The 56146-nt window shown below is 74.1% G+C and carries 52 protein-coding genes and 1 riboswitch (1 of these 53 cut by a window edge); of the genes, 26 read left to right on the plus strand and 26 right to left on the minus strand.

The genetic code is table 11. The features are described 5' to 3' along the window. Positions 1–1997, minus strand: a 1997-nt coding sequence (locus BF93_RS19065; RefSeq protein WP_051486903.1) for an HNH endonuclease, incomplete at its 3' end; no start/stop codon positions are given. 416 nt (positions 1998–2413) lie between these two features. Here BF93_RS19065 and BF93_RS19070 point away from each other — a divergent pair. After that, the gene (locus BF93_RS19070; RefSeq protein ID WP_051486904.1) at positions 2414–2809 is read left to right on the plus strand and encodes a hypothetical protein; all 396 of its coding nucleotides are present in this window, start codon (positions 2414–2416) and stop codon (positions 2807–2809) included. On the opposite strand, the gene BF93_RS12190 is transcribed toward BF93_RS19070, so the two are convergent. Beyond that, positions 2742–3269 (minus strand): DUF2087 domain-containing protein, encoded by a 528-nt coding sequence (locus tag BF93_RS12190; protein WP_051486905.1) that lies wholly within the window; start codon positions 3267–3269, stop codon positions 2742–2744. The genes BF93_RS19070 and BF93_RS12190 overlap by 68 nt on opposite strands. Positions 3270–3481: 212 nt before the next feature. Here BF93_RS12190 and BF93_RS12195 point away from each other — a divergent pair, with 212 nt between their 5' ends. After that, positions 3482–4498, plus strand: a complete 1017-nt coding sequence (locus tag BF93_RS12195) for an FAD-dependent monooxygenase (RefSeq protein WP_038373012.1) — start codon at positions 3482–3484, stop codon at positions 4496–4498. 45 nt (positions 4499–4543) lie between these two features. On the opposite strand, the gene BF93_RS12200 is transcribed toward BF93_RS12195, so the two are convergent. Both BF93_RS12200 and BF93_RS12205 read right to left on the minus strand, forming a co-directional pair. Then, positions 4544–4966 (minus strand): VOC family protein, encoded by a 423-nt coding sequence (locus tag BF93_RS12200; RefSeq protein WP_038373014.1) that lies wholly within the window; start codon positions 4964–4966, stop codon positions 4544–4546. Between the two features lie 16 nt (positions 4967–4982). Then, positions 4983–5582, minus strand: coding sequence for a class I SAM-dependent methyltransferase (locus BF93_RS12205; RefSeq protein ID WP_038373015.1), 600 nt, complete (start codon positions 5580–5582; stop codon positions 4983–4985). 126 nt (positions 5583–5708) lie between these two features. Here BF93_RS12205 and BF93_RS12210 point away from each other — a divergent pair, with 126 nt between their 5' ends. Next, positions 5709–6914 carry a glycosyltransferase gene (locus BF93_RS12210; RefSeq protein WP_038373016.1) on the plus strand — a complete coding sequence of 402 codons (1206 nt, stop codon included), beginning with the start codon at positions 5709–5711 and terminating at the stop codon, positions 6912–6914. After that, positions 6911–7735: a PIG-L family deacetylase gene (locus BF93_RS12215; RefSeq protein WP_038373017.1), complete on the plus strand. Its 825-nt coding sequence runs from the start codon at positions 6911–6913 to the stop codon at positions 7733–7735. The genes BF93_RS12210 and BF93_RS12215 overlap by 4 nt, the downstream gene beginning before the upstream one ends. Here the strand turns inward: BF93_RS12215 and BF93_RS12220 are convergent. After that, on the minus strand, positions 7689–8435 hold the full coding sequence (locus BF93_RS12220; protein WP_232226383.1) for an endonuclease/exonuclease/phosphatase family protein: 747 nt from the start codon (positions 8433–8435) through the stop codon (positions 7689–7691). The two genes, BF93_RS12215 and BF93_RS12220, sit on opposite strands and share 47 nt — an antisense overlap. Next, on the minus strand, positions 8432–9493 hold the full coding sequence (locus BF93_RS12225) for an ADP-ribosylglycohydrolase family protein (protein WP_051486907.1): 1062 nt from the start codon (positions 9491–9493) through the stop codon (positions 8432–8434). The genes BF93_RS12220 and BF93_RS12225 overlap by 4 nt, the downstream gene beginning before the upstream one ends. A gap of 107 nt (positions 9494–9600) precedes the next feature. Between BF93_RS12225 and BF93_RS12230 the strand changes: the two genes are divergently transcribed. The 6 genes from BF93_RS12230 to BF93_RS12255 all read left to right on the plus strand — a co-directional run bounded on the left by BF93_RS12230 (position 9601) and on the right by BF93_RS12255 (position 16271). Next, positions 9601–10419, plus strand: coding sequence for a hypothetical protein (locus BF93_RS12230; RefSeq protein ID WP_156954142.1), 819 nt, complete (start codon positions 9601–9603; stop codon positions 10417–10419). A gap of 4 nt (positions 10420–10423) precedes the next feature. After that, positions 10424–12391: a M13 family metallopeptidase gene (locus BF93_RS12235; protein WP_038373019.1), complete on the plus strand. Its 1968-nt coding sequence runs from the start codon at positions 10424–10426 to the stop codon at positions 12389–12391. After that, positions 12388–12966: a hypothetical protein gene (locus tag BF93_RS12240; RefSeq protein WP_038373021.1), complete on the plus strand. Its 579-nt coding sequence runs from the start codon at positions 12388–12390 to the stop codon at positions 12964–12966. The genes BF93_RS12235 and BF93_RS12240 overlap by 4 nt, the downstream gene beginning before the upstream one ends. A gap of 19 nt (positions 12967–12985) precedes the next feature. Next, a riboswitch (TPP riboswitch) is annotated at positions 12986–13089 on the plus strand. A 44-nt stretch (positions 13090–13133) separates the two neighbouring features. Further along, a complete protein-coding gene (locus BF93_RS12245; RefSeq protein ID WP_038373022.1) occupies positions 13134–13739 on the plus strand; it encodes an ECF transporter S component in 606 nt (201 codons plus the stop codon). Beyond that, positions 13736–15805, plus strand: coding sequence for an ATP-binding cassette domain-containing protein (locus BF93_RS12250; protein WP_232226389.1), 2070 nt, complete (start codon positions 13736–13738; stop codon positions 15803–15805). Before BF93_RS12245 ends, BF93_RS12250 begins: the two co-directional genes overlap by 4 nt. A 25-nt stretch (positions 15806–15830) precedes the next feature. Continuing rightward, positions 15831–16271: an ankyrin repeat domain-containing protein gene (locus BF93_RS12255; protein WP_038373024.1), complete on the plus strand. Its 441-nt coding sequence runs from the start codon at positions 15831–15833 to the stop codon at positions 16269–16271. A gap of 12 nt (positions 16272–16283) precedes the next feature. Here BF93_RS12255 and BF93_RS12260 read toward each other — a convergent pair whose 3' ends face one another. Then, positions 16284–16805 carry a GNAT family N-acetyltransferase gene (locus BF93_RS12260; RefSeq protein WP_051486908.1) on the minus strand — a complete coding sequence of 174 codons (522 nt, stop codon included), beginning with the start codon at positions 16803–16805 and terminating at the stop codon, positions 16284–16286. Positions 16806–16885: 80 nt separating this feature from the next. Between BF93_RS12260 and BF93_RS12265 the strand changes: the two genes are divergently transcribed. Then, the gene (locus BF93_RS12265) at positions 16886–17371 is read left to right on the plus strand and encodes a nucleoside deaminase (protein ID WP_038373026.1); all 486 of its coding nucleotides are present in this window, start codon (positions 16886–16888) and stop codon (positions 17369–17371) included. After that, complete coding sequence (gene codB, locus BF93_RS12270; RefSeq protein ID WP_038373027.1) at positions 17368–18672, plus strand: cytosine permease; 1305 nt, start codon at positions 17368–17370, stop codon at positions 18670–18672. The genes BF93_RS12265 and codB overlap by 4 nt, the downstream gene beginning before the upstream one ends. A gap of 30 nt (positions 18673–18702) precedes the next feature. Here codB and BF93_RS12275 read toward each other — a convergent pair whose 3' ends face one another. From BF93_RS12275 to BF93_RS12290, 4 genes are read right to left on the minus strand one after another with little or no spacing between them, the layout of a single operon-like run. Then, positions 18703–19716 carry an alpha/beta fold hydrolase gene (locus BF93_RS12275; protein ID WP_038373028.1) on the minus strand — a complete coding sequence of 338 codons (1014 nt, stop codon included), beginning with the start codon at positions 19714–19716 and terminating at the stop codon, positions 18703–18705. Then, positions 19713–20756, minus strand: a complete 1044-nt coding sequence (locus BF93_RS12280; protein WP_051486909.1) for an Fpg/Nei family DNA glycosylase — start codon at positions 20754–20756, stop codon at positions 19713–19715. The genes BF93_RS12275 and BF93_RS12280 overlap by 4 nt, the downstream gene beginning before the upstream one ends. Next, entirely contained in the window at positions 20756–21229 is a 474-nt protein-coding gene (locus tag BF93_RS12285) for a ribose-5-phosphate isomerase (RefSeq protein ID WP_038373029.1), read from the minus strand. The genes BF93_RS12280 and BF93_RS12285 overlap by 1 nt, the downstream gene beginning before the upstream one ends. A 44-nt stretch (positions 21230–21273) precedes the next feature. Beyond that, complete coding sequence (locus BF93_RS12290) at positions 21274–21891, minus strand: mycothiol-dependent nitroreductase Rv2466c family protein (protein ID WP_038373030.1); 618 nt, start codon at positions 21889–21891, stop codon at positions 21274–21276. Positions 21892–22013: 122 nt separating this feature from the next. Here BF93_RS12290 and BF93_RS12295 point away from each other — a divergent pair, with 122 nt between their 5' ends. Together BF93_RS12295 and BF93_RS12300 are read left to right on the plus strand one after the other, a co-directional pair. After that, positions 22014–23810 carry an ABC transporter transmembrane domain-containing protein gene (locus BF93_RS12295; protein ID WP_232226391.1) on the plus strand — a complete coding sequence of 599 codons (1797 nt, stop codon included), beginning with the start codon at positions 22014–22016 and terminating at the stop codon, positions 23808–23810. Next, positions 23807–25660: an ABC transporter ATP-binding protein gene (locus BF93_RS12300; RefSeq protein ID WP_084148519.1), complete on the plus strand. Its 1854-nt coding sequence runs from the start codon at positions 23807–23809 to the stop codon at positions 25658–25660. The genes BF93_RS12295 and BF93_RS12300 overlap by 4 nt, the downstream gene beginning before the upstream one ends. 4 nt (positions 25661–25664) lie before the next feature. On the opposite strand, the gene BF93_RS12305 is transcribed toward BF93_RS12300, so the two are convergent. Next, positions 25665–26897, minus strand: a complete 1233-nt coding sequence (locus tag BF93_RS12305) for a hypothetical protein (protein WP_084148520.1) — start codon at positions 26895–26897, stop codon at positions 25665–25667. A gap of 25 nt (positions 26898–26922) precedes the next feature. On the opposite strand from BF93_RS12305, the gene BF93_RS12310 reads away from it, so the two are divergent. From BF93_RS12310 to BF93_RS12335, 6 genes are all read left to right on the plus strand, one after another. Continuing rightward, a complete protein-coding gene (locus BF93_RS12310; protein WP_051486910.1) occupies positions 26923–28257 on the plus strand; it encodes a serine/threonine protein kinase in 1335 nt (444 codons plus the stop codon). Positions 28258–28403: 146 nt separating this feature from the next. Further along, entirely contained in the window at positions 28404–29057 is a 654-nt protein-coding gene (locus BF93_RS12315; protein ID WP_038373033.1) for a ribonuclease FAU-1 family protein, read from the plus strand. Positions 29058–29087: 30 nt separating this feature from the next. Next, complete coding sequence (gene pepN / locus BF93_RS12320; protein WP_038373035.1) at positions 29088–31637, plus strand: aminopeptidase N; 2550 nt, start codon at positions 29088–29090, stop codon at positions 31635–31637. Positions 31638–31760: 123 nt separating this feature from the next. After that, positions 31761–32708 carry a mechanosensitive ion channel family protein gene (locus tag BF93_RS12325; RefSeq protein WP_038373036.1) on the plus strand — a complete coding sequence of 316 codons (948 nt, stop codon included), beginning with the start codon at positions 31761–31763 and terminating at the stop codon, positions 32706–32708. Next, on the plus strand, positions 32705–33169 hold the full coding sequence (locus BF93_RS12330; protein WP_051486911.1) for a globin: 465 nt from the start codon (positions 32705–32707) through the stop codon (positions 33167–33169). The genes BF93_RS12325 and BF93_RS12330 overlap by 4 nt, the downstream gene beginning before the upstream one ends. A gap of 23 nt (positions 33170–33192) precedes the next feature. Beyond that, positions 33193–34185, plus strand: coding sequence for an aldo/keto reductase (locus BF93_RS12335; protein ID WP_038373037.1), 993 nt, complete (start codon positions 33193–33195; stop codon positions 34183–34185). Positions 34186–34201: 16 nt separating this feature from the next. On the opposite strand, the gene BF93_RS12340 is transcribed toward BF93_RS12335, so the two are convergent. Further along, on the minus strand, positions 34202–34684 hold the full coding sequence (locus BF93_RS12340; protein WP_038373038.1) for an acyl-CoA thioesterase: 483 nt from the start codon (positions 34682–34684) through the stop codon (positions 34202–34204). Positions 34685–34744: 60 nt separating this feature from the next. On the opposite strand from BF93_RS12340, the gene BF93_RS12345 reads away from it, so the two are divergent. Then, positions 34745–35683 (plus strand): acyl-CoA thioesterase, encoded by a 939-nt coding sequence (locus BF93_RS12345; protein ID WP_038373039.1) that lies wholly within the window; start codon positions 34745–34747, stop codon positions 35681–35683. Between the two features lie 22 nt (positions 35684–35705). Here BF93_RS12345 and BF93_RS12350 read toward each other — a convergent pair whose 3' ends face one another. Continuing rightward, complete coding sequence (locus BF93_RS12350) at positions 35706–37013, minus strand: ABC transporter substrate-binding protein (RefSeq protein ID WP_038373040.1); 1308 nt, start codon at positions 37011–37013, stop codon at positions 35706–35708. A gap of 64 nt (positions 37014–37077) precedes the next feature. Further along, on the minus strand, positions 37078–39645 hold the full coding sequence (gene glgP, locus BF93_RS12355) for an alpha-glucan family phosphorylase (RefSeq protein ID WP_038373041.1): 2568 nt from the start codon (positions 39643–39645) through the stop codon (positions 37078–37080). 79 nt (positions 39646–39724) lie between these two features. On the opposite strand from glgP, the gene BF93_RS12360 reads away from it, so the two are divergent. Further along, a complete protein-coding gene (locus tag BF93_RS12360; protein WP_038373042.1) occupies positions 39725–41392 on the plus strand; it encodes an RNA polymerase sigma factor in 1668 nt (555 codons plus the stop codon). 75 nt (positions 41393–41467) lie between these two features. Here the strand turns inward: BF93_RS12360 and BF93_RS12365 are convergent, their stop codons facing one another. The 6 genes from BF93_RS12365 to BF93_RS12390 form a co-directional block, all read right to left on the minus strand. Continuing rightward, positions 41468–42802 (minus strand): ABC transporter substrate-binding protein, encoded by a 1335-nt coding sequence (locus BF93_RS12365; RefSeq protein WP_038373043.1) that lies wholly within the window; start codon positions 42800–42802, stop codon positions 41468–41470. A gap of 97 nt (positions 42803–42899) precedes the next feature. Further along, on the minus strand, positions 42900–43742 hold the full coding sequence (locus BF93_RS12370; protein ID WP_038373045.1) for a carbohydrate ABC transporter permease: 843 nt from the start codon (positions 43740–43742) through the stop codon (positions 42900–42902). Between the two features lie 11 nt (positions 43743–43753). Further along, positions 43754–44611 (minus strand): carbohydrate ABC transporter permease, encoded by an 858-nt coding sequence (locus tag BF93_RS12375; RefSeq protein WP_038373046.1) that lies wholly within the window; start codon positions 44609–44611, stop codon positions 43754–43756. Positions 44612–44615: 4 nt separating this feature from the next. Further along, positions 44616–46298, minus strand: a complete 1683-nt coding sequence (gene ettA, locus BF93_RS12380) for an energy-dependent translational throttle protein EttA (protein WP_038373048.1) — start codon at positions 46296–46298, stop codon at positions 44616–44618. 95 nt (positions 46299–46393) lie between these two features. Continuing rightward, the gene (locus BF93_RS12385) at positions 46394–47080 is read right to left on the minus strand and encodes an HAD family hydrolase (protein WP_038373049.1); all 687 of its coding nucleotides are present in this window, start codon (positions 47078–47080) and stop codon (positions 46394–46396) included. Continuing rightward, positions 47077–48234, minus strand: coding sequence for a YlbL family protein (locus tag BF93_RS12390; protein WP_232226392.1), 1158 nt, complete (start codon positions 48232–48234; stop codon positions 47077–47079). The genes BF93_RS12385 and BF93_RS12390 overlap by 4 nt, the downstream gene beginning before the upstream one ends. Before the next feature lie 126 nt (positions 48235–48360). Between BF93_RS12390 and BF93_RS12395 the strand changes: the two genes are divergently transcribed. Beyond that, entirely contained in the window at positions 48361–49974 is a 1614-nt protein-coding gene (locus tag BF93_RS12395) for a zinc-dependent metalloprotease (protein ID WP_038373050.1), read from the plus strand. Next, positions 49961–50548, plus strand: coding sequence for an NUDIX hydrolase (locus BF93_RS12400; protein WP_232226393.1), 588 nt, complete (start codon positions 49961–49963; stop codon positions 50546–50548). The genes BF93_RS12395 and BF93_RS12400 overlap by 14 nt, the downstream gene beginning before the upstream one ends. 12 nt (positions 50549–50560) lie before the next feature. On the opposite strand, the gene BF93_RS12405 is transcribed toward BF93_RS12400, so the two are convergent. Further along, positions 50561–51217 carry a M48 family metallopeptidase gene (locus BF93_RS12405; RefSeq protein ID WP_198025428.1) on the minus strand — a complete coding sequence of 219 codons (657 nt, stop codon included), beginning with the start codon at positions 51215–51217 and terminating at the stop codon, positions 50561–50563. A 520-nt stretch (positions 51218–51737) separates the two neighbouring features. Here BF93_RS12405 and BF93_RS19825 point away from each other — a divergent pair. Further along, positions 51738–51896: a DUF5679 domain-containing protein gene (locus BF93_RS19825; protein WP_198025429.1), complete on the plus strand. Its 159-nt coding sequence runs from the start codon at positions 51738–51740 to the stop codon at positions 51894–51896. Between the two features lie 167 nt (positions 51897–52063). Here BF93_RS19825 and BF93_RS12410 read toward each other — a convergent pair whose 3' ends face one another. From BF93_RS12410 to nudC, 4 genes are all read right to left on the minus strand, one after another. Further along, on the minus strand, positions 52064–52345 hold the full coding sequence (locus tag BF93_RS12410; protein ID WP_038373051.1) for a WhiB family transcriptional regulator: 282 nt from the start codon (positions 52343–52345) through the stop codon (positions 52064–52066). 85 nt (positions 52346–52430) lie between these two features. Then, the gene (locus tag BF93_RS19625; RefSeq protein ID WP_156954143.1) at positions 52431–52619 is read right to left on the minus strand and encodes a hypothetical protein; all 189 of its coding nucleotides are present in this window, start codon (positions 52617–52619) and stop codon (positions 52431–52433) included. Positions 52620–52655: 36 nt separating this feature from the next. Further along, positions 52656–54764, minus strand: coding sequence for an ATP-dependent DNA helicase UvrD2 (locus BF93_RS12415; protein WP_038373052.1), 2109 nt, complete (start codon positions 54762–54764; stop codon positions 52656–52658). A 142-nt stretch (positions 54765–54906) separates the two neighbouring features. Continuing rightward, entirely contained in the window at positions 54907–55833 is a 927-nt protein-coding gene (nudC, locus tag BF93_RS12420; RefSeq protein ID WP_038373053.1) for an NAD(+) diphosphatase, read from the minus strand. Between the two features lie 49 nt (positions 55834–55882). On the opposite strand from nudC, the gene BF93_RS12425 reads away from it, so the two are divergent. After that, positions 55883–56146, plus strand: the start of a protein-coding gene (locus BF93_RS12425) for a phosphotransferase (RefSeq protein WP_038373054.1). 684 nt of this gene lie beyond the right edge of the window; the window shows 264 of its 948 coding nt (coding positions 1–264); it begins with the start codon at positions 55883–55885; its stop codon lies beyond the right edge, outside the window.

Consider the following 56146-nt stretch of genomic DNA (forward strand, 5'->3'; position numbering starts at 1 on the left):
CCGCGCCCGCCGCGCCCGCCGCGCCCGCGACCGGCGGTGCCCGGCGTCGCGGCCCCGCGGCGTCGGGCGCCGTCCGCGCGGTCCTTGGCACGGGCGGCCAGGCGCTCCTCCCGGCGCACGGACCGGCGACCGGCCCGGTTCAGGTCCGGGGGCCGCTGCGAGGGCGGGGTCGGCGAGGATCCGACGACGCCGTAGGGGCTGACCCACGTCACGAGGGTCCCGCCGGGCCGGTGCGGATCCGCGACCAGGCGGACGTCCCACTGCGCGGCGTCCTTGTCGTAGTTGCTGCCCGCGCACAGGCCCTGCCCGTTGGACAGGGACGTCTTCCCGCCCTGCGCGTGGGGATGGATGTGGTCCGCGTGCCGGGAGGCGGCATTGCAGTTCGGGCTGCGGCAGATCCCATCCCGGCTCAGGACCATCCTCCGCAGGTTCACCGGGAACGCGCGCGAGACCGAATCCATCGCGACCAGCTCGCCGCTCGCGGGATGGGTGTACAGGCGCCGATAGAACATGCGGAGGCGGTGCGCCTCGGCCCGGGCGTCCTCGTCCCCGTCCGCGAGGTCCCCCAGGGGCTGCCCCATCAGCACCGGCGTGAGCGCCCGCCCAGGGACCAGCCCGTATCCGGACAGCGACGCATGCTCCGTCCCGTCGTCGAGCTGCAGGAGGGCTCGATCGGTGATGGTGATCAGCAGCTCGATCCGCGGCCCCTTCGGCGTCGCGGCCGGCCGGTCCATGCGCGGCCGCCCTGAGGACGATGCGGCCCCCAGCAGATCAGGACCTCGCGCGGATCCCACCGGGCCGGGCGGATATGCCGGACGTCCCGGTGGTCGTGCGTCGGCTTCCCCGCCGAGATCGGAGCCTCCGCCGACATCGGCTCCCCCGCCGGAATCGGCTGCCTCAGCAGGATCGGAGTCCTCGCCGGTCTCTGCCTCGCCCTCGGCCGGGGCCGGAGGGTTCTCTGCGGGGCGGATCATCTCGCCGGTCCGCAGGTCGTACATCGGCTTCAGGTCCTCCTCGAAGAGCATGGTCCTCGCCGCGTACGGGGTCGGGTCGACCTCGACCGGGGGCTCTCGGGTCAGCGCGTCGCTGTAGTAGTTGGTGGCCTCGACGAGCATGTCCGGGCGCAGGGCGCCGAGCGGCACCCGGCTGCCTGCCGCGCGCGCGGACTCGGCCGCCGCCTGGACGACCGCCTCGATCTGTGCCGCGCCGAACGCCGGCAGCATCGCGACCAGCCGCGCCATCCCGTGCCGCTGCGGCGTGATCTTCAGGTACCGCCGCTTCGCGGCCCGCACCTCGCGGTCCCGCGAACGGGCCGGGTCCGTCCGCTTCTCCACGAGGTCGGCCACGACCTCGCGGACGGCCTTCTCCCCCAGCCCGTCGAGCCGAGCCACGTTCCGGGAGATCTCCGCGTCCACCGCCTCGCAGACCTCGCGCGGTTCATCACGCAGCTCCTGCGTGATCGCGAGGACCGTCGCCTCCGGCACCCGCGCGACGGCCTTCGCGGCGCGGAGCGAGGGCATCGACCGGGCGAGCCTCCGGGCACTGGACAGCGCGGCGGAGGCGATATGGCTGCTGCACCGCCGTGCTCCCGCGATGTTCGAGGTCACGCCGTCGTCGAGCCGCCGCCCCGCCTTGCCGGCGGCGGCGTTGACCGCACGGATCCGGGCCGCCGCCTCGAGCATCCAGGAGTCCTCGACCGATCCCAGGCGCGTGCGGGCCTGCGCGAGCATGGCCACCACCGCCAGCGCCTCGTCGGGCGTCCCGGCGGGAGCCTCGATCGCTGGATGCACGGTCGAGCGGGAGACCTCGGCGGAGGCCGCCGCCGCCTCGATGATCGACACCACCGCCCCCATCGCAGGGGTGCCCTCCAGCGGCGCGAGCGCCCTGCGGACCGCGTCGAGGGCGTCCTCCAGGCCCTGCGGAGCGTCAGCCCCCGCAGGCCCGCAGGAGACGGTCAGCCCGTCCCCGTCGATGTGCCCCCGTGCACCCTGTCCCATGCCGACTATTTTACGCCTCAGCTCGACCGAGAGGAAGCCTCCAGAGCGATTCTCGAGAAATTGTGGAAAAGACTGCGATGGGGAGGAGCAGCGGTGCTCGACATGGGGATACCGGGCAGTTGTGGGCGGCGCACCTCGTCTGTCGGCCCGCTGTGATAGGCGCTGACGACCAGTTCACGCCGCCTTCCTGCCTCGCGCGCCGCGCCCGCCTTTCCCGAGGACGCGCAGGGTCGGGAAACCGGGAGATGGACTCGCAAAACGTGCCTCCACCCCCCCATTTCCTGAATTCGCAGCACGCACGGACGAAGCGGACGGATTCCCGTGTCCGGCGATCCGACGCATTCTTCCTCCCTGCCTCGCCCTCCGGCTGTCGGTCCCCCTGTCTAGCCTCCCGAGCACAGACCGAAGGAGGGCACATGCATCACCGCACGCGCAGCACTCCCGCCCGCACGACCCTGCCCGCGTCCCCGCCGATCACGTCCCGCGCCTCGAGCCCGGGCCTGCTCGAGCGCGAGGAGATCCGCCGGGCGCTCCTGCGCTCCCGCCCTGAGCTGTCCGGGCGCATCTCGACCGGACCGAGCGGCTCGCTGACGATCCCGCGCCCCGGAGGTGCCTGCGTCGAGATCGGCCGCATGCGCCGGGCCGGGCGCGTGCGCTGGGTGGTGGTCGCCTCCGACGGGGACAGGCCCAGCGTCCTCGAGGTCGAGTCCGCCGCGCATGCGGCGGGCCTCGCGATCGCCGCGCTCAGCGCTCCGCGGGAGCGCCCGGCCCCTCCGGAGAGCCGGGCGCGACCGATGCGCCGGAGGCGATGAACCGGGGCAGCCACAGGCGCTCCCACTGCGTGATCTCCTGGACCATGTTCCCCTCGCGCCGCGGGACCCGGGCCGCGACCCGGTAGGCGGCGCCGTCGGCCTCCCGCTCCAGGTATCCGAGGTCGACCAGCTCGCGCCGCAGGAAGGCCACGTCCTCATGCACGGCCTCGAGCACCTCGCCGACCTGCGTCTCGTCGTAGACCTCGCCGGGGGCGAAGCGCGCGAGGATCTCGAGCATCACGGCGGTGCGGGCACGCCGACGTGCGGGCATGCCCAGCAGGCGGCCGTCGCGCAGGAACGGTCGGATCAGTCGGGCGTGCTCAGCGCGGGCGGCCGCCTCGCGGTCCGCGGGCCGCACCGCCTGCTCGGCGAGGAGCGCGGCGCGGGCGCTGGTGTAGTTCTCGCCGGTGCGGGCCATGCGGGCGCGCACGTGCTTCTTCAGGTCGCTGTCGCGGGTCATGTCGTTCCACCTCGGGCCACGAGCATCCCCAGCATGCGACGGCGGCCCGGCGCGGTCGGATCAGGACAACCTGCGATGCCGGGACCCGAGGATCCGCTCCCCTTCGCGCGGCCGTCAGGGCTGGGGCCTGCGGTGCGCTGGGCGGTGGGTCGCCGCCAGGGGCGAGACTCCCATGGCGGACGCAGGCCGGTCAAGCTCGATACGCTCCGGCCATGCCTCTCACGATCCGTGTCCTCGGGGCGGGCGTCGCCGGCCTCGCCGCGGCGGGCCTCCTCGCCCGCGACGGGGCGCATGTCACCCTCATCGACCGGGAGCCCCGCCGGACGGCGCTGGGCACCTCGCTCGGCCTGTTCGGTCCCGCCCAGCGCGCGCTCGCGCGGCTCGGGGTGCTCGAGGAGGTGCGGGCCGCATCGGCCGCTCCGCGCGAGGGCCATCTGCGCGCTCGCGACGGGACGGTGCTGGCCCGGGTCCCGGCCGGCGGTGCGCTGCTCGTGCCGCGGACGGACCTCACCCGGATCCTGCGCGCCGCACTGCCCGGCTCGGTGCGCCAGGAGACGCGCGAGGTCCGCGATGTGCGGCCCGAGCTCGCGGCCGCGGACCTTCTGGTGGGGGCCGACGGCGTCCATTCGCTGGTGCGGCGGTCGGGCTGGCCCGGCTCTGCGGCCCGCCGGCACGGCCAGACGGTGCTGCGCGGCACCACGGATGCCCCGCCGCCGGACATCTCGGAGACCTGGGGCGGGCCGTGGCTGTTCGGGATCACCCCGCTGGCCAGCGGCGGGACGAACTGGTTCGCCTCCGTGCCGGAGCATCGGTCGGCATCGGTCGCAGAATCCCTCGACCACCTGCGCGGCGTGGTCGGCGGGGCCCATGCGGCGATCGATGCCGTGCTCGAGGCGGCCTCGCCGGAGCGCACGGTGGTGCACGGCATCCTCACCAGCCCCGTGCTGCTGCCGATCCGCGACCACTCCGTGCTGATCGGGGACGCCGGCCACGCCATGGCGCCGAACCTCGGCCACGGCGCGAACACGGCGCTGGAGGACGCCGCCGCCCTCGCCGCCGCAGTCGCGCGGGCGGGGAGCGTCCGCGGGGCCCTGCGCATCTACGCGGCACGGCGCACGGTGCCCGATGCCGCGTGGCAGCTCGGATCGACCGCGATGATGCGCCTGGCCACGCTCGAGCGGGGTGCCCGCCTGCGCGACGGCCTGCTCAGGGCGCTGGCGCCGCGCTGAGGCCGGGCCCCGCTCTGCAAGGGCCCGCTCTGCCGGGGCCCGCGCTCAGAGGTCCCGCGAGGAGAGCACGCAGAACTCGTTGCCCTCCGGGTCCCGCAGCACGGTCCAGCTGACCTCATCCTCGGCGTCGTCCTGCCCGACGTCCGCGAGGGTCGCCCCGCGCTCGAGCAGCCGCCGGATCTGCGCGTCGCGGTCGTCCTCGAGGTGCGGGGCGAGGTCGATGTGCAGGCGGTTCTTGACCTGCTTCTCCTCGCGGACGGGGACGAACACCATGCCCGGGCCGATGCGGTGCCAGGAGGCGGCGGGGATCGGCTTCCCGGTGTACTCCTCCGGCAGGTCGCGGGGGATGATCACGGCCTCGTCGGGGGTGTCGAACAGCACCTGCCAGTCCAGGACATCGGCCCACCAGCGGGCCTGGGCGGAGACGTCATGGGCGTCGACGACGACGGAGTACCAGCGCAGCCTCATGCGCCGGAGCCTACGCTCAGGCGCGCTTGCGGGCCAGGGTGGTGATCACGTGCCAGTGCTTCTTGCCGTCGAAGAACCGCCCGTCCTCGTCGCGGACCTCCCGCTCGAGGATCTGGAACCGCGAGAACATCGAGCTGATCTGGGCGGTGGAGAGCGTGGCGACATCGGGCCGCTCGGCCCAGGTGTCCTGCTCGCCGAACAGGTCCACGGCCATGATCCCGCCGGGGCGCAGCGCGTCGACCAGGCGGGGCCAGGCCCGCTCGAGGCCCTCCGGGCCCAGCATCGGCAGCGCGTCCGAGGAGTAGATGACGTCCGCCCGGGGGAAGGAGTCCTCGAGGGAGGCGTCGGCGTGGTGGAAGACGACTTCGCCGCTCATGCGGCGGTTCTCGATCAGCCGGTGGGAGAGGGTCTCGTCGATGTCGTAGGCGTGGACGGTCCAGCCGCGGCGGGCGAACTCGAGGGAGTCCGCGCCGGCGCCGGCGCCGATGTCGAGCGCGACCTTCCCCGACCCCTCGCCGCCGGCGGCGAGGATGGCACGGGTGACGATCCGGCGGGCAGGGCGACCCGCGGCGGAGGCGTTGTACGCGGCCCAGTCGATCGTCGCTAGCGAGTTCATGGTCAGAAGGCTAGTCAAGATCGTCCCATATTCAACGGTCAGGGGGTCTGCGGGGCCGGATTTTCGTCACCAGCGAACGGCAGGGTGACCAGCGCCGCATCCGCGGCGCGACCTAGGATGTCCTCCATGTCCCCGTCGCTCCGCATCGCCGTCGTGTCACTGCACACCTCCCCCCTGGAATCCCCGGGCGGCGCGGATGCGGGCGGCATGAACGTCGTCGTCCTCGAGCAGTCCCTCGCCCTGGCCCGTGCCGGGCACCAGGTGGAGATGTTCACGCGCCGGTCCGACGCCCAGGCCCCGGCGACCGTGGAGGTCGCCCCGGGGGTGCGCCTGCACCATCTGGCCGGGGGCCCGCCCGCTCCGCTGGCGAAGAGCCTCATGGAGCAGGCCATCGCGCCGTTCGCGGAGGATCTGCGCGCGCATCTGCAGGCGCTGCCGGCGGGCGACCGGCCCGACGTGATCCACTCCCACCACTGGTTCAGCGGCGTGGCCGCCCTCCCCGTGGCCCGCGACCTCGGCGTGCCGCACGTGCAGTCCTTCCACTCCGTGGCGGCCCCGCAGGAGGCGACCGGGCTCGACGCGGGCGAGCCCGCGGAGTCCTCGGGGCGGATCCCCGGGGAGCGGCAGGTCGCCCAGGAGTCCGATCTGGTGGTCGCGGTCTCCGCTGCGGAGGCCCGCACCATCGCCGAGCGCTACGGCGTCCCGCGCGAGGAGGTGCGCATCGTGCGGCCCGGGGTGGACGTCGAGCGGTTCCGTCCGGCCGATGAGCCCGCGGACCGCCTGGCGCGGCCCACGCTGCTGTTCGCGGCGCGCCTGCAGCCGCTGAAGGCGCCGGAGCTGGCCCTCGACGTGCTGGCCCGGCTGGCGCCCCAGATCGACGCCCGCCTGGTGCTGACCGGCGGCGTCTCCGAGGACTTCCAGGACTACCGGCGCGAGCTGGAGGAGCACGCCGCGCAGCTCGGCGTCGCCGACCGGGTCGAGCTGGCGGGGTCCCAGGACCGCGCCGGGCTCGCGGCGCGCATGCAGCAGGCCAGCGTGCTGCTGCTGACCAGCTGGTCGGAGACCTTCGGCCTGGTGGCCCTCGAAGCGCAGGCCAGCGGCACGCCCGTGGTGGCCTGGCGCTGCGCCGGCGGCGTCCAGGAGGCGATCGGCGCCGGCGGCCTGGTGCTGGGCAGCCGCGACCCCGACGTATGGGCCGAGGCCGTCGCCTCCCTGCTCTCGGACCCCCAGCGCTACGCCCGCGCCTGCACGCAGTCGCGGGACTTCGCCCTGGAGCGCACCTGGACCGCGAGCGCGCAGGCGCTGGCGGAGATCTACGGAGGACTGCGATGACCCCGCTCCCCCACGACGGCCGGGATCCCTGGGACCTGCTCGCGGGCGCCCGCACGGTGCTGGCCGTGCACGCGCATCCCGATGACGAGTCCCTCGCCACCGGCGCCCTGCTGGCCGAGCTCTCCGCCCGCGGCGTCCGGGTGGTGCTGGTGACCGCCACCCGCGGCGAGGAGGGCGAGATCGTCCCGGGCTCCGTGCCGGCGCACGGCTCGCGCGCCCTCGAGGAGATCCGCGCCGGGGAGATCGACGCCGCGGCCCGCACCCTCGGCGTCGCCGAGCGCCACATGCTCGGCGAGCCCCCGGCCCTCGCGCCCGATGCCGCTGCGCGCAGCTACCGCGACTCGGGCATGACCTGGGTGCGCGAGGGGCTCGCCGGCCCCTCGCCCGATGCCGGGCCGGACAGCTTCTCCCTGCGGCCGATGGACGAGGCGACGGCGGATCTCGCGGCGCTGATCGAGGCCGTCCGCCCCGAGGCGGTGATCGGCTACGACGACGCGGGCACCTACGGCCACCCGGACCATGTGCGGGCCCATCACGTGAGCGCGGCGGCGAGCGCCCGCGCCGGGGTGCCGATGCTGGAGGTCGCGAGCACGCAGGATGCCGAGGGGTTCTCCTGGCGGGAGCAGCCGGCCTCCCTCGAGGCCGTGGCCGCGGCGCTGGCGTGCTACCGCACCCAGCTGACCGTCCTCGGGACCCGGCCCGCGGTCGCCGGCGCCGCCGGGGCCGATGCGGTCCCCGCCGTGCTGGTGCGGCACGTGGGCGGGCAGGACGAGGTCATCGCGATGCGGACGGGGCTGCGGCTCTCCGGCCCGGCACGGTGACCTGGGCGAGCACCGGCAGGTGATCGGTGGCCCCGGCGAGCCGCTCGCGGCTGACCGAGGGCGTGCTCCGGACCACCCGGACGGAGGCGTGCAGCTCCTCGCTGGTGAGGACCGCGTCGATGCGGGCGCTGGGACGCCGGGCGGGGAAGGTCGGCTCGCCGGCCGCGGCCCCCGGGTCGTGCAGCACCGTGGCCAGCTCGCTCCAGGCCGCCGCCTCCGGGCGCTCGTTGAGGTCCCCGGCCACGATCACGGCGGCGCCCGAGCCGGCGATCAGGCCCATCAGGCGATGCACGTGGACGAGGCGGTGCGCCTCGTCGAGCGCGAGGTGGACATCGGCGACCACGAGGTCGCCGCCGCCGGGCACGGACAGCCGCACCGCGGCGATCCCGCGCGGGAAGACGGAGTTGGCATCGGTGATCCGCTGCGGCACGGGGACGATGCCGCGGCGCAGCAGCTGGCCGGCGGCCTCCGGCGAGGCGAGGATCGCCAGCCCGCGGGCCAGTCGCCCTCCGAGCAGCACGCGCAGGCCCATCCGCCGGGCGAGCCAGCGCAGGCGCGCCGTGGGCAGCAGCACCTGCGGGGACTCCTGCAGCAGCAGGAGGTCCGGGGCGAGGTCGCGCACCGCATCCGCCAGCGCCGCCGGGTCGTCGCGCAGCCCGCGCACGTTCCAGGTCATCACCCGCAGGTCCCAGGCGGTCACAGGAGCCTCCGCTCGAGTCCGGCCCCGCGCGGGGCGATGGCCGCCTCGGCGAGCTCCACGAGGTCGTCGACCTCGTAGACGGGCCACCCGAACAGCGCCCGGCGCCACTCCGGCGGGACGGCCCGGTGCCCCAGGGCCCCGCCGATCAGCGCCCCGGCGATGCAGGCGATGGTGTCGGTGTCGTACCCGGCGCGCACCGCCGCCTCCAGCACGGCCACCAGGTGGTCGCGCTGGGCGAAACGGCCCTCCGGGATCGGCCCGGCGTGGTGGATGGCCGACCAGGCCGCCTGGAAGGCGTGCACCACCCAGCCGTTGCGGCCGAAGACGGCGGGCTCGGCGGCCTCCGCCGCCTCGATGCGCTCCTCCCACAGGGGGGCGCGCTCCGGCGCGAGCTGGCCCAGCCCGGTGCGGACGTCGACCTCGCCCGTGAGGACGGCGCGGCGCACCGCGAATCCCCACAGCAGGCAGGCGTCCACGACGTCGGGGTGGACATGGGTGAGCAGGCACACGGCCTCGATGGCCGCCCGGACCTCGGCGTCGGAGCCGTGCAGGTGCGGCAGCACCGAGACGTGGATGCGCATCAGGGCGCCGTTGCCGGCGATCTGGGGCAGGTCCTCGTGGGCGTGCAGCGCCGCGGTGCGGAAGTCCGCGGCGGCGGGAACGGTCCGCCCCTCGGTGATCGCGATCTCGCTGGCCCGGCGGATCACGGTGGAGGTCAGCGCGCCGATGTCCGGGGTGCTCATGGACCAGGAGAACCAGCCGCGGGCCACGCGGTCCAGGGTCTCCTCGTCCAGGAAGCCGGTGCTCCCGCCCACGGCGGACAGCGCCTCGAGCAGGACGACGGCCATGGAGGTGTCGTCCGTCCACTCGCCGGGCTCCCAGCCGAGGATCCCGCCGCCGGTCATCTCCACGTCGTCGGACGCGGGGATGGGGGCCTGGAACTCGTAGGGGGCGCCCAGGGCGTCCCCGGCCGCGGCCGCGACGACGACGCCGAGCGCGCGCTCTCGCTGCTGCGCGTCGAGCGCGGGGCGTGGGGGCACCGCATCGTCCGTTCTCACGTGCCCATCGTTCCATATCCCGCCCGAAGCACTACTGGATGGTAGCCAACCTGTCGTGCAGGACACGCCCGCACGCCGGTACGCTGAAGCGACACCGAAGGAGCTCCATGTCGACCCCCATCCCCGACTCGCCCGCGCCCGCCCCCGAGACCTCGGGAGGCTGCGGCTGCGGCGACCCGCATGACCATGCCGGCCACGACCACCCGCCCACCGGGGCGGACGTGGTCCGTGCCCTGGTCCCGGCGCTCTCGATCGTCTCCCTGGCGATCCCGGCGCTGGGCGTGATCATGATCCTGTCGATCCTCGCCTACGCGCCCTCGACGCCCTGGCCGATCCTCATCGGCCTCTCGCTCGGCGCCCTGCAGCTGCTCTCCCTCGTGGCGACCAGCCTGTACGTGGCGCGCACCCGGGTGCAGCTCGCCGTGAACCCCGGCCTGCTCGCGGTGCGCAGCGTCGTGGACGAGCTGCTGCGCCTGGCGGCCGTGTGGTCCGCGACGCTGCTGTGGCCGGCCGATGTGCGCGGTCCGCTCGCGGTGTGGGTCGGCGCGGGCACCGCGCTGGTCTGGGTCGTCCTGGCGACCGCGCAGTCCCTGCGCACCCGCTCCCGGATCGCCAAGCCCTCGCAGTGGTCGACGGAGGCCGTGGCGACCCTGCTGAACGAGGGGGTCGGCGTGCGGCGCAGCATGGTGCTGCGCGTGCTCGACGTCGCCGGCACCATCACCTTCCAGCTCGGCGCCACCATCCTGGTGATGCTCTCCCCCGCCATGGTCGTGGCGACCGTGGTGCTGTCGATCGCCACCGGGCTGTCGACCCTCGTCCTCCAGCGCCGCTCGCCCTCGCAGCGGGCCCGCTCGCCCTGGGCCCTCGCCCCGGTGGGCATCGGCCTGCTCGTGCTCGTCCTCGCCGTCCTCGCCCTAGGAGCCTGACCCGATGGAATCTTCCGCACCCCTGCCCTCCGGCCTCGATCTGCGCTGGAGGGACGAGGCGATCCGCCCGCAGGACGACCTGTTCGGGCACGTCAACGGCCGCTGGCTGCGCGAGCACGTGATGCCCGCGGACCGCTCGAGCGACGGCGAGTTCCGCCGGCTGCGCGACCTCTCCGAGGAGCGCGTGCGGGAGATCGTCGAGGAGGCCCCCGCGGACAGCCGCATCGGCGCGCTCTACCGGGCGTTCATGGACGAGGACGCGATCGAGGCCAAGGGCTCCGCGCCCCTCGAGCCGCTGCTGCAGGAGATCACGGCGACCGCGGATCGGGGCGAGCTGACCGAGCTGATGGCCTCCCCCGGGTCCGGCACCTCGCTGCTGCTGGCCTACGTGTGGACCGACGACCGCGACTCCACCCGCTACCAGGTGAAGATCCACCAGGGCGGGCTGGGCCTGCCCGACGAGTCCTACTACCGCGAGGACGCCTACGCCGAGATCCGCACGGCCTACGTCGAGCATCTCTCCCGCCTCGCCGCCCTGGCCGACCTGCCCGGCCGTGCGGGCCTCGTGATCGGCGACGCGGCCGCGCAGGCGCGCGCCGTCATGGACTTCGAGACCCGCCTGGCCGGCGCGCACGTGGACGTGGTCCGGGTGCGCGACCGCGAGAAGTCGGACAACCCGATGGACGCCGCGGCCCGCGCCGAGACCGCCCCGCGGCTGGACTGGGCGGCGTTCGTGCGCGGCACGGGCGCCCCCGAGGCGGCCTTCGACGTCGTCTCCGTCGGCCAGCCCGAGTTCCTCGCCGAGGCCGATGCCGTGTTCGCCGAGACCGACCTCGCCGTCCTGCGGACCTGGCTCGCCCTGCACACCATCGCCTCCTACGCCCCCTACCTCTCCTCCGCCTTCGTCGAGGAGGACTTCGACTTCAACGGCCGGGTCCTCTCCGGGGCCGAGGAGCTGCGCGAGCGCTGGAAGCGCGGCGTGGCCCTGGTCGAGAGCATCGCCGGCTTCGACGTGGGCCGGGAGTACGTGGCCCGCCACTTCCCGCCCGCCCACAAGGAGCGGATGGACGAGCTGGTCGCCGCGCTGCTGGAGGCCTACCGCGCCTCCATCGAGCAGCTGGACTGGATGACCCCGGAGACCCGCGGCCGCGCCCTGGAGAAGCTCTCCCGCTTCACCCCGAAGGTCGGCTACCCCGAGCAGTGGCGCAGCTACGACGGCCTGGAGATCGACCCGCAGGACCTGGTCGCCTCCGTGCGGGCCAGCCGCCGCTTCGACGCGGACTACGAGTACGCCAAGGTCGGCGGGCCGATCGACGAGCACGAGTGGCACATGACCCCGCAGACGGTCAACGCCTACTACAACCCCGGCCGCAACGAGATCGTCTTCCCCGCCGCGATCCTGCAGCCGCCCTTCTTCGACGCCGAGGCGGACCCGGCCGTGAACTTCGGCGGGATCGGCGCGGTGATCGGCCACGAGATCGGGCACGGCTTCGACGACCAGGGCTCGAAGTACGACGGCGACGGCAACCTGCGCTCCTGGTGGACCGCGCAGGACCGCGCCGCCTTCGAGGAGCGCACCTCGCGGCTGATCGACCAGTTCTCGGCGCTGTCCCCCCGGGACCTCGAGGAGAGCCACCGCGTCAACGGCGCGCTGACCATCGGCGAGAACATCGGCGACCTCGGCGGCCTGTCCATCGCGGTCAAGGCGTACCTGCAGGTCGCCGGCTCCGACGCGCCGGAGATCGACGGCTTCACCGGCCTCCAGCGGGTGTTCCTGTCCTGGGCCACCGTGTGGCGCGGCAAGAACCGCGAGCAGGAGGCGATCCGTCGCCTGGCCACGGACCCGCACGCCCCCGCGGAGTTCCGCTGCAACACGGCCGCCAGCCACGTCGACGCCTTCCACGAGGCGTTCTCGGTGACCGCGGGCGACGCCCTCTACCTCGAGCCCGCGGACCGCGTGAGGATCTGGTGAGCCGGCCGGATCCGCCCTTCTACGTCGGGGCGACCCGGCCCGGGGCGGTGGGCTGGACGCGCATCGGCATGACCGCGGCGATGGCGCTGGTGCTGCTGGTGCTGGGCCTGACCGTGCGCTCCGCCGTCCCGCCGCTGCTGGTGGTGCTCCTGGCGGCCGTCGCCCTCGGCATGGCCCTGTGGTCCTGGATGCGGCTGTGGACGCGGTTCATCGTCGACGAGCACGGGGTGACCGTCTCCTACGGCGGGTTCTGGCCGCAGCGCCCCTGGGACGTCGCCGCCTTCCGCACCGTGCAGCTGCGGGAGATCCCCGGGGAGACGCTCGGCGTGAGCGTCGGCCCCCTGGGGCGGCCCCGCGGCCGCATCATGACCGGGGCCGCGCACGAGCGGCGCCCCGTCGCCGGCCGCCCCGTCCACCCGCCGGAGGCACCGCAGGAGACCTACCGCATGCAGGTCACCCGCGCCGGCACCATGGTCGAGATCATCGGCCGCGACGGCACGCACTTCCTGCTCTCCCCCACCGATCCCGAGGCCACGGCGCTCGCGGTGGACCAGGCGATCCGGGCACGGCGCTGAGACGGTAGGATCGGTCCGTCATCCACGACAGGGGAGCACCGCACGGTGCTGAGAGTGCGCACGGCGCAGACCCTCGAACCTGATCCGGCTCGCACCGGCGGAGGGAGTCGGGACTTCTCGGCGGCATCACTGCCGCATCCCCTTTCCATCTCGGGAAGGAGATCATGATGACGACCACGACGGGCACCGCCCGCACCCGCTACCGCACCATCGACCTGGTGGTGGTCGCCGGGATCGGCGCCGCCTTCGGCGTCGCGTTCCTGGGCTACGGGGCGCTGTACAGCCTCATCGGCCCTCTCACCGCCGCCTTCAAGCCCGCCGAGGGCCTGCTGGCGGGCATCTGGTTCCTGCCCGCGGTCATCGCCGGCCTCGTCGTGCGCAAGCCCGGCGCCGCGATCGGCGCGGAGCTGATCGCCGCGACGCTCGAGATGATGCTCGGCGGGCAGTGGGGCTGGGGCACGGTGGTCTCGGGGCTGCTGCAGGGCGGCGGCGTCGAGCTCGCCTTCGCCCTGACCGCCTACCGCCGCTCCACGGTGCCCGTCGCCGTGCTCGGCGGCGTGCTCGCCGCGTCCCTGGAGTGGGTGTGGGAGCGCTTCGCCTACTACCCGGAGATGAGCTGGGGCTTCGCGATCATCATGCTCGGCTTCTTCCTCGTCTCGGGGGCGCTGCTGTGCGGAGCGCTCGGCTGGGCGGCGACCCGGGCCCTCGCGGCCACGGGGGCGCTGGATCCCTTCCCGGCCGGTCGCGAGCTGGCGGGCGCCGACCGGGCGTGAGCACCGCGACCGCCGCCGCCGTGCTCGGGGTCGAGGACCTCGGCTGGCGGCCCGCCTCCCGCCGGGAGCCCACCCTCTCGGGCGTGACGCTGCACGTCCCGGCCGGACAGCGGGTGCTGCTGGCCGGGGCCAGCGGCGCCGGGAAGTCGACGCTGCTGCGGGCGCTGGCCGGGCTGCTGGATCCGGAGGCCGGAGAGATCACCGGCGCCCTGAGCACCCCCGACCGTCCCGGCGAGCGGGGCCTGCTGCTCCAGCAGAGCGTGCACGCCCTGGTCGCGGCGACGGTCGCCCGCGATGCGGCCTTCGGACCGGAGAACGCCGCGCGCTCCCGGGCGCAGATCGCCGACACCGTCCGCGGCGCCCTGTCCGCGGCGGCGGTCGACGTCGACGGGGAGGCCTCCCCCTTCGACCTCAGCGGCGGCCAGCAGCAGCGGGTCGCCCTGGCCGGCTCCCTCGCCCTCGCCCCGGACGCCCTGCTCCTGGACGAGCCCCTGAGCATGCTCGACCCGTCGGCGGCCGATGCCGTCCACGCGGCGATCCTCGAGGCCGCCGAAGGGCGCACCCTGGTGGTCGCCGACCACCGCACCGCCCGCTGGCTGCCGCACGTGGACCGGGTGATCCTGCTCGGGCCCGGCGGGAGGATCCTCGCCGACGGCCCGCCCGGCACGGTGGCGCTGCCCGCCGCCGAGCTCCCGCCGCCCCCGCGCCCCGCGCCCGGGGCGGAGGTCGCCGCCCTCGAGGCCGTCGCGATCCGCCGCCGCGGAGGCCGCGAGATCCTGCACCGCGACCTCGACCTGGCGCTGCGCGCCGGGGAGCTCGCCGCGCTCACCGGCCCGAGCGGCAGCGGGAAGACGACGCTGCTGCGGGTCCTGCTGGGGCTGGAGGCGCCCGCCGCGGGGAGGATCCGCCGGCCCGAGCGGGAGCGGACGGCCTTCGTCCCGCAGGAGCCCGAGCACTCCTTCGTCGCCCGGACGGTGCGCGAGGAGGTCACCGCCTCGCCCTGGGCGCAGGACGAGGCCGCGGCGGAGGAGCTGCTGGAGCGCGCCGGGCTCACCCACCTGGCCGCCGCGAACCCCTTCACGCTCTCGGGCGGGGAGCAGCGGCGCCTCGCGATCGTCGCCGCCCTCGCCCAGCGCCCGCGGCTGCTGGTGCTGGACGAGCCGACCGTCGGCCTCGACGACGCCCGGCTGGCCGACGTGGTCGCCCTGCTGGACCGCGCCCGCGAGGACGGCTGCGCGATCATCGCGGCGACCCACGACGAGCGCCTCGCCTCCCGCGCGGACCGCACCCTCGCGCTGCCGGCGCGCCCCGCACCGGACCGGCCCGTCTCCCGGGAGATCACCCCGGTGCCGCACCCCCGCCGCACGGCGGCGCGCGCCTGCAACCCCCTCACGCTGTGCGCCGTCGGCCTGCTCGCGGCCATCGGCTCCTTCGGCGTGTCGACATGGCAGATCGGCGTGCTGGGCCTGCTCCCCGTGCTGCTCCTGGCCCCGCTGGCCGTTCCCGGCTGGCGATCGGCGGTGCTGCGCCTGGCGCCGGTCCTGCTCTCCGCGGCGACCCTGGCATGGACCACCGCCCTGCTCTCCCCGCTCGCCCCGCTGTCCGCCTCGGCCTGGCTGCTGGGCGCGAAGGAGGCCTCCCGGATCACCCTGTTCGTCGCGCCGGGCGTGCTCGCCCTCGCCTCCGTGGACGTGACCGCCCTGGGCGATGCCCTGCGCACCCGGCTGCGCCTGCCCGGCCGGCCGCTCGCCGCCGGGGTCGCCGCCCTGGTCCGGATCGGGCACCTGCGCGGGCAGTGGGAGCGGATCCTCGCCGCGCGGACGCTGCGCGGGCTGGGCTCGGCCCGCTCGCCCCGCGTGCTGGCCTCGGCGACCCTCGCCCTGCTGGTGGACACGCTGCGCGGGGCGGAGCAGCAGGCCCTGGCCATGGACGCCCGCGGATTCGCCGAGGCGGACGCGCGCACCGTCGCGCTGCCCAGCCCGCTGGGGCGGGCCGACGTGATCGGCGCGCTGGTGGGCATCGCGCTGCTGCTGTGGCCCTGGGCGCTGCGGCTGATGATCGGCTGAGGGCCCCGGCGCCTACCCTGGTGCCATGACGCCGACGGACGAGACCCCCGCCCCCGCCCCCGCCCCCGCTGCCCCGGATGATGACGCCGCCGCGCTGGCCGCGAGCATGATGGACGCCGCCCGCCAGGGCCGCGCCGACGTCCTGCGGCCGCTGCTCGCCCAGGGAGCACCGGTCGACATGCAGGACGCCTCCGGCAGCACCATGCTCATGCTGGCCGCGTACCACGGGCACGCCGCGCTGGTCACCGTGCTGCTCGAGCACGGCGCGGATCCCGAGCTGATGAACGACCGCGGGCAGTCCCCGCTGGCGGGCGCAGCGTTCAAGGGCTACGAGGACGTCGTGCGGGCCCTGCTGGCCGGCGGCGCCGATCCCGACGCCGGCGCGCCGAGCGCCCGGGAGACGGCCGCCTACTTCCGGCGCGCAGAGATCACGGCCCTCCTCGACGGGGACGGCGACGGCGCCTGATCCGCGCCCGGCTCAGTGCCGGTACTCCATCGGCACGTGCTCGATGCCGGCCTCGAGGAACATCTCGCCGACGGTCACGTAACCCATGCCGCGGTACCAGTCCTCGAGGTAGGCCTGCGCGTCGATCCGCACCACCTGATCGGGGGCGAGCTCGCGGGTGAGGTCCAGGGCCGCGCGCATGATCCGGCCGCCGAACCCGTCCCGGCGGTTCTGCGCCCGCACCGCGAGCCGGCCGATCCGCATCGACCCGTCCGGCTCGGTGAGCACGCGGATGTGCGCGGCGGGCTCCCCCGCGAGCCCGGCGGCCTCCGCCTCCGGGCCGGGCACCTCGATCCACAGCAGCGTCGTCCCGGCCTCGAGGTCCCGGCCGTCCAGGTCGGGGTCCGTGGCCCCCTGCTCGATCGAGAACACGTCCTGGCGCAGCTTCGCCAGCAGGTAGAGGGTGCGGGGGTCCACCTCGCGCACCGGAGCGCGGTGCAGCGTCGCCCCGGAGGGGATCGGCGAGGAGGGGGTCAGCGCGGAGAGGTCGTCCATGGTCTCCACGCTACGCCGTAGTATGCCTCTGGCCTGCGCGTCCCCTGTGCGAGCCGTGCCACCACGAAGGAGCGTGAACCATGACCTGGACCCCCACCGCCGAGGAGGACCGGCACTTCCTGTCCCTCGCCATCGAGCAGGCCAGGACCAGCTGGGACGAGGGCGGGGTGCCCATCGGCGCCGTGCTCGTGCACGAGGGCGAGGTCCTCGCCGCCGGACACAACCAGCGGGTCCAGAAGAACTCGGCGATCCTCCACGGAGAGACCGACGCCATCGAGAAGGCCGGTCGGCTCCCCGCGAGCGTCTACCGTCACAGCGTGCTGTACACCACCCTCTCGCCGTGCATCATGTGCACCGGCACGGCGCTGCTGTACGAGATCCCCCGCATTGTCGTCGGCGAGAACCGCACCTTCGAGATGTCCGAGGCGCTGCTGCGCGAGCGCGGCGTCACCGTCGACGTCCTCGACGACCCGGAGTGCGTGGCCCTCATGGAGCGCATGATCGCCGAGCGGCCGGAGATCTGGAGCGAGGACATCGGCGTGGAGACCTCGGAGCTGGGCCGATGACGAGCGCCCCCTCCGAGACCGCGCCGCAGGAGTCCGTCGAGCCGGTGGACCCCGACTACCCCGTCACCCCGGTCCCCCGCTCGGCGCGCCGCAGCGCGCTGTCCATCAGCGTCGTCCTGATCGGCTTCACCGTCTTCGCGCCGACGCTCATGGCCGGCGCGAGCGTCGGCGCCGCCTTCGGCTTCTCCGAGTTCCTCGCCGTGCTCGCCGTCGGCTCTCTGGTGCTGGGCGCCTACGTCGCCGCGATCGGCTTCCTCGGCGCCCGCACCGGCCTGACCACCGTGGTCATGTCCCGGTACACCTTCGGCACGGCCGGGTCCAAGGTCGTCTCCCTGCTGCTGGGCGGGACGCAGGTGGGCTGGTACGGGGTGGCCGTCGGGTCCATCGGCCAGATGACGGCCCTCGCCTTCGGCTGGGAGGGCGGCTGGCGGCCGGCGCTGGTGATGATCGCCGTCTCCGCGCTGATGATGCTCACCGCCCTGTACGGCTATGAGGGCATGTACTGGGTCTCGCTGATCTCGACCCCGCTGATCCTGATCCTCGCCTTCTGGATCACCGGCCGCGCGCTGGTGGAGGTCGGCGGGATCGGCGGGCTGTTCTCCCTGGCCCCCACCGCCTCGATGAGCTGGGCGGTGGCCGTGACGACGGTGGTGGGCACCTTCGCCTCGGCCGGGACCCAGGCCGCCAACTGGACGCGCTTCGCACGCCGCGGCCGCGACGCCGTGCTCGCCTGCGCGATGGGCTTCGTGATCGGCAACGGCCTCATGGTGTTCTTCGGCGCGGTCGCCGCGCTCGCCTTCGGCGAGGGCGACTTCACGACCCTGCTGCTGGGCATGGGCATGATCGGCTGGGGCCTGTTCTTCCTGTTCGGCAACCTGTGGAAGTCCAATGCCGATGCCGCCTACGCCTTCGGCGTCGCCGGCGCCGAGATCGCCAGCTCCCCGCGCAAGGGACCGTTCATCATCGGCGGCGTCGCGATCGCGACGGTGCTGGCGCTGACCGGGGTGCAGGAGCACATCGTGGGCTACCTCAGCTGGATCGGGATCCTCATCCCGCCGCTGGGCGGGGTGCTGATCGGCGACTGGATCGCCCGCTGGCGCGGCGGGCAGCCACCGCTGTCCTCCCTCACCGAGACGGTGCGCTGGCAGGCGCTGGTCCCGTACCTGCTGGGCGCCGTGGCGGCCTGGGCCTCGAACGCCCTGGCCCTCGGCATCGCCCCGCTGAACGGCATCGTCATCGCGCTGGGGCTGGCCTGGCTGCTCAGCTCCCGCACCCGCGCGAAGGACGCCGCGGCGGCATAGCCCGGAGGCGGCCGCGGGCGCGGCCGGGGCTCAGCCGCGCGGATCGGGCGTGGCGGTGAGGCGATCCATCGCCTCCCGCCACGCCCGCACCATCTGCGGCCCGCCGTGGCCCTCGTCCTCGACGACGACGAGCTCGCTCGCCGGCCAGGCGCGGTGCAGCTCCCAGGCGGTGAGCACCGGCCCGGAGACGTCCCGGCGCCCGTGGATCAGCACCGCGGGGATGCGGCCGATGCGGTCCATGCCGCCCAGCAGCCCGCTGCCGGGCGCCGCGCCCCACGGCACGGCCCAGTCCCCGACGAAGCCGTCATGGGCCCAGTAGTGGGTGACCAGCCGCGCGAAGGCGCGCTGCTGGTCGGTGACCTGCTGCGGCAGCGGGGCGATCTCGAGAACGCCGCCGCCGATGCGCACGTGCTCGTCCTCCCAGGCGCACCAGTGCGCGGCCGCGGCCTCGGCCAGCTCCGCGTCCTCGGAGGCGAGCAGCCGCCGGTACGCCTCGACGATCCGCACCCGGTCCGGGCCGTGGTCGCGGCGGTCGAAGTCCCCGTGCTGCTCGGCGAAGGCCGCGAAGCGGTCCCAGGCCTCGGGGAACACCGCCCCGATCCCCTCGGTGATCCAGTCGACCTCGCGCCGCGAGGTGGCGGTGACCGCCATCAGCACGATCCCGCGCACCCGCGCGGGGTGCGCCTGGGCGTAGGCGAGGGCGAGGGTCGATCCCCAGGAGACGCCCTGCACGATCCAGGAGCCGATCCCGAGATGCTCGCGCAGCAGCTCGAGGTCGGCGACCAGCCGCGGCGTGCTCTGGGCGGAGAGATCCACGCAGCCCGCGGCGCCCGCGGAGGGCGTCGAGGCCCCCGCGCCGCGCTGGGACAGGCCCACCAGATGCGTGCGATCGGCGGGGACCTTGTCGCGGTAGCCGGGGCTCAGCCGCCCGCCGGGGCCGCCGTGGAGGTACAGCGCCGGGACGCCGTCGGCGCTGCCGCTGGTCTCCCAGAAGATCTCGTGCCCGTCGCCGACGGGCAGCATGCCGCTGCGCAGGGTGCTCATCCGTCGCTCTCCTCGGAGGTCGCTGCTGCCGGCTCCCGGTGCTCCCCGCTCTCCGCCCAGGCGGCGGCGGGATGCTCCAGCGTCCAGCGGGCGCGGCGGGAGCGGACGCTCTGGCACCGCGGGCACCAGAAGACGGTGCGCGCGGCCATGTCGCCGCTGCGGATCGCGGTGCCGCACAGCCGGCACGGCAGCGTCTGGCGGTGGTAGACGTAGAAGGACTCCTCCCGCGGGACCGCCGCGGGATCGCCGTCGCCGTTCTGGAGCGTCCCGCGGGAGCGCTCGAGGATCCGGGCCTCGAGGCGGCGGTGCTCCGGCTGGGTGGTGACGATCCGCCCGGTGCGCGCCCCGTACCGCATCAGGGGGACGAGGTCCTCCCAGATCCCCCGGACCATGCCGGCGGTGAGGTCGCGCCCGGGGACGGCGGGGTCCAGACGAGCCCGGAACAGGATCTCCGCGCGGTAGATGTTGCCCACCCCGGCGATGACGTCCTGGTTCATCAGCAGCACGCCGATCGCGGTGCGGGAGGCCCGCACGCGCTCCACGAAGCGCTCGGGGTCCGCGTCGGCGCGCAGCGGGTCCGGCCCCAGCCGGTCCAGCACGCGGCGGCGCCCGGCGCCGTCGAGGACCTCGCAGGCGGTGGGGCCGGTGAGGTCGGCCAGGCCCTGCGATCCCTGGATCCGCAGCCGGGTCGTGGGGCGCGGCACGAGCCGGCGCCAGTCGCCCTCCGGACCCTGCACCCGCGGCGCCCCGATGGCATGGGCGGGGGCGAAGCCCTCCTCCCCCGCGAAGGTCCACGAGCCGTACAGCCCCAGATGCACCCGCACGTAGCGGGTGACCGGGTCGCCGGGGGCGACGGAGGCGTCCGGGGTGAAGGCGATCAGCAGCTGCTTGCCCACGGCCTCCGCATCGGCCAGCACCCAGCCGTCCAGCTCCGCCGCGTCGGAGAAGCGGCCCTGGGGGCTGGAGGTGCGCACGGCCTGGGAACCGAAGCCGGCCCGCAGCGCCGCTGCGAGCCGGTGGACGGTATGCCCCTCGGGCATCAGTCGGCGGCAGGGGCGTCGTAGCCGCCCGTCTCCTCGTAGCGGGCCACGAGGTCGATGCGCCGCTGGTGGCGCTCCTGCCCGCTGAAGGGCTCGGCGAGGAAGATGTCGATGAGCTGCTCGAGCTCCTCCTCGGTGTGCTGGCGGGCCCCCACGGAGATGACGTTGGCGTCGTTGTGCTCGCGGGCCAGCTGGGCGGTCTCCTCGTTCCACACGAGCGCCGCACGGACGCCGCGCACCTTGTTGGCGGCGATCTGCTCGCCGTTGCCGGAGCCGCCGATCACCACGCCGAGCGATCCGGGCTGGGCGACGACGGCCTCGCCGACGTCCGTGCAGAACGGCGGGTAGTCGTCCAGGGCGTCGTAGGTGTGGGCGCCGTGGTCCATGACCTCGTGGCCCTTGGCCGTGAGGTTGGCGACGAGGCGGTTCTTGAGCTCGAATCCGGCGTGGTCGGTGCCGATGTGGACGCGCATGGATCTCTTTCTTCGGGGGACGGGAGCAGACGGGGCAGGACGGATCAGGACAGGTCGACGCCGCCGGTGCGGGAGCGCTTGACCTCGTAGAAGCCGGGGACGCTCGCGAGGGCCTGCATGCCGTCCAGCAGACGGCCGGCGTCCTCGCCGCGCGGGGCCGGGGAGATCACCGGGCCGAAGTAGGCGGTGCCCTCGCCGAAGGAGATCACGGGCGTGCCCACGTCCGTGCCGACCATGTCGACCGCGCGCTGGTGCGAGGCGCGCAGCGCCGTGTCCAGCGCGTCGCCGGGGACGTTCTCGTAGGCGTCGATGAGCTCGGCGGGCAGCTCGGCGACCTCGAGGGCGTGGACGGCCGCGGCCCGGCGGTCGTCCTTGTTCCCGCCCACGTGGTAGTGCTCGCCCCAGGCGGTGTACCAGCGGGAGAAGGCCTCCGGGCCCTGCTGCTGCGTGATCGCGATCGCCACCCGGGCGGCCCCCCAGGCCTGGTCGATCGAGGCGCGGTAGCCCGGTTCGAGCTCGCGTCCCTCGTTGAGCACTGCGAGGGACATCACGGAGAAGGTGGGGCTCACGTCGCGGACCTCGGTCGCGTGATGGAGCCACCGGCTGGTCATCCAGGCGTACGGGCAGGCGGGATCGACGAACAGTTCGACAGGTCGGGACATCGGCTCTCTCCTCGGGGGTCCGGGCAGGCGGATGCGTCCATCCTCTCACCTGCGGGCCCGCCGGGCCGAGGACGTCCCGAAAAGCGATTGCCACCGGGGGTCCGGGGCAGTTGGATGGACCGGTGCCCCTTCCTCGCAAGGCCCGAGCGGCCTCCCCCGACCCCGCGTCCCGCCGTCCCGGCGTGATGCGCTCCATCGTGCGCCAGCACCGGCGCGAGCTGCCCTGGATCATGGCCCTGTCCTTCGTGGTCGAGGCCACCGAGATGGCGGTGCCCGTCCTGGTGGGCTTCGTCATCGACGCCGGCATCGTGCAGGGGAACCTGACCCTGACCCTGGGCGGTGCGGCGGGCATCGTCGTGATGCGGCTGCTGAGCACCTGGGCCTGGATCGTCATGTTCGCGGCCGCGCAGCGGGCGCGGATGTTCGAGCGCCACCGCCTGCGCGTGGCCGTGACCGGCGCGGTGCTCGACCCGCGCTCCACCCCCGTGGACCGTCCCGCGGGCGAGGTGCTGTCCATCGCCACCTCCGACGCCGACAAGGCCTCGGACGTGATGGACATGATCCCGTGGGCCTTCCCCGCCGCGACCGTGGTGCTGGGCGCCGGGGTGTGGCTCGCGATCCTCGACCCGATGCTGGGCCTGGTCACCCTGATCGGCATCCTCGTGATGGTCGTGGTCATCCGCGTGATCAGCCCGGTGCTGTCGGCCCGGTACGACGCCCAGCAGTCCAAGGCGGCCGATGCCGCCGCGACCGCCACCGACCTCGTCCACGGCCTGCGCATCCTGCAGGGTCTGGGCGTGCAGGCCCGCGCCCGCTCCCACTACCGCCGCCGCTCCCGCATCGCGCTGGACGCGGCGCTGGTCAACGCCCGCTTCTCGGGCATCTCCGGGGGCCTGACCACCCTGGTGACCGCCGGCATGATGGCCGCCGTGGTGATCATCGCCGCGCAGCGCACCATCGCCGGGGCGCTGACGGTGGGCACGCTCATCGCCGTGGTCGGCGTGGCCCGCAACAACATGGGCATGCTGCAGGGACTGTCCGGGCTGCCGGTGTGGTGGGCTTCCATGTCCACCTCGGCGCGGCGCGTGCGGGACCTGCTGGCGGACTTCGGCCGCACGATCGACGATCCCGAGCTCTCCCTCGGCCACCTGCGCCGGGCGCGCGACGACCGCGGCGAGTCCCGCCCCGGCGAGCGCCGCCCCGGCACCGGCGGCCTGCGCCTGGCGCAGGTGCGCGCCGGCACCCTGGACGGCCTGGACCTCGAGGTCCCCGACGGCCGGGTGGTGGCCGTGGCCTGCACCGACGCGCGGGACGCCGACGCGGTGATCGCCGCGGTCTCCGGCCGCGCCGAGGCCGGCAGCGTGCAGCTGGGCGATCACGCCGTGACCGCCGAGAACCGCTTCGCGACCCGTGCCGACCTGCTGGTGGAGCCGCACGTCGTCGACCTGTTCGACGGCACCCTGCGCGAGCAGCTCGCCACCCGGGCGCCGTCCTCGGTCGCGACCGACGGTACGGACGACTCCTGGGCCGATGCGGCCCTGCACGCCGCCGGCGCGGAGGACATGCTGCGGATCCTCCCCGAGGGGTACGACACCCGCATCCTGGACCGCGGGGCGAACCTGTCCGGCGGCCAGCGCCAGCGGATCGCGCTGGCCCGCGCGGTGGCCTCCGACGCCCCCGTGCTGGTCCTGCACGACCCGACCACCGCCGTGGACGCGGTGACCGAGCAGCACATCGCCGAGGCCCTGGTGGCGGACCGCCGCCGCGAGGACCGGGCGACGCTGCTGGTGACCCGCGCCCCGGCCCTGCTGCGGGAGGCCGACGAGGTCCACCTCGTCCGTGCCGGCCGCGTGACCGCCCACGGCTCCCACACGGAGCTGATGGACCTCGAGGAGTACCGGGAGATGGTGCAGCGATGACCGCGACCACCGAGAAGCCGTCGGCGCTGAACTGGGATGCGCAGCCCGAGGAGCTGCTGGCCACCGACGCGACCGCGCGGCGCCAGCTCGACGAGCATGCCCAGATCCTGCCGATCGCGACCGTCCGCGACGCCGCCGCCCACCTCGGCGGGAGGCTGCGCCGCTTCTGGTTCTCGACGCTGCTGACCGTGCTCGTGGTCACCGGCGGCGCGGTCGCCGCGGCCTGGATGCCGCGGCTGATCGGCGACGCCGTGGACCTCGTGCAGGCCGGGGCGACCCCCGGGCAGCTGTGGCGCCAGGGCGGTCTGATCATGCTCTCCGGCGTGCTGCAGGCCGTGCTGGCGGCGCTGGGCTGGACCCTCGTCTCCAGCCTCGGCCAGCGGGTGCTGGCCGGGATGCGCGAGGACGTCATCGACCGCGCGCTGGACCTGCCGGCGCAGACCATGGAGGTCACCGGCATCGGCGACGCGCTCTCCCGCGTGGCCGACGACGTCGACGTCACCGCGCGCGCCGTGAACAACGTGGTGCCCAACCTGATCCAGGTCGGCTTCTACGTCGTGGTGACGCTGATCGGCATGGTCGCGCTGTCCCCGTGGCTGCTGATCCTCGTCGCGGTGATCCTGCCGATGTACGCCGCCGGCACCGTCTGGTACCTGCGGCGCACCGCGCCGATCTACCGCCGCGAGCGGGTGGCGATGGGCGCCCGCGCCCAGGGCCTGCTCTCGGCGATCCACGGCATCCCCACGGTGCACGCCTACGGCATCGAGCGCCGCGAGACCCGCCACGTGGCCGTGCTGTCCGAGACCGCCGCCGTGCTCGGCATGCGGGTGATGACGCTGGTGACGCGCCTGGTGAAGTACATCGTGTGGCCCGAGAGCATCGCGATCGCCCTGGTGCTGGTGCTGGGCTACGTCATGGTCCACGTCAGCGGCGCGCCGATCGGCGTGGTCACGGCCGCCGGGCTGTACGTGGTCAGCCTCATGTGGCCGATGACCAACCTCATCTTCAGCCTCGACGACGTGCAGTCCGCGGCGGCGAGCCTGACCCGGATGGTGGGGGTCATCGAGTCCTTCGACCCGGCGACCTCCCCCGGCCCCCAGCGCCCGCAGGACGCCTCGATCCGCCTCGAGGGCGTCTCCCACGCCTACGGCTCCGATGCCGACGGCGAGGAGAACATCGTCCTGCATCCGCTGGACCTGGAGATCCGACCCGGCGAGCGGATCGCGCTGGTGGGCGCCTCGGGCGCCGGCAAGTCGACCCTCGCGGCGATCATCGCCGGGACCCTGGTGCCCCGGCACGGGCGGGTGCTGCACGGCGGGGCGGACCTCGCCGCGGCGGACCTCGAGGCGATCCGGGCGCACTCCAGCATCGTCAGCCAGGACGTGCACGTCTTCCGCGGCACCGTCGCGGAGGATCTGCGGCTGGTCCGCGAGGACGCCACCGAGGAGGAGCTGCGCCGCGCCCTCGAGCTCGTCGAGGCGTGGTCCTGGGTGCAGGCGCTGCCCCGCGGCCTGGACACGGAGGTCGGCGAGAAGGGCGAGCGGCTCACGGCCGAGCAGTCCCAGCAGCTGGCCCTGGCCCGGATCGTGCTGCGGGATCCCGCCGTGCTGGTGCTGGACGAGGCCACGGCCGACGAGGGCTCCTCCGGCGCCCGGGTGCTGGAGCGGGCTGCGCTGCGGGTCGCCGAGGGGCGCACCACCGTGATCGTCGCCCACCGCCTCTCGCAGGCGCGGGCGGCGGACCGGATCCTGGTGATGGCCGACGGCCGGCCCGTCGAGCAGGGCACCCACGACGCCCTGGTCGCGGCGGGCGGCGCCTATGCGCGGCTGTGGGAGGCCTGGGCCGGCTGAGCCCTCAGCCGCGGCGGCGGGAGCGGATCGCCCCGAGGAGCAGGCCGATGCCCAGCAGGGCGGTCACGAGCGCTCCCGCCGCCGCGAGGATCCGCCCCCACGGGAGGGCGCTGATCGCCCCCGCGAGGGTGCGGTCGGCGCTCGTCCCGACGGCCTCCCCCTCGACCTCGATCGTGAGGATCACGTCCACGTCCCCGACCGGCTCGATCTGCGCGCCGGTGTCCTCGTCGACCTCGAGCGGGGCGTGCTGGGTGAGGGAGAGGACCTGACGGCCGGGCATCCAGACCCCGGCGACATCGGAGTCCTCGCTCTCGCGGTTGGCGATGCTCACAGTGCTCGCGTACCCGGCCCCGAGCACCGAGCCCGGGGAGGCGCCGGTGCGCGCGTCGGACTCCTCCGCGAGCGGCACGGGCATGCGCACCGGGTTCCACGCGAGGACCTCGAGGCTGCGGGAGGTGTCGGCGTGCTCGGCGCTGACCACCTCGGCGCGCCAGCGCAGCCGCTGGCCCTCGGCGACGTCGACGGAGACGTAGCGGGGCTCGTCGGGCGAGAGGCGCACCCGGTAGCTGCCGGGCGCCAGCGGGGTCGCCAGACCGTACGAGCTGCCGGTGCTGCTCAGCCCCTCGGCCTCGGGCGCCCCGGGCTGCGGGCCGGTGTCGGTCAGGGGGCTCGCGGCGGCCGGCGGGTGCTCCGCGCCGTCCGCGGCCGGCTCCACGGCGATCCGCACCTCGACGGGGATCGCCGTGTCGCGGTGCAGGGCCCCGCCGCGCGCGGCCTCGACGAACATCGGCCCGGCGGCGCAGCCGTCCTCCGTGCCGGTCGGCGTCGAGGAGGCGTAGGCGAGGATCGGGGTGCGGCCGGAGGACTTCTCCCCGATGCTGCCCTCGTCCTCGGCCACGCAGCTCTCGCCGTCGGCGTCGAGCAGGCGGACGTCCAGGTCCAGGTAGGCGTAGTCCTCCCCGTCGAGGTCCGGTCCGGGCGGGACGGCGGTGGCGCTCGCGTGCAGGCGCGCCCCCTCGGGCACGTCGACGCGGTAGATCCGCGCGACCTCCCCGTCGGTGCTCCCGGGCAGCGCGTCACGGATCAGCCCGGGCTCCACCACGGGCGCCTCGGCGAGGGAGGCGGCGCCGGCCACCTCCCGGCCGGTGAGGCCGTAGTCCTCGGCGAGGGCCGGCGTCGGGGCCGCCAGGGCGAGGACCAGAGCGAGCGCCGCGGTGCGCGGGTGGGCTGCTCTCATGGTGTCCTCTACGATCGTGTCCATCATGGGTGACGTCATCGCCGGTCGGTACGAGCTCCTGGACCCGATCGCGAGCGGGGCCTCGGGGTCGGTGTGGCGCGCCGTGGATCATCGTAGCGGGATGCTGTGCGCGGCCAAGGTGATGCGCCAGCGGGACTCCTCGGACATGCTGCGCTTCGTGCGGGAGAAGTCGATCCGCGTCGAGCACCGCAACCTGCTGACGCCGAACGGCTTCGGCGCGGAGGACGACCATGTCGTCATCGGCATGCCGCTGGCCAGCGGCGGGACCCTGCAGGAGATCGTCCGGGCCCACGGCGCGCTGTCGGATCCGCTGGTCGCGCTGGTCCTCGCGCAGCTGCTCGCGGGCCTGGGGCGCCTGCACCAGGAGGACTGGATCCACCGGGACGTCAAGCCCGGGAACATGCTCTTCGAACCGGTGGGGCGCGGCGTCCCGATCATGCGCCTGGCCGACTTCGGGATCGCCGTGCACGCGCGCGACGTGCGCCTGACGGCCACGGGGTTCGTCAACGGCACGCCCGGCTACGTCGCCCCGGAGATCATGTCCAGCGGGCGGATCTCCCCGCAGCAGGACCTGTGGGCGGCCGGCGTGGTGGGCCTGGTGATGCTCTCCCCCGAGACCCGCGTCGACCGTGAGGGCAGCGGCTCCGAGGCGGTGCGCGCCGTGCTCGCCACGACCGCGCCGCCGATCGCCGCGGTGATCGGCTCCCTGCTCTCCGTCGTGCCCGAGCAGCGCTGCCCCGACCTGCCGGGGGCGGTCGCGGCGCTCGAGGCCCTCGCCCGCACCGTCGCCCCGCCCTTCACGGACCGTGCGGGGGCTCCCGTCGAGTTCCCGGACCGCCTGCCGCCGCTGCCGGAGGGCTCCCCCTACCGGGGCACGGACGTGCTGCGGGCCGACACCGCCGGCCGCGGCCGGGGGACGACGCCGCTGCTGCCCGGTCCTCCGCGGCTGCGCACCGCGCCGGCCTCCCCCGCCCTGCCCGCCGCCCCGGGCCCGGCCCCGGTCCCCGGGCGCTCGGCGGACGCGGGGAGCTGGGCGAGCACCGCCCCGAGCGTCCCCGCCCCGGCGGCCCCGCCCCGCCCGCGGCGGCGTGCGCGGGTGATGGCGGGCCTGGCGGTGCTCGCCCTCGCGGGCTCCGCCGTGCTCGGCACGATCGCCGTGCGCGGCGGGATCCTGCTGCCCGACGAGCAGCAGATCGCCCAGCGGGATCCCTCGGTGCGCATCGGCGCCTCCTGCGACTGGACCGAGGCGGGCACCGAGGCCACGACCGCCGGCGGCATCGCGGCGGTCTGCGCCGAGCGCGGCCCGGACGAGCATCGCTGGGAGCGCGCAGGCCGCTGACCTCCCCGGGCGCGCCTCGCCGCGCCCGGCGGGCGACGCGGTATGGTCGGCCCATACGCCTTCCCCCTCGCGGGCGGAGCAGCGTCCGGGTCGGTGGGCCGGCCGGTCCGGGCAGCCCGTGGGGGCCGACTCGGCCAGGAACCGCCATGCCTCCCACACCACACTGGTCGCCCGGCGACCAGGTGACCTGGACCTACTACACCCATCAGCACCCCACCCGCACCGTCCGCCCCGGCACGGTCGTCCTGGACGACGATCGCGGCGTCGTCATCTGGATCGCCCCGGGGACGGAGGTGCTGCTGCCCGTGCTCGAGACCGGCGCGGCGCTGCGCCGCGCCGGCGACGAGGGGATGTTCACCCAGCCGCGCCGGCAGTCCAAGCAGCTGTGGACCGGCAACGGGATCCTCATGATCGGCCTGCCCGACACGCCGTACTCCGTGTGGCTGTTCTACAAGGACGACGGCTCGCTGGGCTGCTACTACGTCAACCTCGAGACGCCCTACGAGCGCACCGAGGAGGGCGTGCGCACCCGCGACCTGGTGCTGGACCTGGTGGTGCTGCCGCGACGCGACTGGCACTACAAGGACGAGGACGAGCTCGAGGGCGCCGAGCGCGTGGGCTACTTCAGCGCCGAGGAGGTCGCGGAGATCCGCGCCGCGGGCCGCCGTGCGGAGAAGGACATCGAGGCCTGGCGCTATCCGTTCTCGGCCGGTTTCGAGCACTTCTTCCCCGACCCCTCGTGGCCGATCCCGGCGCTGCCCTCCCATTACACCTGGGATCTGGACCTGACCAGGCGCTGATCCTGCCCGTGCAGTGGCAGGATGGGAAGCATGTCCACAGAGAACCTGACGCGCGACGAGGCCCAGGACCGGGCCTCCTTCCTCGCCACCGACACCTACGACATCCGCCTCGACCTGACCCAGGGCGAGCGGACGTTCCGCACCGAGTCCACGATCCGCTTCACCTCCACCGAGGCCCGGGCGACGTTCGTGGACCTCATCGCCCCGGCCGTCCACGAGATCGAGCTCAACGGCGTCCTGCTCGAGGACCCGGCCTCCCGCTTCGACGGCGCCCGCGTGCAGCTGCCCGAGCTGGCCGTCGGCGAGAACACCGTGCGCATCCTCGCCGACGGCGCCTACATGAACACCGGCGAGGGGCTGCACCGCTTCGTCGACCCGGTCGACGACGAGGTGTACCTGTACACCCAGTTCGAGGTCTCCGACGCCCGGCGCATGTTCGCATGCTTCGAGCAGCCGGACCTCAAGGCCGCCTTCACCCTCACCGTCACGGCGCCGGCGCACTGGCGGGTCATCTCCATCGCCCCGACCTCGGAGCCGGTCCCCGCCGGGGACGGCATCGCGACCTGGTCCTTCGAGGCGACGCCGCGGATCTCCACCTACCTCACCGCGCTCATCGCCGGGAAGTACGAGGGCACCGAGGGCACCCTGCGCTCCCGCAGCGGCCGGGAGATCCCCGCCGGCGTGTACGCCCGCGCCTCGCTGGCCGAGCACCTGGACGCCGACCACATCCTCGCCATCACCCAGCAGGGCTTCGACTTCTACGAGGAGAAGTTCGACGCGGACTTCCCCTTCCCCACCTACGACCAGATCTTCGTGCCGGAGTACAACATGGGCGCGATGGAGAACCCGGGCGCGGTGACCTTCGTGGAGTCCTACGTGTTCCGCTCCGAGGTCTCCGACGCGATCCGCGAGCGCCGCGACCTCACCATCCTCCACGAGCTCGCCCACATGTGGTTCGGGGACCTCGTCACCATGCGCTGGTGGGACGACCTGTGGCTGAACGAGTCCTTCGCCGAGTTCGCCTCGACCCTGTGCTCGGCCGAGGCCACCGCGTGGACCGATTCCTGGACCACCTTCGCCGGGTCCGAGAAGGCCTGGGCCTACCGCCAGGACCAGCTGCCCTCGACCCACCCGATCGTCGCCGACATGGTCGACTTCGACGCGGTGGAGACGAACTTCGACGGGATCACCTACGCCAAGGGCGCCTCGGTGCTGCGCCAGCTGGTCGCCTATGTCGGCGAGGAGGCGTTCTTCGAGGGCCTGCGCGCCTACTTCGCGAAGCACGCCTGGTCCAACACCGAGCTGAGCGACCTGCTCGTCGAGCTCGAGGCCACCAGCGGACGCGACCTGCGCTCCTGGAGCGCGCTCTGGCTCGAGACGGCGGGCGTGAACCTGCTGCGCCCCGTCATCGAGCGCGCCGAGGACGGCTCCGTGACCCGGTTCGCGATCTCCCAGGAGGCGGTCGCCGAGCACCCCACGCTGCGCCCCCACCGCCTGGGAGTGGCCGGCTTCTCCGTGCAGGGCGACCGGCTCGTGCGCACCACGACCGTCGAGGTCGACATCGACGGCGCGCTGACAGAGGTCCCCGAGCTCGTCGGCCGGACGGCGGACCTGTGGCTGCTCAACGACGGGGACCTCGCCTACGCGAAGATCCGCCTGGACGAGGCCTCGCTCGAGGTGGCCCTGGAGAGCCTGCGCACCCTCGAGGACCCGCTGGCCCGCACCCTCATCTGGTCCGCCGCCTGGGACATGGTGCGCGATGCCGAGCTGCCCTCGCGCCGCTTCGCCGACCTGGTGCTCGCGCACATCACCGGTGAGGACTCCTCCAGCGTGCTGCGGACCCTGCTGGGCCAGCTGCAGAGCGTCGCGACCGCGTACGCCGCCCCGGAGGACCGGGCCGCACGCACCGCCCGCATCGGCGACGCCCTCGCGGAGCTGACCCGCTCCGCGGCCGCCGGCTCCGATGCGCAGCTGCAGTTCCTCGAGGCCTTCGCGCGCCTGTCCTCCACCGCGCAGCACCGGGAGCTGCTGTCGGGCCTGCTCGAGGGCACGACCGTCCTCGAGGGGCGCACGATCGACACGGACCTGCGCTGGAAGCTCGTGATCGCCCTCGCGGCGCTCGGCGGCATCGACGAGGCCGGGATCGACGCGGTCCTCGCGCAGGACGACACGCAGTCCGGCCGCAAGAGCGCCCTGACCGCCCGGGCCGCCCTGCCCACCGCGGAGGCCAAGGCCCAGGCCTGGGCCCGCACGGTCGAGAGCGACGAGCTGGCCAACGAGTCGCTCACCGCCGTGGTCCTCGGCTTCGGCCGCGTCGTGGACGGGTCGCTGATCGCCCCGTACGTCGAGAAGTACTTCGCGATGCTCGACGACGTCTGGGCGCAGCGCTCCAACGAGATCGCCAACCGGCTCATCCAGGGCTACTTCCCGGCGGACTTCGGCGGGCAGGACGTCGTGGACGCCGCCGACGCCTGGCTCGCGGAGCATGCCGATGCGCCGCTGGGCCTGCGCCGCCCGGTGCTCGAGGGCCGCGACACCGTCGCCCGTCAGCTGCGGGTGCGCGCGGCCGACGTCGCCTGATCGACGAGGGCGCCCCTCCGGCGCCCGGGGATCGACCAGGGACTCCCTCACGGGGACGCCCTGGTCGATCCCCCGCCCGGTCCGTCCAGCCGGCACGGACCGACGGACGCTAGGGTCGGCGCCATGGCTCCGACGTATCTTCCCGAGCTCGTCACCCCGACCACCGACGAGACGCTGTCCCTCCTGGACCAGGCGCTGCGCTGGCTGCTCAGCAGCGGCCTGCTCATCGTGCTGGTCCTGGTCGGTGCGGCCGTGGCGACCGCCATCGCCCGATGGCTGATCCACCGGTTCTTCCGCACCATGATCGCCTCGTCCAGCAAGCTGACCGGCGTCGCCGGCTCCGTGGTGCGCCGCGACCGCCGGGACCAGGCCGCGAGCCTCAAGCGCATCGAGCAGCGCGCCTCGACCCTGTCCAACGTCGCGGTGAACGTGGCGACGCTGATCATCTGGATGATCGCGGCGATCATGATCCTCGACCAGATCGGCGTGAACATCGCCCCCGTGATCGCCTCCCTCGGCGTGGTCGGGCTGGCCGCGGGCATCGGCGCGCAGACGATCATCAAGGACATCGTCGCCGGCGTCGTCATGCTCTTCGAGGACATCGTCGCCGTGGGCGACGTCGTCGACCTCGAGTACGCCACCGGGACCGTCGAGAACATCAACCTGCGCGTGACCCAGGTGCGGTCCCTGGACGGCGTGCTGTGGACCGTCCGCAACGGCGAGATCATCCGGGTGGGCAACATGTCCCGCGGCTTCTCCAAGGCCGTCGTCCTGCTGGACCTGGACGCCAAGTCCGACGACCGGGTCGTCGACGAGGTGCTCGCCCGGGTCGCCGAGGAGCTCGGCGCCGACCCGGAGTGGGCGGACGTCCTGCAGAGCGAGGTCGAGGTCAGCGGTATCCTCAGCGAGGACGCCGCGCGCTTCCAGCGGCGCATGGTCGCCACCGTCTCCCCCGGCTCCCAGTGGAAGGTCGAGATGGAGCTGCGGCGGCGCATCCGAGCCCAGTTCGCCGCGTCGGGCATCGAGTTCGCCCTTCCGCGGTTCGCCGAGACGACAGGAAAGTCCGCATGACCATCCCGCTGCGACCCGGCGGCCCCGGCCACGAGCCCGAGCAGACCTTCTACGAGGCCGTCGGCGGCCACGAGACCTTCGTGCGCCTGGTGCGCCGGTTCTACGAGGGCGTCGCCGAGGATCCGCTGCTGCGCCCGATGTACCCCGAGGAGGACCTGGGCCCCGCCGAGGAGCGCCTGCTGCTGTTCCTCGAGCAGTACTGGGGCGGGCCCAAGACCTACGGCGAGCGCCGCGGCCACCCGCGCCTGCGGATCCGCCACGCCCCCTTCGCCGTCTCCCCCGCCGCCCGGGACGCCTGGCTCGCGCACATGCGCGGCGCCGTCGACTCCCTCGAGCTCCCGCCGCTGCTCGCGGAGACCCTGTGGGACTACCTCGAGCGCGCCGCCCACTCGATGGTCAACACCGTCGACGGCGGCGAGGCGCCCCGTCCCGGCGGCATCGTGCCCGACCGCCTGTCCTGACCCCCTCGGACCTGGAGGAGACCATGCAACCCCGACCCCTCGGCCGCACCGGCCGCAGCGTCGCCCCCATCGGCCTGGGCACCTGGCAGCTCGGCGCGGACTGGGGCGACGTCCGCGAGGAGGACGCCCTGGACGTCCTGGCCGCCTCCGCCGAGGCCGGCGTCACCCTGCTGGACACGGCGGACGTCTACGGCGACGGCCGCAGCGAGCGGCTCATCGGCCGCTTCCTCGCCCAGCGCCTCGGACACGGCATCACCGTGGCCACCAAGATGGGCCGGCGCCTGCCGCAGGAGCCGGAGAACTACACGCCGGAGAACTTCCGCGCCTGGACGGAGCGCTCCCGCGCGAACCTCGGGGTCGACACCCTCGACCTCGTGCAGCTGCACTGCCCGCCCTCGGCCGTGATCGAGGACGAGGCGACCTTCGAGGCCCTGGACGCCCTCGTGGCCGAGGGCGCGATCGCCGCCTACGGCGTCTCGGTGGAGACCTGCGCGCAGGCGCTCCGTGCGATCTCCCGTCCCGGTGTGACGAACGTGCAGATCATCCTCAACCCCTTCCGGCTGAAGCCGCTGGACGAGGTGCTGCCGGCGGCGCAGGCGGCGGGGGTGGCGGTCCTCGCCCGCGTGCCGCTGGCCTCCGGCCTGCTCTCGGGCAGGTACACGACGTCGACCACCTTCGCCGCCGATGACCATCGCACGTACAACCGGCAGGGCGAGGCCTTCGACCGGGGCGAGACCTTCTCCGGCGTCGACTTCGCCGAGGGGGTCGCGGCCGCGCAGGAGCTCGCGGACGCCCTGCCCGAGGGCGTCAGCCTGCCCGCGGCGTCCCTCGCATGGATCGCCGCGCAGCCCGGGGTCACCGCCGTCATCCCCGGGGCGCGCACGGCGGAGCAGGCCCGGGCGAACGCCGCGGCGGGCTCCCTGCTGGAGCAGGGCTTCGCCCTGGACGCCTTCGACGCGGCGGTGCGCCGGGTCTACGACGCCCGCCTGCGCGCGGCGGTGCACCCGCACTGGTGACCGCCCGGCCCGTGCCTCAGGAGCGGAAGGCCACCGGCTCGCCGGTGTACTCCTGGAGCGCCTCGCGCGTGGCGGCGTCCAGCCGCGCGGTCCGCTGGGTCTCGCGGTCGACCACGACCACCACGGTGCGGGCCGAGACGTAGGGCTGCTGCGCCGCGACGTCGTCCTGGCGCAGCACCTGGTAGTCCACGTCCAGGCTGGCCCCGCCCAGCCGCGAGACCCACAGGCGCACCAGGGCGCCCTCGCGCAGGTACGGGATGGGCCGGTGGTACTCCAGGCGCTGGGAGGCGATCAGCGTCAGCAGCGGGGCGTGCGCGTCGAACACGCCCATCGCGGTGGGCAGCCTCACCGCGCCGCGGGCGATCTGCTCCTCGTCGGGAGCCCAGAAGGCGGCGATGCGCGCCTCCTCGAGCAGCCGCACGACGGCCGCATTGTTGACGTGCCCGTAGGCGTCCAGGTCGGTCCAGCGCACGGGGACCGTGATGTCGAGATGAGCCATGCGCCCCATCGTACGGATCAGCGGCCGCACCAGGGGCGATGCGGGTCGTAGCATCGGGGCATGACCGCAGCCGGCCCCGCCCCCGATCCGACCCCGCCCGCGCACCCGGCCCCCCGCCCGGATCCGCACCCGCGGGAGGTCTCCTCCGCCCTGCTGGACCTGCTGGACCTGCGCGCGGCCGATGCCTCCGGGCAGGCCGCGGCCTTCGAGGGCGACACCCGGGCGCACCCGGGCGGGCACGTCTTCGGCGGACAGGTGATGGGCCAGGCCGTCGTCGCCGTGGGCCGCACGGTGCCCGAGGGGAGGCGCATCCACTCGATGTACTCCTACTTCCTGGCCCCGGGCGCGCCGGACGTGCCGATCCGCTTCGAGGTCGACGACCTCCGCGACGGCGGCTCCTTCTCCGTGCGCCGCGTCCTGGCCTCCCAGGAGGGGCGGACGATCCTGGCGATGACGGCGTCCTTCCAGGAGCAGCAGGACGGGCTCGAGCATCAGACCCGCGCCCCCGCCGCTCCGTCCCCCGAGGACCTCCCGACGACCGCCGAGGTCCTGGCCGGCATCGACCATCCCGTGGCCCGCTACTGGGCCACCCAGCGTCCGATCGACATCCGCCACGTCACGGACCCGATCTACCTGCGCCCGGACGGCTCCGGCTCCGAGTCGCAGATGCTGTGGATGCGCATGGTCTCCCCCGTCGAGGCCGATCCCCTGGTGCACGATGCGATCCTGGCCTTCGCCAGCGACTACACGCCCTTCGAGCCGATCCTGCGCCGCCAGGGCCTGAGCTGGGTGACGCCGGGGCTGCGCATGGCCACCATCAACCACGCCATCTGGTGGCACCGCCACGTGGAGATGAACGAATGGCTGCTGTACGTGCAGCGCTCCCCCTCGGCCGCGGGCGGGCGCGGGCTCACCGAGGGCAACGTCTTCGACCGTGCCGGCGACCTCGTCGCGACCATCGTGCAGGAGGGCATGATCCGGGTGAAGCCCACCGCCTGAGCGCCGGAGCGGGAGCCGTGCCTCAGGCGACGGCCTCGAGGGCCGCGGCCTGGGCGCGCGGCAGGGCCTCGGAGGCGGTGGTCGTGCCGGCGAAGACCTCCTGGATGATCGGCATGGCCGCGGCGGTCCCGGCGGCGGCCCGCGGGCCGGTCTCCGGCAGGGACACCTCGGCGAGGTCCGCGACCAGCGGAGCCACGTCCACGCCCTGGCCGCTCCAATGCTCCTGCCAGGACTGGCGCAGGTCCCGGTGGCCGGGGATGCCGATGCCCGCGGCGACCAGCGGGCGCTGCCCCTCGACGCCGCCCAGCCAGGTCAGCAGCGACGCGATGTCCGCGGTGCGGTCGTCGTCCTTGCTCACGATGCCCACCGCCGCGACCGCATGCACCAGCGGGCGCCGCCCCTGGGGCCCGGCGACCACCGGATGCAGGTCCCAGGCGAAGGCGTCCCCGATCCCGTCGACCAGGCGCGGGAGGTCGTAGCTGCCGGTCTGCAGCAGGGCGAGCTGCCCGCCGACGAACAGATCGCGGCACAGCTCGGGGTCGGCGTTGGTCTCGGCGCCGGTGGGGGCCACCAGGTCCAGGTTCGCGAGGTCGGCGAGGTACTGGACGGCGGCCATGCCCTGCTCGGAGGCGAAGGCGAAGACGTCCTCCTGCTGCCAGGCGCCGCCTGCGGCGGCGATGAACGGCCCCAGCAGGGCGGCCCGGTCCGCCTGCGCGGAGAAGCCGTAGGAGGGGCGATCGGACACCGCGTCGGAGCCGGACCCCGCCGCCGCGGCGGAGAGCGCCCGGGCGGCGTCGCGCAGCGTGTCGGAGCCGCCGGAGGGGTCGAAGACGAGCCCCTGCGGGTCGACCTGGACAGGGTCGACGAGCGCCCGGTTGGCGGCGAGCATGCTCACGTCCCAGAACTGGGGCACGCCCCACAGGACGTCGTCGCGGCGGTAGAGATCGGTGGCCGCGGCCTCCCAGCCGCTCGCGGCCTGCCCGGTGGCCTCGCCCGCGTCCACCAGCTTCCCGGCCTGCTGGAACTGCACCAGGTTGGCGGTGTTCATCCAGTAGACGTCGGCCGCGGACCGGGTGGCGAGGTCCTGCGGCAGCGCCGTCCAGTACTCGTCCCATTCCTGCACCTCGACGACGGCGGCGATGCCGGTCTGCTTCGTGAACGCGGCCAGGGACTCCTCGTAGGGCGCGAGCGCGCGGTCGTCCCACACCCGCAGCACCAGGGTGTCCTCGTCGGGCTCGACGGGCTCCTCGTCCGAGCCCCCGCAGGAGCTCGCCCCGCCCACCGCGCCCAGAGCGAGGAGGGATGCGAGCAGCTGGCGACGCGTGGGCATGGAGGTCCTTCCGACGGCGAGAGGGGCGGGGCACCATTGTGCCCCGCCCCGGCCCGCGCCCGGTTCAGGCGGAGGCGACCAGACCCAGCTCGGCGCGGGAGGCGAGCGCGGGGTGCTGCGGCACGACCCGCACGCCGGCGCCGATCTGCCCGGGCACGCTCACCGTCAGCCGCGTCGCCCACCGGCCGTCGTCCTGCCGCTGCAGCGGGACGATCTGGGGGTCCACCAGCTCCCCGTCCTCGCCGACGGGCCCCAGCAGCGCCTCGACGGCGACCGAGGACTCCTCCAGCGCGCCCAGGCGGACCTCGGCGGACAGGGTGATCTCCGCGCCCGTGGGGACGGTGCCGCCGGCGGCGGCCCCGGCGCCCTCCAGGCGCACATCGTGCACGGAGACCTGCGGCCAGGCATCGGCCACCTGCGCCTTCCACGCGGTGAAGGCGGCCGCGAGGGTGGTGTCCTGGCCGAAGGCCGCGGCCGAGCGCGCCGCCGGCAGGTACAGCTCGGTGACGTAGTCCCGGACCATCCGGGCGGCGGTGATCCGCGGGGCGATCTGCACCAGGGAGGCGCGGACCTTCTTCAGCCACCCCGTGCGCATGCCGCGGTCGTCGCGCTCGTAGAACAGCGGGGCGATGCGGTGCTCGAGGATGTCGTACAGCGCGGCGGCCTCGAGCTCGTCGCGGCGGTCCTGGTCCTCGACGCTCGCCGTCGGGATCGTCCAGCCGGCCTCGTCGGTGGCCATCTCGTCCCACCATCCGTCGGAGATCGAGAAGGTGAGGCCGCCGTTGAGCACGGCCTTCATGCCGGAGGTCCCGGAGGCCTCCTCCGGGCGGATCGGGTTGTTCAGCCACACGTCGGAGCCGGCGATGAGCACGGAGGCCATGCGGATGTCGTAGTCCGGGAGGAAGACGATGCGGTGGCGGACACCCGCCTCGTCGGCGAAGCGGACCAGCTCCTGCATGAACTCCTTGCCGGGACGGTCCGCCGGGTGGGCCTTGCCGGCGATCACCAGCTGCACGGGACGGTCCGGATCCAGCAGGATGCGGCGCAGCCGCTCGGGGTCGCGCAGCATGAGGGTCAGGCGCTTGTACGTCGAGACGCGACGGGCGAAGCCGACGGTGAGGACCTCGGGATCCAGGATCTCGCGGGTCCAGGCCAGCTCGGTCTCATCGGCCCCGCGGCGCAGCCATGCGTCGTGCACGTGCTCGCGGGCCATGTCCACCAGGTCGGCGCGCAGGTGGTCGCGGGCCTCGTCGAGGTCGGCGTCGGTGAGCGTGGCCAGCGGGCTCCAGTCGGTCAGGGCGGAGATGTCCACATCGCCCAGCGCCTTCTTGAACAGGTCGTCCATCACCCGCGAGGTCCAGGTGCGCCGGTGCACGCCGTTGGTCACCGAGGTGATGGGCACCTCCGGCACCTCGAAGCCCGGGTAGAGGTCCTCGAACATGCGCCGGGAGACGGCGCCGTGCAGGGCGGAGACGCCGTTCGCGCGCTGCGCGAGGCGGAAGCCCATGTGCGCCATGTTGAACACCTGGCCGCCGTTCTCCAGGCCCAGGGCCAGGGCCGCCTCGACGGGCAGCCCCTCGACCAGGCGGGAGATCCCCTCCCCGTCGGCGTCGAGGTAGCGGCGCAGCTCGGTCACGTCGAAGCGGTCGATGCCCGCCGGCACCGGGGTATGGGTCGTGAAGACGGTGCCGGCGCGCACCTCGGACAGCGCCTCGTCGAAGCCGGCGCCCTCCCGGATCAGACGGCCGATGCGCTCCAGCCCCGAGAACCCGGCGTGGCCCTCGTTGAGGTGGAACACCTGCGGCTGCGGGAAGGACGTCGCGGCGGTGTACGCCTCGACCGCGCGCACGCCGCCGATGCCCAGCACGATCTCCTGGACGATGCGGTGCTCATGGTCGCCGCCGTAGAGACGGTCGGTGATCGCCCGCGCCTCCTCGTCGTTGACCTCGAGGTTGGTGTCCAGCAGCAGCAGGGGGACGCGCCCGACCTGCGCGACCCACAGCCCGATGGCGACCTCGCGGCCCCCGGGGAAGGTCACCGAGACGGTCAGCTGCACGCCGTCGGCCCCGCGGACGGGCTCGACCGGCAGCGCGGCCGGATCGTTGAGGCGGTAGGTCTCCTGCTGCCAGCCCGAGCGGTCCAGGCTCTGGGAGAAGTAGCCGTACTGGTAGAGCAGGCCCACGGCCACCAGCGGCACGCCGAGGTCGGAGGCGGACTTGAGGTGGTCCCCGGCGAGGATCCCGAGACCCCCGGAGTAGATGGGAAGGGTCGGGGTGATGCCGAACTCCATGGAGAAGTACGCGACGGCCGGCACGGGCGCCCCGGTCTCGGGGACGGTGCGCTGGAACCAGCGCCCGGACTCGCGGTAGGTGCTGAGGTCCCCGACCTCGGAGCGCATGCGCGCGAGGAACGACTCGTCCCGCGCGGCCTCGGCCAGCCGGGCGGCGGGCACCAGCGGCAGCATCGCCACGGGATTCTCGCCGCTGCGGGCGAAGGCATCCGGATCGAGGCTGCGGAACAGGTCGAGGCTCTGGCGGCGCCAGGCCCACCGGAGGTTCATCGCCAGGACGCGCAGCGGCTCCAGGGCGGTGGGGAGCTGGGAGGCGACCTGGACGGTCGTGATCGGCTTCATGGCGCACACCGTACCGGGTCCCGGGGGACAATACAGTGAGGACCGGAGGACGTGGACACGAGCGCTGCGGGAGGGCTTCATGCACGCAGGACCGCAGGCCGATGCGCAGGCCGGCGACCTCGACGGGACCGTCGAGGACACGGTCGACCTCGGGGCCGGGCTGGACCCCGTGCGCTCGCTCCTGCACCGCTGCGCCCGCGGGGACCGCGACGCCGCCGCGAGCCTGGTCGAGCTGCTCTCCCCCCGCGTCCACGGCCTGGCCATCGAGGTCTCCGGCTCCTCCGCGACGGCGGAGCGGCTGAGCATCGCCGTGCTGCGCGGCGCCCTGCGGGACGCCCACGACCTGGCCTCCGGGGCGATGCCCGGGGAGACCGCCGTGCTGGACCGGGCCCGCCGGGCCATCATCGCCGACACCTCGGGCCGCGGCACCGTCCGCTCCCTGGCGGCCGCCGCCTCCGCGGCCCGGCGCGCACCCCATCGGCGCGAGCAGGAGATCGTGCGGGCCCTGCTGAGCATGCCGCCGTCGCGGCGCGCCCTGCTCGAGCTGGCGGCCCTGGGCCGCTTCCCCTACAGCGGCTCCGCGCGGCGCGGAGCGGCCGCCGAGCTGTCCGCGGGGCTCGCCGCGATCCGGCCCGGCGCCGCGACGGCGACGACCGGCAGCGGCCCCCAGGAGGCGGGACCGGGAGCACCGGGGGGACCTCGCGCGGCCGGTCCGCAGACCGCCGGTCCGCAGGCTGCCGGTCCGCCGACGGCCGGGCCCGGCGAGCTGGCGGCCCTCGCCGCGCTGGACGCCCTGGCCCTGGCCGATGCCGGCGAGCGCGAGCGCCTGCATGCCCTCACCCGCACCGCCGAGGAGGCCTCCGTGCGCCGGGCGGCGATCGAGGCCGCCGCCGAGCTGACCCTGCTCACCGCCCGGGCGCCCACCCGGGACCTGGGGCCCCGGGTGCTCGAGGGCTTCGCCCCGCGCCCGCTGCCCTCCCTCGGTCCGGGAGCGTCGCGGGAGTACTCCGGCACCTACGAGACGCCCGTGCTGGGCACCGACACGCACCGCCGGCTGGTCGGCCCGCCCGCGCGCGGGGGCGGGCCCGGCTCGGCGAGACCCGCGGCCGGGACGGGCGGGGCGCAGCCCTCCGTGCAGGTCCCCGCCCCGGCGTCCGCGGCCTCCGCCCCCTCGGCCGATCCGGCGCCCGCCTTCGCCTTCCGTCCCGCTGCGCGCGGGGCTGCCGCGGGCCCGGCCGGTCGCCGCGGCGCCGGAGCCCGGGCCGGCGCGGGCCGCACCGACGCCCGCCGGACGGGCCGCCGCCGCTGGGTCGGGGGTCTGCTGGCCGTGCTCGCGGTGCTCGCCCTCGGGGCCACGACCACCGGCTGGGTCCTCGCCGACCGGGCGCAGGACCGGGCGCTGCAGGCGCAGCGCGACTGGGCCCAGGTGGCCACGATGCCCGGCGCCCGCGGCGTCGAGGGGCGCAGCGACAACGGGTCGTGGCGCGCGGTCCTCGCCCCCGAGGGCACGGTGCTGCTGGCCCAGGACGTGCGGCCCTACGAGGACGACGAGGTGCTGCAGCTGTGGGCCCAGCGCGACGGCGCCCTGGTGGACCTGGGCGTGCTGGACCTGCGCCGCGACGGCACGGTCACCTTCCATGCCGACGCCGGCGGCGAGCGCCTGGTGGTCACCCGCGAGCGGGCCCCCGGCAACCAGTCGGGCACGCCGTCCGAGCTCGTCGTCGCCGAGCTGACGCCCGATCCCTGAGCGGCGCCGCGTCCCTGAGCGGCGCCGCGTCCCTGAGCGGCGCCGGGCTCGTGAGCGGCGCCGGCTCCCGGCGGGTCACGCCATGGCGGCGTTGCCCTCCTTCTGCGCCTGCGGGACGCCCTCGGCCGCGCTGAGCCGGCCGATGAAGATCTCCTGGAAGATCGGCATGACGGCGGTGAGCCCGGCGTTCGCCCGGGTGCCGGTGTCCGCGGGCGCCGGGTCCTTCGCCGCCTCGACGAAGATCTCGACATCCACGCCCTTGGCGCTCCAATGGTCGATGAAGGCCCCCTGCGCCTGCGTGTTACCGGGGAATGCCACGCCCTGCTCGCCCAGCGGCATCTGCCCCTCGGCGGACCCCAGCCAGGTCAGCAGGGCCGCGATGCCCTCCTGGCGCGAGTCGTCGGCCTTGGCGTTGCCGACCGCGACCACGCCGTGGACCAGGGACTTCGCGCCGGCCGGGCCGGCGACCATCGGCGCCAGGGCCCACTCGAAGGATCCCGCCACGCCGGAGTCGATGTTGGCGAGGTTGTAGGGCCCGGACTGGAACAGGGCCAGCTTCCCCTGCGTGAAGAGATCCCGGGTGAAGTCGCCGTTCTCGTTGGTGTCGGCCGCGCTGGGGGCGACCTGCTCGGTGTTCACGAGCCCGGCCATGTACTCGAAGGCGGCGATGCCCTCCGGGGAGGCGAAGGCGTAGCGGTCCTCGACCTGCCACTGGGCGCCGTTGGAGGCGAGGAAGGGGCCGATGATCGCCTGGCGGTCCGCCTGCGAGTTGAATCCGAACTGGGTGCGCGTGTCCGGGTCGAAGCCGTCCGTGCCGGGCGTGCGGCCCTCGCCGTCCAGGGTGAGGGCGCGGGCCGCCTCGCGCAGCGGATCGCTGGCGGCCGCCGGGTCGAAGGACAGGGCGGAGACGTCCACCCCGGCCGCCTCGACCAGGCCCACGTTGTAGAACAGGGCGATGGAGTCCCACAGCTGCGGCACGCCCCACAGGGTGCCCTCGCGGGTGTAGAGATCCACCACCGACTGCTCCCACTGATCGGCGCCCTCGGTGACGACCTCGTCGATCGCCAGCAGGTCCCCGGAGTCGGCGTACTGCACGAAGCTGGCGGAGTTCATCCAGTAGACATCGGCCGCGTCGCCGCTGGCCACGTCCAGGGGAAGCTTCGTCCAGTAGTCCGCCCACGGCACCAGGTCGATGTTCACGGACCAGCCCGACTGCTCGGTGAACGCGGCGAAGGAGGCCTCGTAGGCGGGCACCGCGGCCTCGTCCCAGAGCCGGAACGTCAGGGACTTGTCCCCGTCGCCGCCGCTGCCGCCGCCCTGGCGGGAGGGGGCGGAGGGAGAGCAGGCGGCCAGGGCTCCGGCCGTGCCGGTGGCGGCGAAGGAGGCGAGCAGCGTGCGGCGGTCCATCATCAGGTGTCCTTCCGGGGCGGGCGGGGATGGCCCCCATTATGGTCCGCGCCCCTCGCCCCCGGGCGGATCGACCCGGGGGCGGGACGGCTGCGCATGCTCAGCGCAGCTGCGTCGCCGCGATGGAGCTGGTGATCTGCCGCTGGAAGATCACCATGAGCAGCACCAGCGGCAGCATCGCCAGGGTGGTCCCGGCCATCACCAGGGTCCAGTTGTTGTTGTACTGCGACTGCAGGGAGCTGGTCGCGACGGTGATGGTGCGCCAGGCGGGCCCGGAGGTGATCACCAGCGGCCACATGAAGCTGTTCCAGTGGGTGACCACGGTGATGAGCATCAGCGTGGCCAGGATGGGCCGGTTCAGCGGGACCACCAGGTGCCACAGCAGGCCCAGCGTGCCCGCGCCGTCGATCCGCATGGCGTCCACCAGCTCCCCCGGGACGGCGCGGAAGTTCTCGCGCAGCAGGAAGATCGCGTACGGGGAGCCCAGCACGAACGGCAGCACGAGGGCCCAGAAGGTGTTGCGCAGGCCGGCCTCGCTGAGCATGAGGTACAGCGGCACCACGACCACCACCTGCGGCACCATCAGCGTCGCGACGTACACCCAGAACAGCAGGTCCCGGCCGGGGAAGCGGAGCATGGCGAAGGCGTAGGCGGCGAGCACGGAGAAGACCATCTGCCCCGCGAGGATCACCGCGACCATCTGGAGGGTCACCACCACCGGGGTGAGGAAGCCGTCGGTCGAGGTGAGCAGGGCCAGGAGGTTCTCGGCCGTCGGCGGGGACGGCCAGGACAGCGGTCCCTGCCGCGCGAACTGCCCGGCCGAGGTGAGGGCCGTGAGCACGGAGACGCCGAAGGGTGCGAGGGTGAGCAGGGCCGCGGCCAGCAGCAGGGCGTAGGTCCCCGCGTACCCGGCGAGTCGGCTGCGGGCGGCGGTGGTGCGCATCGGCTCCCCTCTCAGCTCATGTCGTACGTGATGCGCCGGGCGAACCAGCGCTGCTGGACCAGGGTGATCGCCACGAGCAGCACGAACAGGATCACCGCGACGGCGCTCGCCCGGCCCAGGCGGGCGGCGTCGAAGGCCTCGTGGTAGACGAGGGAGGCGATCACCTCGGTGCGGTGCTGGGGGCCGCCGCCGGTGAGGGCGTAGACCATGTCGAACACCTGGAAGCTCGCGACCACCTGCGTGACCGCGAGGAAGAAGGTCGTCGGCCGCAGCAGCGGCACGGTCATGTGGATCAGCGTGCGCCACGGTCCCGCCCCGTCCAGCCGGGCCGCCTCGTAGATCGAGCCGGGGATCCGCGAGAGGCCGGCCTGGAAGAACAGGGAGATGTACCCGACGTTCTGCCACACGGCCACGAAGGCGACGGCGGGCAGGGCCAGGGACGGGGAGGTCAGCCACTCCACGCGCATCCCGAGGATCGCGTTCATCGCCCCGGTGGAGGGCTGGAGGATCCACTTCCACACCACGCCCAGCGCCAGCGGCGCGCACACCCACGGGATCACCACGATCACCCGCACGATCGAGGAGCCGGGAAGCGCCCGGTGCAGCTGCGTGGCCAGCCCCAGCCCCAGGGCCAGGGAGACGGGCACCGAGATCAGCGTGAACAGCGCCGTCACGGCGAGGGAGTTCAGCAGAGCTCCCCCGCCGATCAGGGCCGCATAGTTCTCCAGGCCCACGAACTCGCGCGTGCCCAGCAGGTCCCAGTCGAACAGGGAGACGACGAAGGCCAGCACCACCGGGAGCACCAGGAAGCAGGTGACGCCGATCAGGCTCGGCGCCACCAGCAGCCAGGCGACCAGCCCCCGCCGCACGAGGTCAGTCGCGGGTCAGGCGGCGGTGCGTGACGCGGTGGGGCCGCGCCGCGTCCTCGCCGAGGCGCTCGATCTTGTTCTTCTCGTAGGCCTCGAAGTTGCCCTCGAACCAGTGCCAGTTCGCCGGGTCCTCCTCGGTGCCCTCGTAGGCGAGGATGTGGGTCGCCACGCGGTCCAGGAACCAGCGGTCGTGGGAGACGACCACGGCGCAGCCCGGGAACTCCAGCAGGGCGTTCTCGAGGGAGCCGAGCGTCTGCACGTCCAGGTCGTTGGTGGGCTCGTCCAGCAGCAGCACGTTGCCGCCCTGCTTGAGGGTCAGCGCCAGGTTGAGCCGGTTGCGCTCGCCGCCGGAGAGGACGCCGGCCTTCTTCTGCTGGTCCGGGCCCTTGAAGCCGAACTGGGAGACGTAGGCGCGCGAGGGGATCTCGACCTTGCCGACCTGGATGAAGTCGAGTCCGTCGGAGACGACCTCCCACAGGTTCTTCTCCGGGTCGAGGTTCTCGCGGTTCTGGTCGACGTAGCTGATCTTCACGGTCTCGCCGACCTTGAGCTCGCCGCCGTCCAGCGGCTCCAGGCCCACGATCGTCTTGAACAGGGTCGACTTGCCGACGCCGTTGGGGCCGATCACGCCGATGATGCCGTTGGGCGGCAGGGAGAAGCTGAGGCCGTCGATGAGGACGCGATCCCCGAAGCCCTTCTTCAGGTCCTTCGCGTCGATGACGATGTTGCCCAGGCGCGGGCCCGGGGGGATCGTGATCTCCTCGAAGTCGAGCTTGCGGGTGCGCTCGGCCTCCGCGGCCATCTCCTCGTAGCGGGCCAGACGCGCCTTGGACTTCGCCTGGCGGCCCTTGGCGTTGGAGCGCACCCACTCCAGCTCCTCCTTGAGGCGCTTGGCGAGCTTGGCGTCCTTCTTGCCCTGGACGTTCAGGCGCTCCTCCTTCTTCTCCAGGTAGGTGGAGTAGTTGCCCTCGTAGGGGTAGAGGTGGCCGCGGTCGACCTCGGCGATCCACTGGGCGACGTGGTCCAGGAAGTACCGGTCGTGGGTGACGGCGATGACGGCGCCCTCGTACTGCTGCAGGTGCTGCTCGAGCCAGAGCACGCTCTCGGCGTCGAGGTGGTTGGTGGGCTCGTCCAGCAGCAGCAGGTCCGGCTTCTCCAGCAGCAGCTTGCACAGCGCCACGCGGCGGCGCTCGCCCCCGGAGAGGTGGGTGACGCTCTCGTCGCCGGGCGGGCAGCGCAGGGCGTCCATCGCCTGCTCGAGCTGGGAGTCGAGGTCCCAGCCGTTCGCGGCGTCGATGTCGGACTGGAGCTTGCCCATCTCCTCCATCAGCGCGTCGAAGTCGGCGTCGGGCTCGGCCATCTCCTCGCCGATGGCGTTGAAGCGCTGCACCTTGCGGTACAGGTCCCCCATGCCCTCCTGGACGTTCTCCAGGACGGTCTTGGTCTCGTCCAGCGGCGGCTCCTGCAGCAGGATCCCGACGCTGTAGCCGGGGCTGAGGCGCGCCTCGCCGTTGGAGGGCTGGTCCAGGCCCGCCATGATCTTCAGGATGGTCGACTTGCCGGCGCCGTTGGGGCCGACCATGCCGATCTTCGCGCCCGGGTAGAAGCTCATGGTGACGTCGTCGAGGATCACCTTCTCGCCGACGGCCTTGCGGGCCTTGTACATGGTGTAGATGAACTCTGCCACTGCGATGCTCTCCTGGTGGAAGACGGGGTCTGTCAGGTCTGGTGGTGCGCGGCGCGCGCGAGGGGCCGCGGCACCCGGTCAAGACTACCCGGGGCTCACTCGAGGACGACGCCGCGCGCGGCCAGGACCTCGCGGGCGATCTCGCTGCCGTGGCGGGTGCCCTCGGGGTGCTGGTCGCCGTTGCGGGGCCACAGGTGCGCATCGATGCCCAGGGCGCGGGCGGCCTCGACGTTGTCGGCCCGGTCGTCGAAGAAGACGACCGAGCGCGGCACGGCGACGCCCCCGGACTCGTGGGCGAGCACCTCCAGCAGGATCCGGAAGATCTCCGGATCGGGCTTCACGACCTTCTCCTCGCCGGAGATGATCGCGAAGCTCATCGCCTCGAACCAGTCGGCGCGGCGCACGGCCTCCCCGAACGCCTCGGAGGCGTTGGACAGCAGCACCAGGCGCACGCCGGAGCGCGCCATGTCGTGCAGCAGGGCGCGGGAGTCGGGATCCAGACGCAGGAAGTACCGGTCGTCGGCCTTCTGCAGGTCCTCGACCTCCTCCTCGGTGAGGTCGCCGATGCCCGCGGCGGCGGCCACCGCGCGCCAGTACTCCTCGCGGCTGGTGCGCCCGGCGTCGTAGTCCGGCCGATGCGACCAGACGGCCTCCCGCAGGGCGTCCTGGTCCCCGCCGAGCAGGGCATAGAGGTCGGGCACCGGGTCGTGCCCGGCGCTGAGGACCCCGCCGTGGTCGAGGACGACGGTGGGACGGCTGGGGGTGCGGCGCTTGCGGCTCATGATCCCTCGCAGGTGGGAAGGCCGTCCACGGTGCCCGTGGCGGCGATGGACTCGGTGGCCTCGAGGGCCTGGTCGAAGGTGTCGACGCGGACGACCTGCAGCCCGGAGGGCACGTTCCCGGCGACCTCGTCGCAGTTCTGCCCCGGGGCCAGGAAGTAGTCGGCGCCCGCGTCCCGGGCCCCGATCATCTTCTGCCGGATCCCGCCGATGGGGCCGACGGCGCCGTCCTCGGCGATGGTGCCCGTCCCGGCGATCTCGCGGCCGCCGGGCAGCGCGCCCTCGGTGAGCTCGTCGTAGACGCTCAGGGAGAACATCAGCCCGGCGCTGGGGCCGCCGATGTCCCCCACCGAGATCCCCACGTCGAAGGGGAACTCGTAGCCGTCGGCGAGGACGACGCCCATCCTCGCCGTCCCGTCCACCTCGCGGGTGGGGACGGACAGCTCGAGGTCCTCGCCTCCGCGGCGCACCGTCAGCGCGATCTCCTCGCCGGGGACGGACCGGGCCACCAGCTGCTGGGTGGCGGCGGCGTCCGCGGTGCGCTCGCCCCGGACCGCGAGGATCTCGTCGCCCGCCTCGAGGACGTCCGCGGAGGCGGCGCCGTCCTCGATCCCGGCGACCACGACGGTGCGCTCGTAGGGGATGCCCAGCTCGTCCAGGGCCACGGCCACGGCGCCCTGCTGCGAGGTCGACATCTGCACGGTGTTCTCGAGGGTCACGTCCTCGCGGGTGCGGCCCTCGGGGAACAGCAGCTCGCGCGGGAACACGGCGCGGGAGCGGTCGAACCAGGCCAGGACCACCTCGGCGGCGGTGACCGTGTAGCCGGGGCCGCCGTCGACGGAGACCGTGGTCATCATCAGCTTCCCGTCGCTGGGGTAGGTCTCGTGGCCCTCGATCGAGATGATGTCCTCGTCCTGGTACTGCCCCAGCACGTCGATCGCGGGGCCGGGCTGCTCGATCACGTACGGCACCGGCACGGCGGAGCAGCCGACCATCAGTCCCAGCAGGACCGTGCCGCTGATCAGCGCGGTGCGGGGATGGGCGAAGGCGGAGCGCTCCAGGATGCGTCCCAGGGTCCGCCGCACGGGGCCCGGCTGCTGCGGCGCGCCGTCGCCGGCGGGAGGCGGACTGGTGGTGGGGGCGGGAGCATCGGGCACCAGGACATTGTGCCCCAGCGGCCTGGACGCGCTCGCGCCCACAGCGAACACCGAGCCGGCGGACAGCCGCGGCGGGGGTCCCCTGGATAGGCTGATCGCATCCGCGCACCACCCCAGGAGGTCACGATGGAGTCCGAGGACAGGTCCCCCGATCCGCAGGAGGAGGCGCTGCGCCGCCTGCTCGAGGAGGCGTTCGGCGGGGCTCTCCCGCCCGGCGCCCTGGAGGGGATGGATCTGGGCGAGCTCGCCCGGCAGGCCAACCTCCCCACCGACCCGAACCAGCTGCGGGCCGCCGCCGCCCAGATGCAGCACCTCTTCTCCACCCCGGGCGAGGGGCCGGTGAACTGGAAGCTCGCGGGCGACCTGGCCCGCCAGACGGCCCTGGGACAGCAGCGCCTGCCCGGCCAGCCGGAGCCGACCGGCTCCCCCGGCGATCCTGCGCCGACGCCCCAGCAGACCCGGGACCTGCGCGAGGCCGCCCAGATCGCCGCGCTGTGGCTGGGCGAGGCGATGGACTTCGACGTCCCCGCGCAGGAGCTGGACGTGTGGGGGCGCGGCACCTGGGTGCATCGGACCCTGCCGCGCTGGGAGTCCACCGTCGAACCGGTCGCGAAGTACATGGCCGGAGCGATCGGCGACGCCATCACCGCGCAGATGCAGGGCTCCGGCATGGCCCTTCCCGGCGACCCGGCGCAGATGATGGAGCGCATGGGCGGCACCCTGTTCGGTATCCAGTTCGGCCAGGCGATCGGCACCCTGGCCCGGGAGGTCGCCGGCACCACGGACCTCTCGCTCCCGCTCGGCCCCGAGGGCACCCCGGCGCTGGTCGCCGCCAACGTCGAGGACTTCATCGCCCAGCAGTCGCTGGACCCCTCGGCCGCGCGGATCTTCCTGGCCGCCCGCGAGCTCGCGCACACGGCGCTGTTCACCGCGGCCCCGTGGCTGGGGCGGACCCTGTTCGCCGCGATCGAGGACTACGCCCGCGGGATCACCCTGGATCTGGACGCCCTGGACGAGATGGTCCGCGGGCTGGATCTCTCCGACCCGGAGTCGCTGCAGCAGCACCGTCCGGAGGACATGTTCGTCTTCACCCGGCGGGAGGCGCAGGAGCGCGCCCTCGAGGAGCTCGCCACCACCCTCGCCCTGGTCGAGGCCTGGGTCGACCATGTGACCACCCATGCCCTGACCGGCAAGCTCCCCCAGGTCGACGCCATGCGCGAGGTCCTGCGCCGGCGCCGCGCGACCGGCAGCCCGGCCGAGGGGATGCTCGCGCAGACCGTCGGCATCGAGCTGCGGCCCCGCCGCGTGCGCGAGGCCCTGGCCTGGTGGGACAGCGTGCTGGCGACGGAGGGCACGAGCGGCCGCGAGGCCCACTGGGCCCACCCGGATCTCCTGCCCACGGTCGACGTGCTCGCCGGCTCCCCGCAGCCGCCGCAGCCGGCCGATGCCTCCGAGGAGGAGCTCGCGGCCGTCGGGCTGCCCGAGGACTTCGACGCGGAGCTCGCCAAGCTGCTCTCGGGCGACGGCGGGGAGGATGCCCCGCGCGAGGACGACCGCGGCGGTCTGCGCGACCGCTCCGACGCCGCCGAGGACTCCGCGGACGCGGCGGAGGGCCCCGACGGCGAGGGCACTGGCGGCGGCGACGCGAGCGGGCCGTCCGGCTCGGACGGCCCCGCCGACGAGGACGGCCCCTCGGGCACCGCAGGACCGGCCGACGGCGACGGACGTGACCGCCCCTGACCTGGCCGGCGAGGGCGCGAGCGCTCGCGCCCTCGCCGAGCTGGCCGCGGGCCGCTCCCCCGCGATCGACGAGACCCTCCGCGACCGGTTCGCCGCACTGCTGAGGGGGCGCCCGGAGGCGATGCATCGGGCAGGCGGCCCGGTGCACCTCACCGCCAGCGCCTTCGTCGTGGATGCGCCGGGCGAGCACGTCGCCCTGGTCTGGCACCGCAAGGGCGGCTTCTGGGTGCAGCCCGGCGGCCACATCGATCCCGACGAGACGAGCTTCGAGCAGGCGGCGCGCCGCGAGGTCGGCGAGGAGACCGGGCTGGAGGGCCTGGAGCGGCTCGGGCCGGGGCCGGCGATGCTGCACCGGCACGACCTCTCGGCCGCCTTCGGCGCCTGCCAGGAGCACTGGGACGTCCAGTACCTGCTGCGCGCACCGGCCGCCGCGGAGGACGTCCCGCTGCGCCCCAGCGCGGAGAGCCCCCGGGTGATCTGGTCGCGCTGGGACGTCCTGCCCGAGGGCACCGTCGCCGACATCCCCGGGACGCTGCGCACGCTGCGGCCCGTGATGGAGTCCCTGCTCCCCTGACGGGGACGGGGCTCAGCTCCGATCGGAGCCCGCCCGCGGCGCTCCGGGCAGGTCGCCTTCCTCGCCCACGTCGCCCTCACCGCCCTCGTCGCCCTCGTCGCCCTCGAGGTCGAGCTTCCAGTCCTGCGCGTGGGCGACGCCCTCGAGGAAGCCGCGGGCACGCTCGGTGCGGGGGTAGCGGTTCACGAGCTCCTGGAAGGCGGGGCCGTGACCGGGGACGAACAGGTGCGCGAGCTCGTGGACGAGCACCGCCTCGAGGACCCAGGTGGGCATGCCCTGCAGGCGATGCGAGAGCCGGATCGTCCGCTCGGAGGGGGTGCACGAGCCCCAGCGCCGGTTCTGCCGGGACGACCAGGTCACCGAGAGCGGTCTCGCCTGCCCGGAGAAGTGCTCCTCGGACAGACGGCGGGCCAGCCGCATCAGATCGCGGTCGCTGCGGTCCCGGGGAGCGCGCACCGCCTCCTTGCGGGAGAGCTGCTCGATCATGCGGGTCACCCACTCGCGCTCCTCGCGCGCCCCGAAGGACGCGGGCATCGCCACCACCAGGTCGCCGTCGCGCCGGGTGATCGAGATGCTGCGGGTGCGCCGCGCCGAGCGACGCACCAGGACGCGCTCGCCGCGGGGCCCGGTCTGCTCGGCGACGGTCGTACGGCTCGTGGTGCGGGGCATGGGGGAAGCCTCGCAGAAAAAAGTCGGCGCTGTCGGTCGTCCACAGCTGTGCACCCTGTCACTGCACGTCACAGCGCCTCTCGCCGTGCAGCGCCCCCGTCATCCACACGCGTGCCCACCAGCGTCCCCGGTCTTTCCACAGCATTCGACCGCTTGTCCACAGCGGCGGCGGGCCAGGCCTTTGACCAGCATCCCCTCCAGGCACTAGGTTCGCTGGGAAGTGAGGCCCCGGGATAACTAGCAGATCGCACACGGGGAAGGTGCGCGTGGTGCTGAGCGCCCCCGGGGCCTCACCCAGACCCCCGCCCGTGCGGCGGGCCGGTATCGACGGTCGTGGTCCGTCGCACGCACTTCCCCGCTCCCCGCGGAGCACCTCAGATCCCGAAGCGTGCGACGGGCCCCGGACCCGCCCTCTCCCTGATTCGTGGCTTTGACCTGCGCCCCGTTAGAGTGGGCCGACCCCGCTCGGAGCAGGCTGTGCAGCCGCGCAGCCCGCGTGAGCCGTTTGAAGGAGATATGCATGGCTGACGAGAAGTACGCAGGGGAGTTCTACTGCGTGAAGTGCCGCGAGAAGCGCGAGGCCGAGGGCGACGTGGTCGTCTCGAACGGTCGGCGCATGGCCAAGGCCGTGTGCCCCGAGTGCGGCACGAAGCTCAACCGCATCCTCGGCAAGGCCTGATCGACGAGGGCTCGGCCCGGAGCCGACGGTGAGGAACGAGCCGGCGGCGGAGGACCGTGCCCAGGAGATCAGGCCTCATCACGCGGCCTGGTCGACGCACGACAGCGGGAAGGGGCGGGGCACCATCGGTGCCCCGCCCCTTCTGTGCTCGGACGGGCCGCGCCTGCTCATGCCGCCGCGTTCTTGCGGGGACGGCCACGACCGCGCTTGACGGCGATCACGCGGCCGTCGGCGAAGATCTCTCCGCCCCAGACGCCCCAGGGCTCAGCGCGCTGGACGGCGCCCTGGAGGCACTCCTGGCGCAGCGGGCAGTCGGCGCACAGCCGCTTGGCCTGCTCGAGCTCGGCAGGCTTCTCGGAGAAGTACAGGTCCGCGGAATCGCGGCGCTGGCAGGGCAGGCCGTCGAAGACGGAAACGGGTGCAGAGGTATGGGTGAGGACGTTCGTCATCGTCTCGCTGCTTCAAAGTCGTCATGGTGGAGGGGTCGGCTGCGGTGCCACCCACTCCGGCTGAGGCCGAGGGCCTCAGATCACATCAGTGGGTGCACCCGAGGGGCGCAATGCCCCGGTGGCGCGTCAGCAGATCAGCGCGGAGCTTCGCGCCGAGGGTGTCGCTGGAGAGACCTGTTGCGGCCTCGAGATTGTTGTCGATCACAGCGACACCTCCTTTCTTGCTGCGCGCCCCGGTTTCCCGGACCACGATGCGGACGATGAACGAGAGCAACTCTACATGCTCCCGCCCGACCCGACAATCTTTTTTCTACCTGCGGTTTCGTTCCAGGATCGCGAGGATCTCGGACCCGTGGCGCTCGCTGGCGACACCCCCGGCGCCGGGGATCCGCACCAGCTCGCCGGCATCGCGCGGGTCCCGCTCCGCGATCGCCTCGAGCGTCGCGTCGGTCAGCACGGAGTGCGGGGGCACCCGCAGCGCCTTCGCAGCCCGGCGCCGCCAGGTGCGCAGCTCGTCCACGAGCGCCTCGTCATGGCTGGGCGGGCAGGTGTCGTGCCGGCCGATGCGCTTCTCGTGGGGGGTGCCGAGCCCGGCGCCGCACACGCGGCAGTCGGCGTGGACGGTGGCCGTGCGCCGGCCCGTGCGGCGGGCCCCGGCGCCTCCGCCCGCGGAGCCCGTCGGCCCCGGCAGGTCGGACAGCCCGTCCAGGAAGCGCGACGGCTTGCGCGAGCCGCGCGCCCCGGGCGTCCGCGCGGCCGCCCAGGAGATCGTCAGCAGGTCCCGCGCGCGGGTGAGCGCGACGTACATCAGCCGTCGCTCCTCCTCGATCTCCGCGGCGGTGCTCGCCATCGAGATCGGCATCAGCCCGTCGCTCGCGCCGATCAGCCACACCGCCGGCCATTCCAGGCCCTTGGCGGCGTGGACGGAGGCCAGCGTGACGCCGTCGACCTCGGGGGCGCTCTGCGCCTCGGCGCGCTCGTCCAGCTCCCGCACGAGCGCGGGCAGGTCCGCCCCGGGGCGGGCCAGGACCGTGTCGGCCAGGCCCACCAGGGCGTGCAGGGAGTCCCAGCGCTCCCGCACCGCACCGGAGGCCGCGGGCGGCTCGGGGGCCCACCCCTGCTGGCCGAGCACGTCCCGGACCATGCGGGCGGGATCCTCCGCCTCGAGCCGGGCCGCGGCGCGCAGCGCCATCACGGCGCGCCGCACCTCCTGCCGCTCGAAGAAGCGGTCCCCGCCGCGCACCAGGTAGCCGATCCCCCGAGCGGTCAGGGCCTGCTCCACCGCCTCGGACTGGCCGTTGGTGCGGAACAGCACGGCGGCCTCGCGCGCGGGATGCCCCTCGGCGATGCGGGCCGCGATCCGCTCGGCGACGCCCTCGGCCTCGGCCACGTCGTCGGCGTAGGACTCGATCACCGGCGGCGGTCCGGCCTCCCGCTGGGAGACGAGCGTGAGGCGGTGGTCGCGGGTGCGGCCGCGGGCGCCGTCGAGCACCGCGTTGGCCACCCGCACCACCTGCGGGGTCGAGCGGTAGTTGCGCTCGAGCCGGATGGTCCGGGCGCCCCGGAACTCGCGCCCGAAGTCCAGCAGGAAGGACGCCTTGGCCCCGGCGAAGGTGTAGATGGTCTGGGCGGCGTCCCCGACCACGCACACGTCGGTGCCGGTGCCCAGCCACAGGCGCAGCAGCGCGTGCTGGAGGGTGGAGACGTCCTGGTACTCGTCCACGACGAAGTGCCGGTACTGGGAGCGGACCTCGCGGGCGACATCGGCGCGCTCGCTGAGGAAGCCCACCATGTGCAGCAGCACGTCCTCGAAGTCGAGGACGCCGCGCTCCTTCTTGACCTCCTCGTACTGCACGAGGATGCGCGAGATGGAGCGCGCCCCGAACCCGGCGACGCCGGGGCGGCGGGTGCGCTCGGCCGCCTCGGGATAGCTCTCCGGGGTGAGCATGGACACCCGCGACCATTCGACCTCGGAGACGATGTCGCGCAGCGCCGCCCGGTCCACGCTCATGTGCAGGCGGCTGCAGGCCTCCGCGACGCCCGGGAACTTGTTGGCCATGATGTCCGGCATGGCCCCTCCCACGACCCGAGGCCAGAAGTGGCGCAGCTGTCGCAGGGCGGCGGCGTGGAAGGTGCGGGCCTGCACGGCGGGGACGCCCAGGTCGCGAAGGCGCGAGCGCATCTCCGCGGCGGCCTTGGCGGTGAAGGTCACGGCGAGCACATGGCGCGGGTTCAGCTGCCCGGTCGCCACCCCGTAGGCGATCCGATGGGTGATGGCCCGGGTCTTGCCGGTGCCGGCGCCGGCCAGCACGCACAGGGGCCCGCCGAAGCTGCGCGCCACCTCGCGCTGCTCGGGGTCCAGGCCCTCGAGGATCGCCTCGGCGGTGGGGACGCTGCTGCTCGTGCTGGTCTCGCTCATCGCGATCCAGTGTGCCAGCGACGGCGGACGCACGGCGCACCGCTGTGGACGCGCGGAGGCCTCGGGAGCAGCGGCGGGCGGGGCCCGCGGGCGGCCCGGGACGGGGACCGGCGCCCGTCCGGCGCGCGGAGGGAGGGCCGGCTCACTCCCCGTCGGTCGGGATCGGCGCCCCGTACCAGTCCTCGATGAGGGCCCGGCCGATGGAGGATCCCGCCGGGATCTCGACCTCGCCGGCGGCGAGCGCGGCGGCGAGCTCCTCGCGGCGGAACCAGCGCGCCTCGGCGAGCTCGCCGTCGGTCAGGGCGAGGGACTCGGGGTCCTCCACCCAGGCGCGGTAGCCGACCATCAGCGAGCGCGGGAAGGGCCACGGCTGCGACCCGACGTACTCGAGCTCCTGGACCGCGCAGGAGACCTCCTCGAACACCTCGCGCACCACGGCGTTCTCGAGCGTCTCCCCGGGCTCGACGAAGCCGGCGAGCACGGAATGGAAGCGGCCGCGGAATCCGGCGTTGCGGGCCAGCAGCAGGCGGTCCGAGCCGTCGCGCACGGCCATGATCACCGCGGCGTCGGTGCGGGGGAAGTGCTCGCTGCCGTCCTCGGTGCAGCGCAGCACCCATCCGGCGACGGCCGGCTCCAGCAGCGCCCCGCACTGCGGGCAGTGGCGGTGGGTGCGGTGCCAGGTCCCCATGGCGCTCGCGGCGAGGGCGAAGCTCGCGGTGGCGGGATCCAGCCGCGGGGCGACCTGCCGGATGTCCCGCAGGTCACGGCCCGGGTCGTCGAGCTCGGGCCCCGGCTCGGGATCCTCGGCGGCGATGATCCGCAGCCCGTCCCGGCGCCCGAGGTACACCAGGGGCGTGCGCAGCCCGCGCCGGGGATCGGAGGTCTCCAGGGCCAGCACCAGGGCGCCCTCCTCCCCCTCGGCCAGGCTCACGGTCCCGGCACGGGTGACCAGGTAGCGGACGTCCTCCCCGGGGTCCAGGACCCCCTCGGCGAGGCGCCCGATCGCGTCCCGATCCGGGCCGATGGCGGTCAGGGGCGTCATCAGCTGGGGTCCACGCATCGTCACCATGACGGCAAGCCTACGCGGCGCACAGGACCGGTGACGGTACGGTGACGGGGTGCGACGCAATCCTTACGCCCTCGCCGCCGTGGCGGCAGCAGCAGTCCCCGGCATGGTGCCCGTGACGACGGTCTCCATCGCCACGCCTGCCGAGGATCTCGAGGTCGCGGGCATCACCGGGGAGGACGGCCGTCGCGTGGTCGTCTCCTGCCCCGCCACCACCGCCGCCGGGGCGGAGCTCGAGAAGTCCGTGCGTGTGGCCGATTCCCTCTCCGGGACCGATGTGCGCGACCTGGTGCCGGCCGTGCTCGGCTTCGTGACG

Source organism: Brachybacterium phenoliresistens, from assembly GCF_000576425.1.
Classification (GTDB): domain Bacteria; phylum Actinomycetota; class Actinomycetes; order Actinomycetales; family Dermabacteraceae; genus Brachybacterium; species Brachybacterium phenoliresistens.

Coding starts and splice junctions, on each gene's coding strand:
- BF93_RS19070 (WP_051486904.1), top strand. CDS start 2,414: ATGCATCACCGCACGCGCAGCACTCCCGCCCGCACGACCCTGCCCGCG.
- BF93_RS12190 (WP_051486905.1), bottom strand. CDS start 3,269: ATGACCCGCGACAGCGACCTGAAGAAGCACGTGCGCGCCCGCATGGCC.
- BF93_RS12195 (WP_038373012.1), top strand. CDS start 3,482: ATGCCTCTCACGATCCGTGTCCTCGGGGCGGGCGTCGCCGGCCTCGCC.
- BF93_RS12200 (WP_038373014.1), bottom strand. CDS start 4,966: ATGAGGCTGCGCTGGTACTCCGTCGTCGTCGACGCCCATGACGTCTCC.
- BF93_RS12205 (WP_038373015.1), bottom strand. CDS start 5,582: ATGAACTCGCTAGCGACGATCGACTGGGCCGCGTACAACGCCTCCGCC.
- BF93_RS12210 (WP_038373016.1), top strand. CDS start 5,709: ATGTCCCCGTCGCTCCGCATCGCCGTCGTGTCACTGCACACCTCCCCC.
- BF93_RS12215 (WP_038373017.1), top strand. CDS start 6,911: ATGACCCCGCTCCCCCACGACGGCCGGGATCCCTGGGACCTGCTCGCG.
- BF93_RS12230 (WP_156954142.1), top strand. CDS start 9,601: ATGTCGACCCCCATCCCCGACTCGCCCGCGCCCGCCCCCGAGACCTCG.
- BF93_RS12235 (WP_038373019.1), top strand. CDS start 10,424: ATGGAATCTTCCGCACCCCTGCCCTCCGGCCTCGATCTGCGCTGGAGG.
- BF93_RS12245 (WP_038373022.1), top strand. CDS start 13,134: ATGACGACCACGACGGGCACCGCCCGCACCCGCTACCGCACCATCGAC.
- BF93_RS12255 (WP_038373024.1), top strand. CDS start 15,831: ATGACGCCGACGGACGAGACCCCCGCCCCCGCCCCCGCCCCCGCTGCC.
- BF93_RS12260 (WP_051486908.1), bottom strand. CDS start 16,805: ATGGACGACCTCTCCGCGCTGACCCCCTCCTCGCCGATCCCCTCCGGG.
- BF93_RS12265 (WP_038373026.1), top strand. CDS start 16,886: ATGACCTGGACCCCCACCGCCGAGGAGGACCGGCACTTCCTGTCCCTC.
- codB (WP_038373027.1), top strand. CDS start 17,368: ATGACGAGCGCCCCCTCCGAGACCGCGCCGCAGGAGTCCGTCGAGCCG.
- BF93_RS12275 (WP_038373028.1), bottom strand. CDS start 19,716: ATGAGCACCCTGCGCAGCGGCATGCTGCCCGTCGGCGACGGGCACGAG.
- BF93_RS12280 (WP_051486909.1), bottom strand. CDS start 20,756: ATGCCCGAGGGGCATACCGTCCACCGGCTCGCAGCGGCGCTGCGGGCC.
- BF93_RS12285 (WP_038373029.1), bottom strand. CDS start 21,229: ATGCGCGTCCACATCGGCACCGACCACGCCGGATTCGAGCTCAAGAAC.
- BF93_RS12290 (WP_038373030.1), bottom strand. CDS start 21,891: ATGTCCCGACCTGTCGAACTGTTCGTCGATCCCGCCTGCCCGTACGCC.
- BF93_RS12300 (WP_084148519.1), top strand. CDS start 23,807: ATGACCGCGACCACCGAGAAGCCGTCGGCGCTGAACTGGGATGCGCAG.
- BF93_RS12305 (WP_084148520.1), bottom strand. CDS start 26,897: ATGAGAGCAGCCCACCCGCGCACCGCGGCGCTCGCTCTGGTCCTCGCC.
- BF93_RS12310 (WP_051486910.1), top strand. CDS start 26,923: ATGGGTGACGTCATCGCCGGTCGGTACGAGCTCCTGGACCCGATCGCG.
- BF93_RS12315 (WP_038373033.1), top strand. CDS start 28,404: ATGCCTCCCACACCACACTGGTCGCCCGGCGACCAGGTGACCTGGACC.
- pepN (WP_038373035.1), top strand. CDS start 29,088: ATGTCCACAGAGAACCTGACGCGCGACGAGGCCCAGGACCGGGCCTCC.
- BF93_RS12325 (WP_038373036.1), top strand. CDS start 31,761: ATGGCTCCGACGTATCTTCCCGAGCTCGTCACCCCGACCACCGACGAG.
- BF93_RS12330 (WP_051486911.1), top strand. CDS start 32,705: ATGACCATCCCGCTGCGACCCGGCGGCCCCGGCCACGAGCCCGAGCAG.
- BF93_RS12335 (WP_038373037.1), top strand. CDS start 33,193: ATGCAACCCCGACCCCTCGGCCGCACCGGCCGCAGCGTCGCCCCCATC.
- BF93_RS12340 (WP_038373038.1), bottom strand. CDS start 34,684: ATGGCTCATCTCGACATCACGGTCCCCGTGCGCTGGACCGACCTGGAC.
- BF93_RS12345 (WP_038373039.1), top strand. CDS start 34,745: ATGACCGCAGCCGGCCCCGCCCCCGATCCGACCCCGCCCGCGCACCCG.
- BF93_RS12350 (WP_038373040.1), bottom strand. CDS start 37,013: ATGCCCACGCGTCGCCAGCTGCTCGCATCCCTCCTCGCTCTGGGCGCG.
- glgP (WP_038373041.1), bottom strand. CDS start 39,645: ATGAAGCCGATCACGACCGTCCAGGTCGCCTCCCAGCTCCCCACCGCC.
- BF93_RS12360 (WP_038373042.1), top strand. CDS start 39,725: ATGCACGCAGGACCGCAGGCCGATGCGCAGGCCGGCGACCTCGACGGG.
- BF93_RS12365 (WP_038373043.1), bottom strand. CDS start 42,802: ATGATGGACCGCCGCACGCTGCTCGCCTCCTTCGCCGCCACCGGCACG.
- BF93_RS12370 (WP_038373045.1), bottom strand. CDS start 43,742: ATGCGCACCACCGCCGCCCGCAGCCGACTCGCCGGGTACGCGGGGACC.
- BF93_RS12385 (WP_038373049.1), bottom strand. CDS start 47,080: ATGAGCCGCAAGCGCCGCACCCCCAGCCGTCCCACCGTCGTCCTCGAC.
- BF93_RS12395 (WP_038373050.1), top strand. CDS start 48,361: ATGGAGTCCGAGGACAGGTCCCCCGATCCGCAGGAGGAGGCGCTGCGC.
- BF93_RS12405 (WP_198025428.1), bottom strand. CDS start 51,217: ATGCCCCGCACCACGAGCCGTACGACCGTCGCCGAGCAGACCGGGCCC.
- BF93_RS19825 (WP_198025429.1), top strand. CDS start 51,738: ATGGCTGACGAGAAGTACGCAGGGGAGTTCTACTGCGTGAAGTGCCGC.
- BF93_RS12410 (WP_038373051.1), bottom strand. CDS start 52,345: ATGACGAACGTCCTCACCCATACCTCTGCACCCGTTTCCGTCTTCGAC.
- BF93_RS12415 (WP_038373052.1), bottom strand. CDS start 54,764: ATGAGCGAGACCAGCACGAGCAGCAGCGTCCCCACCGCCGAGGCGATC.
- nudC (WP_038373053.1), bottom strand. CDS start 55,833: ATGGTGACGATGCGTGGACCCCAGCTGATGACGCCCCTGACCGCCATC.